Source organism: Nocardioides sp. 503, assembly GCF_004522095.1.
GTDB lineage: Bacteria > Actinomycetota > Actinomycetes > Propionibacteriales > Nocardioidaceae > Nocardioides.
In genome coordinates this window covers 109,100-164,075 of the sequence record NZ_SPUI01000001.1, presented here as the reverse complement: position 1 = coordinate 164,075, position 54,976 = coordinate 109,100, and the positions used below count along the sequence as shown (strand labels likewise).

The 54,976-nt window shown below is 71.7% G+C and carries 60 protein-coding genes (2 of these 60 cut by a window edge); 16 read left to right on the top strand and 44 right to left on the bottom strand.

Annotated features, from left to right (window positions below; translation table 11 throughout):
• Positions 1-387 carry the 5' portion of a calcium-binding protein gene (locus tag E4622_RS00875; RefSeq protein ID WP_134738204.1) on the bottom strand. It extends 138 nt beyond the left edge of the window, so only the first 387 of its 525 coding nucleotides appear in the window; the start codon lies at positions 385-387; its stop codon lies off the left edge, out of view.
• Positions 388-434: 47 nt separating this feature from the next.
• The gene (locus E4622_RS00870; RefSeq protein WP_134738203.1) at positions 435-1,400 is read right to left on the bottom strand and encodes a YhjD/YihY/BrkB family envelope integrity protein; all 966 of its coding nucleotides are present in this window, start codon (positions 1,398-1,400) and stop codon (positions 435-437) included.
• Between the two features lie 90 nt (positions 1,401-1,490).
• Here E4622_RS00870 and E4622_RS00865 point away from each other — a divergent pair, with 90 nt between their 5' ends.
• Positions 1,491-2,771 carry a trypsin-like peptidase domain-containing protein gene (locus E4622_RS00865; protein ID WP_134738202.1) on the top strand — a complete coding sequence of 427 codons (1,281 nt, stop codon included), beginning with the start codon at positions 1,491-1,493 and terminating at the stop codon, positions 2,769-2,771.
• A gap of 76 nt (positions 2,772-2,847) precedes the next feature.
• Here the strand turns inward: E4622_RS00865 and E4622_RS00860 are convergent, their stop codons facing one another.
• The gene (locus E4622_RS00860) at positions 2,848-3,873 is read right to left on the bottom strand and encodes a GNAT family N-acetyltransferase (protein ID WP_134738201.1); all 1,026 of its coding nucleotides are present in this window, start codon (positions 3,871-3,873) and stop codon (positions 2,848-2,850) included.
• The gene (locus E4622_RS00855) at positions 3,870-5,570 is read right to left on the bottom strand and encodes an ATP-binding cassette domain-containing protein (protein WP_134738200.1); all 1,701 of its coding nucleotides are present in this window, start codon (positions 5,568-5,570) and stop codon (positions 3,870-3,872) included. The genes E4622_RS00860 and E4622_RS00855 overlap by 4 nt, the downstream gene beginning before the upstream one ends.
• A gap of 143 nt (positions 5,571-5,713) precedes the next feature.
• Here E4622_RS00855 and E4622_RS00850 point away from each other — a divergent pair, with 143 nt between their 5' ends.
• From E4622_RS00850 to E4622_RS00840, 3 genes are read left to right on the top strand one after another with little or no spacing between them, the layout of a single operon-like run.
• Positions 5,714-6,688 (top strand): phosphatase PAP2 family protein, encoded by a 975-nt coding sequence (locus E4622_RS00850; protein ID WP_134738199.1) that lies wholly within the window; start codon positions 5,714-5,716, stop codon positions 6,686-6,688.
• 58 nt (positions 6,689-6,746) lie between these two features.
• Positions 6,747-7,922, top strand: coding sequence for an acyl-CoA dehydrogenase family protein (locus tag E4622_RS00845; protein ID WP_134738198.1), 1,176 nt, complete (start codon positions 6,747-6,749; stop codon positions 7,920-7,922).
• A 16-nt stretch (positions 7,923-7,938) separates the two neighbouring features.
• Positions 7,939-9,087: an acyl-CoA dehydrogenase family protein gene (locus E4622_RS00840; RefSeq protein ID WP_134738197.1), complete on the top strand. Its 1,149-nt coding sequence runs from the start codon at positions 7,939-7,941 to the stop codon at positions 9,085-9,087.
• Positions 9,088-9,216: 129 nt separating this feature from the next.
• Here the strand turns inward: E4622_RS00840 and E4622_RS00835 are convergent, their stop codons facing one another.
• Positions 9,217-10,488, bottom strand: a complete 1,272-nt coding sequence (locus tag E4622_RS00835; protein WP_134738196.1) for an HNH endonuclease signature motif containing protein — start codon at positions 10,486-10,488, stop codon at positions 9,217-9,219.
• Positions 10,489-10,860: 372 nt separating this feature from the next.
• On the opposite strand from E4622_RS00835, the gene E4622_RS00830 reads away from it, so the two are divergent.
• Positions 10,861-11,793: a hypothetical protein gene (locus E4622_RS00830; protein WP_134738195.1), complete on the top strand. Its 933-nt coding sequence runs from the start codon at positions 10,861-10,863 to the stop codon at positions 11,791-11,793.
• A gap of 20 nt (positions 11,794-11,813) precedes the next feature.
• Positions 11,814-12,242: a VOC family protein gene (locus tag E4622_RS00825; RefSeq protein WP_134738194.1), complete on the top strand. Its 429-nt coding sequence runs from the start codon at positions 11,814-11,816 to the stop codon at positions 12,240-12,242.
• On the opposite strand, the gene E4622_RS00820 is transcribed toward E4622_RS00825, so the two are convergent.
• Positions 12,239-12,841, bottom strand: coding sequence for a methyltransferase (locus E4622_RS00820; protein WP_134738193.1), 603 nt, complete (start codon positions 12,839-12,841; stop codon positions 12,239-12,241). The two genes, E4622_RS00825 and E4622_RS00820, sit on opposite strands and share 4 nt — an antisense overlap.
• Positions 12,834-13,622: a tRNA pseudouridine(38-40) synthase TruA gene (gene truA, locus E4622_RS00815; RefSeq protein ID WP_245155827.1), complete on the bottom strand. Its 789-nt coding sequence runs from the start codon at positions 13,620-13,622 to the stop codon at positions 12,834-12,836. The genes E4622_RS00820 and truA overlap by 8 nt, the downstream gene beginning before the upstream one ends.
• Positions 13,623-13,656: 34 nt before the next feature.
• On the opposite strand from truA, the gene E4622_RS00810 reads away from it, so the two are divergent.
• Entirely contained in the window at positions 13,657-15,315 is a 1,659-nt protein-coding gene (locus E4622_RS00810; protein ID WP_134738191.1) for an FAD-dependent oxidoreductase, read from the top strand.
• A gap of 55 nt (positions 15,316-15,370) precedes the next feature.
• Here the strand turns inward: E4622_RS00810 and E4622_RS00805 are convergent, their stop codons facing one another.
• Complete coding sequence (locus E4622_RS00805; RefSeq protein ID WP_134738190.1) at positions 15,371-16,237, bottom strand: carbohydrate kinase; 867 nt, start codon at positions 16,235-16,237, stop codon at positions 15,371-15,373.
• Positions 16,238-16,351: 114 nt separating this feature from the next.
• Between E4622_RS00805 and E4622_RS00800 the strand changes: the two genes are divergently transcribed.
• Positions 16,352-16,708, top strand: coding sequence for a GntR family transcriptional regulator (locus E4622_RS00800; protein WP_134738189.1), 357 nt, complete (start codon positions 16,352-16,354; stop codon positions 16,706-16,708).
• Here the strand turns inward: E4622_RS00800 and E4622_RS00795 are convergent.
• Both E4622_RS00795 and E4622_RS00790 read right to left on the bottom strand, forming a co-directional pair.
• Positions 16,705-17,991, bottom strand: coding sequence for a hypothetical protein (locus tag E4622_RS00795; RefSeq protein WP_134738188.1), 1,287 nt, complete (start codon positions 17,989-17,991; stop codon positions 16,705-16,707). The two genes, E4622_RS00800 and E4622_RS00795, sit on opposite strands and share 4 nt — an antisense overlap.
• Positions 17,988-18,485, bottom strand: coding sequence for a SigE family RNA polymerase sigma factor (locus E4622_RS00790; protein WP_245155826.1), 498 nt, complete (start codon positions 18,483-18,485; stop codon positions 17,988-17,990). The genes E4622_RS00795 and E4622_RS00790 overlap by 4 nt, the downstream gene beginning before the upstream one ends.
• A 115-nt stretch (positions 18,486-18,600) precedes the next feature.
• On the opposite strand from E4622_RS00790, the gene E4622_RS00785 reads away from it, so the two are divergent.
• Positions 18,601-19,554: a 2-dehydropantoate 2-reductase gene (locus E4622_RS00785; RefSeq protein WP_134738186.1), complete on the top strand. Its 954-nt coding sequence runs from the start codon at positions 18,601-18,603 to the stop codon at positions 19,552-19,554.
• Between the two features lie 81 nt (positions 19,555-19,635).
• On the opposite strand, the gene rplQ is transcribed toward E4622_RS00785, so the two are convergent.
• From rplQ to E4622_RS00745, 8 genes are all read right to left on the bottom strand, one after another.
• Positions 19,636-20,220 carry a 50S ribosomal protein L17 gene (gene rplQ / locus E4622_RS00780; protein ID WP_134738185.1) on the bottom strand — a complete coding sequence of 195 codons (585 nt, stop codon included), beginning with the start codon at positions 20,218-20,220 and terminating at the stop codon, positions 19,636-19,638.
• Between the two features lie 101 nt (positions 20,221-20,321).
• On the bottom strand, positions 20,322-21,338 hold the full coding sequence (locus E4622_RS00775; protein WP_134738184.1) for a DNA-directed RNA polymerase subunit alpha: 1,017 nt from the start codon (positions 21,336-21,338) through the stop codon (positions 20,322-20,324).
• Between the two features lie 112 nt (positions 21,339-21,450).
• Positions 21,451-22,059, bottom strand: a complete 609-nt coding sequence (gene rpsD / locus E4622_RS00770) for a 30S ribosomal protein S4 (RefSeq protein WP_134738183.1) — start codon at positions 22,057-22,059, stop codon at positions 21,451-21,453.
• A 28-nt stretch (positions 22,060-22,087) separates the two neighbouring features.
• On the bottom strand, positions 22,088-22,492 hold the full coding sequence (gene rpsK / locus E4622_RS00765) for a 30S ribosomal protein S11 (protein WP_091025736.1): 405 nt from the start codon (positions 22,490-22,492) through the stop codon (positions 22,088-22,090).
• 64 nt (positions 22,493-22,556) lie between these two features.
• Complete coding sequence (rpsM, locus tag E4622_RS00760) at positions 22,557-22,931, bottom strand: 30S ribosomal protein S13 (protein WP_134738182.1); 375 nt, start codon at positions 22,929-22,931, stop codon at positions 22,557-22,559.
• A 193-nt stretch (positions 22,932-23,124) separates the two neighbouring features.
• Entirely contained in the window at positions 23,125-23,238 is a 114-nt protein-coding gene (gene rpmJ / locus E4622_RS00755; RefSeq protein ID WP_091025735.1) for a 50S ribosomal protein L36, read from the bottom strand.
• 29 nt (positions 23,239-23,267) lie between these two features.
• Positions 23,268-23,489 (bottom strand): translation initiation factor IF-1, encoded by a 222-nt coding sequence (gene infA / locus E4622_RS00750; RefSeq protein WP_026145687.1) that lies wholly within the window; start codon positions 23,487-23,489, stop codon positions 23,268-23,270.
• Positions 23,490-23,768: 279 nt separating this feature from the next.
• Positions 23,769-24,803, bottom strand: a complete 1,035-nt coding sequence (locus E4622_RS00745; RefSeq protein ID WP_209021736.1) for an LLM class flavin-dependent oxidoreductase — start codon at positions 24,801-24,803, stop codon at positions 23,769-23,771.
• Positions 24,804-24,949: 146 nt separating this feature from the next.
• On the opposite strand from E4622_RS00745, the gene E4622_RS00740 reads away from it, so the two are divergent.
• Entirely contained in the window at positions 24,950-25,639 is a 690-nt protein-coding gene (locus E4622_RS00740; RefSeq protein WP_134738180.1) for a TetR family transcriptional regulator, read from the top strand.
• Between the two features lie 138 nt (positions 25,640-25,777).
• Complete coding sequence (locus E4622_RS00735) at positions 25,778-27,463, top strand: ELWxxDGT repeat protein (RefSeq protein WP_134738179.1); 1,686 nt, start codon at positions 25,778-25,780, stop codon at positions 27,461-27,463.
• A 72-nt stretch (positions 27,464-27,535) separates the two neighbouring features.
• Here the strand turns inward: E4622_RS00735 and E4622_RS00730 are convergent, their stop codons facing one another.
• Genes E4622_RS00730 through E4622_RS00715 form a run of 4 tightly spaced genes read right to left on the bottom strand, consistent with a single transcriptional unit; the run spans position 27,536 to position 38,137 of the window.
• Complete coding sequence (locus E4622_RS00730) at positions 27,536-29,779, bottom strand: transglutaminase-like domain-containing protein (protein WP_134738178.1); 2,244 nt, start codon at positions 29,777-29,779, stop codon at positions 27,536-27,538.
• The gene (locus E4622_RS00725; RefSeq protein ID WP_134738177.1) at positions 29,776-30,978 is read right to left on the bottom strand and encodes a DUF58 domain-containing protein; all 1,203 of its coding nucleotides are present in this window, start codon (positions 30,976-30,978) and stop codon (positions 29,776-29,778) included. Before E4622_RS00725 ends, E4622_RS00730 begins: the two co-directional genes overlap by 4 nt.
• 5 nt (positions 30,979-30,983) lie before the next feature.
• Positions 30,984-31,952 (bottom strand): MoxR family ATPase, encoded by a 969-nt coding sequence (locus E4622_RS00720; protein ID WP_134738176.1) that lies wholly within the window; start codon positions 31,950-31,952, stop codon positions 30,984-30,986.
• 17 nt (positions 31,953-31,969) lie between these two features.
• Positions 31,970-38,137 carry an Ig-like domain-containing protein gene (locus E4622_RS00715; protein ID WP_134738175.1) on the bottom strand — a complete coding sequence of 2,056 codons (6,168 nt, stop codon included), beginning with the start codon at positions 38,135-38,137 and terminating at the stop codon, positions 31,970-31,972.
• A 139-nt stretch (positions 38,138-38,276) separates the two neighbouring features.
• Between E4622_RS00715 and E4622_RS22585 the strand changes: the two genes are divergently transcribed.
• Both E4622_RS22585 and E4622_RS00710 read left to right on the top strand, forming a co-directional pair.
• Entirely contained in the window at positions 38,277-39,422 is a 1,146-nt protein-coding gene (locus tag E4622_RS22585) for an FHA domain-containing protein (RefSeq protein ID WP_167735934.1), read from the top strand.
• Positions 39,419-40,810 carry a serine/threonine-protein kinase gene (locus E4622_RS00710; RefSeq protein WP_167735933.1) on the top strand — a complete coding sequence of 464 codons (1,392 nt, stop codon included), beginning with the start codon at positions 39,419-39,421 and terminating at the stop codon, positions 40,808-40,810. Before E4622_RS22585 ends, E4622_RS00710 begins: the two co-directional genes overlap by 4 nt.
• A 26-nt stretch (positions 40,811-40,836) precedes the next feature.
• Here the strand turns inward: E4622_RS00710 and E4622_RS00705 are convergent, their stop codons facing one another.
• The gene (locus E4622_RS00705) at positions 40,837-41,829 is read right to left on the bottom strand and encodes a TerC family protein (protein ID WP_134738173.1); all 993 of its coding nucleotides are present in this window, start codon (positions 41,827-41,829) and stop codon (positions 40,837-40,839) included.
• A 246-nt stretch (positions 41,830-42,075) separates the two neighbouring features.
• Between E4622_RS00705 and E4622_RS00700 the strand changes: the two genes are divergently transcribed.
• Genes E4622_RS00700 through E4622_RS00690 form a run of 3 tightly spaced genes read left to right on the top strand, consistent with a single transcriptional unit; the run spans position 42,076 to position 43,981 of the window.
• The gene (locus E4622_RS00700) at positions 42,076-42,954 is read left to right on the top strand and encodes a WXG100 family type VII secretion target (protein WP_134738172.1); all 879 of its coding nucleotides are present in this window, start codon (positions 42,076-42,078) and stop codon (positions 42,952-42,954) included.
• A 2-nt stretch (positions 42,955-42,956) separates the two neighbouring features.
• Complete coding sequence (locus tag E4622_RS00695) at positions 42,957-43,724, top strand: hypothetical protein (protein WP_134738171.1); 768 nt, start codon at positions 42,957-42,959, stop codon at positions 43,722-43,724.
• On the top strand, positions 43,721-43,981 hold the full coding sequence (locus E4622_RS00690) for a hypothetical protein (protein ID WP_134738170.1): 261 nt from the start codon (positions 43,721-43,723) through the stop codon (positions 43,979-43,981). Before E4622_RS00695 ends, E4622_RS00690 begins: the two co-directional genes overlap by 4 nt.
• A gap of 131 nt (positions 43,982-44,112) precedes the next feature.
• Here E4622_RS00690 and map read toward each other — a convergent pair whose 3' ends face one another.
• The 21 genes from map to rplW all read right to left on the bottom strand — a co-directional run.
• Positions 44,113-44,925 (bottom strand): type I methionyl aminopeptidase, encoded by an 813-nt coding sequence (gene map, locus E4622_RS00685; protein ID WP_209021740.1) that lies wholly within the window; start codon positions 44,923-44,925, stop codon positions 44,113-44,115.
• Between the two features lie 13 nt (positions 44,926-44,938).
• Positions 44,939-45,514: an adenylate kinase gene (locus E4622_RS00680; protein WP_134738168.1), complete on the bottom strand. Its 576-nt coding sequence runs from the start codon at positions 45,512-45,514 to the stop codon at positions 44,939-44,941.
• Between the two features lie 102 nt (positions 45,515-45,616).
• The gene (secY, locus tag E4622_RS00675; protein WP_134738167.1) at positions 45,617-46,915 is read right to left on the bottom strand and encodes a preprotein translocase subunit SecY; all 1,299 of its coding nucleotides are present in this window, start codon (positions 46,913-46,915) and stop codon (positions 45,617-45,619) included.
• Between the two features lie 192 nt (positions 46,916-47,107).
• Positions 47,108-47,548, bottom strand: coding sequence for a 50S ribosomal protein L15 (rplO, locus tag E4622_RS00670; RefSeq protein ID WP_134738166.1), 441 nt, complete (start codon positions 47,546-47,548; stop codon positions 47,108-47,110).
• A gap of 4 nt (positions 47,549-47,552) precedes the next feature.
• A complete protein-coding gene (gene rpmD, locus E4622_RS00665; protein WP_134738165.1) occupies positions 47,553-47,744 on the bottom strand; it encodes a 50S ribosomal protein L30 in 192 nt (63 codons plus the stop codon).
• Complete coding sequence (gene rpsE, locus E4622_RS00660) at positions 47,744-48,382, bottom strand: 30S ribosomal protein S5 (RefSeq protein ID WP_134738164.1); 639 nt, start codon at positions 48,380-48,382, stop codon at positions 47,744-47,746. The genes rpmD and rpsE overlap by 1 nt, the downstream gene beginning before the upstream one ends.
• A gap of 34 nt (positions 48,383-48,416) precedes the next feature.
• A complete protein-coding gene (rplR, locus tag E4622_RS00655; protein ID WP_134738163.1) occupies positions 48,417-48,800 on the bottom strand; it encodes a 50S ribosomal protein L18 in 384 nt (127 codons plus the stop codon).
• Between the two features lies 1 nt (position 48,801).
• Complete coding sequence (gene rplF, locus E4622_RS00650) at positions 48,802-49,341, bottom strand: 50S ribosomal protein L6 (protein WP_134738162.1); 540 nt, start codon at positions 49,339-49,341, stop codon at positions 48,802-48,804.
• Positions 49,342-49,369: 28 nt separating this feature from the next.
• Positions 49,370-49,777 (bottom strand): 30S ribosomal protein S8, encoded by a 408-nt coding sequence (gene rpsH, locus E4622_RS00645; RefSeq protein WP_091025724.1) that lies wholly within the window; start codon positions 49,775-49,777, stop codon positions 49,370-49,372.
• 73 nt (positions 49,778-49,850) lie between these two features.
• On the bottom strand, positions 49,851-50,036 hold the full coding sequence (locus tag E4622_RS00640; protein WP_011757321.1) for a type Z 30S ribosomal protein S14: 186 nt from the start codon (positions 50,034-50,036) through the stop codon (positions 49,851-49,853).
• 1 nt (position 50,037) lies between these two features.
• Positions 50,038-50,616, bottom strand: a complete 579-nt coding sequence (gene rplE, locus E4622_RS00635) for a 50S ribosomal protein L5 (RefSeq protein WP_134738161.1) — start codon at positions 50,614-50,616, stop codon at positions 50,038-50,040.
• Positions 50,616-50,987, bottom strand: coding sequence for a 50S ribosomal protein L24 (rplX, locus tag E4622_RS00630; protein ID WP_209021735.1), 372 nt, complete (start codon positions 50,985-50,987; stop codon positions 50,616-50,618). Before rplX ends, rplE begins: the two co-directional genes overlap by 1 nt.
• Positions 50,987-51,355, bottom strand: coding sequence for a 50S ribosomal protein L14 (gene rplN, locus E4622_RS00625; protein WP_134738160.1), 369 nt, complete (start codon positions 51,353-51,355; stop codon positions 50,987-50,989). The genes rplX and rplN overlap by 1 nt, the downstream gene beginning before the upstream one ends.
• 85 nt (positions 51,356-51,440) lie before the next feature.
• Positions 51,441-51,731, bottom strand: coding sequence for a 30S ribosomal protein S17 (rpsQ, locus tag E4622_RS00620; RefSeq protein ID WP_134738159.1), 291 nt, complete (start codon positions 51,729-51,731; stop codon positions 51,441-51,443).
• The gene (gene rpmC / locus E4622_RS00615; protein WP_134738158.1) at positions 51,728-51,973 is read right to left on the bottom strand and encodes a 50S ribosomal protein L29; all 246 of its coding nucleotides are present in this window, start codon (positions 51,971-51,973) and stop codon (positions 51,728-51,730) included. Before rpmC ends, rpsQ begins: the two co-directional genes overlap by 4 nt.
• Positions 51,973-52,392 (bottom strand): 50S ribosomal protein L16, encoded by a 420-nt coding sequence (gene rplP, locus E4622_RS00610; protein WP_091025719.1) that lies wholly within the window; start codon positions 52,390-52,392, stop codon positions 51,973-51,975. Before rplP ends, rpmC begins: the two co-directional genes overlap by 1 nt.
• A 2-nt stretch (positions 52,393-52,394) precedes the next feature.
• A complete protein-coding gene (rpsC, locus tag E4622_RS00605; protein WP_134738157.1) occupies positions 52,395-53,237 on the bottom strand; it encodes a 30S ribosomal protein S3 in 843 nt (280 codons plus the stop codon).
• Positions 53,237-53,683, bottom strand: a complete 447-nt coding sequence (rplV, locus tag E4622_RS00600; protein WP_134738156.1) for a 50S ribosomal protein L22 — start codon at positions 53,681-53,683, stop codon at positions 53,237-53,239. Before rplV ends, rpsC begins: the two co-directional genes overlap by 1 nt.
• Positions 53,680-53,961 carry a 30S ribosomal protein S19 gene (gene rpsS / locus E4622_RS00595; protein WP_028644799.1) on the bottom strand — a complete coding sequence of 94 codons (282 nt, stop codon included), beginning with the start codon at positions 53,959-53,961 and terminating at the stop codon, positions 53,680-53,682. The genes rplV and rpsS overlap by 4 nt, the downstream gene beginning before the upstream one ends.
• Positions 53,962-53,966: 5 nt before the next feature.
• A complete protein-coding gene (rplB, locus tag E4622_RS00590) occupies positions 53,967-54,803 on the bottom strand; it encodes a 50S ribosomal protein L2 (protein ID WP_134738155.1) in 837 nt (278 codons plus the stop codon).
• A 25-nt stretch (positions 54,804-54,828) separates the two neighbouring features.
• A protein-coding gene (rplW, locus tag E4622_RS00585) for a 50S ribosomal protein L23 (protein WP_134738154.1) crosses the window boundary here: on the bottom strand, positions 54,829-54,976 show its end. Its footprint extends 158 nt past the window's final position; the window shows 148 of its 306 coding nt (coding positions 159-306); the start codon falls outside the window, past its right edge; the stop codon is at positions 54,829-54,831.

Here is a 54,976-nt window from a genome sequence, read left to right as displayed (position 1 = left end):
CCGGTCGTCGCCGCCACCGCCCCACGCGGAGTCGTCGCCGAAGACGTAGATGGTGTCGTTGCCGGCGCCGCCCCAGGCGGAGTCCTCACGGCCGTCGCGACCGGTGTCGATGGTGTCGTTGCCTCCGCCTCCCCACAGGGAGTCCTCGCCCTTGCCGCCGTTGAGTCGGTCCTTGCCGGCGCCACCCCACACGGAGTCGTCACCGGCGCGGGCGCGCAGGCGGTCGGCACCGCCGTAGCCCCACATGCTGTCGCCGCGCGGGGTGCCCACGAGCGTGTTGGCGCGGTCGTCGCCGCGACGTACGGCGGCGTCGGCCGGGGCTGCGGCGAGCGCGAGCGGCAGCGTGGCGATGAGGGCGGCGGCGAGGGTGCGGGTGCGAGGGGTCATGGACCGATCCTCGCACCTCGGGGGCCTGGCCGCCTCGGACCAGCGCCTCAGACCCGCTCCTCCTCGGGGCGCCCCGGGTCGTCGTAGGCCGGCTCCTGCTCGTGGGCGCGCAGCGCCTCGAGCTGGGCGCACACCGCGACGCCGTAGAACAGCGAGATCGACGAGAGCAGGCTCCACAGCAGCAGCGCGACGATGCCCGCGAGCGGTCCGTAGGTGCTGCCGAAGGAGCCGCTGAGGTTGACGTAGAGCGCGAGCCCGGCCGCCGCGAGCATGCTCAGGCCCACGGCGACGGCGGCGCCCAGCGCCAGCCAGGACAGCGCCGGCTGCCGGCGGCGCGGGGCGTGGTCGAGCAGCACCGCGATCGTGACGACGAGGAGCAGCAGCCCTGCGGGCCAGCGCGCCACCTGCCACGTCGTGTGGGTGCCGCGGGACCAGCCGTACTCCTCGACCATCGCGTCCCCGAAGGCTCCGCCCGCGACGAGGAGCAGGAAGCCGAGCCCGACCGGCACCGCCAGCACGGCGGTCAGCGCCGCCGCCCGGCCGTACTTGGCCGGCGCCGGGCGGTCGCGGCGGATCCCGTAGATCCGGTTGCTCCCGCGCTCGACCTGCGCCATCGCGGTCGTCATCGACACCAGCGCGAAGAGCAGGCCGACGACCAGCGCGAGCTCGCCGCCGCCCTCCGACCCCGAGGCGATGGCCCCCACGAGGGCGTCGTCGCCGCTCGAGCCGGGCGACACCGCGTTGATCGTCCGGGCGACCACCTGGGCCGAGCGGTCCTCGTCGAGGTCGGCGGCCAGGCCGGTGACCGCGAGCATGAACGGCACCACCGCCAGGCACGTCTGCAGGGCGAGCGCCCGGCTGTTGGTGAACCCGTCGCCGTAGCGGAACCGGACGAAGCCGTCGACCGCGACCCGGCGGAGCCCGAAGCGCCGGGCGAGGCGCCAGGCGTCCTCGGCGTCGAGCTCGTCACCGTCCATCTCGGTGGTGACGGGGACCGTGCGCGCCGTCGTCATCCGCAAACCCTAGGAGAGCCTCCGGAGTTCTTCGGCGGCGCCCAGCAGCGTCTCAGGATGGTCACAGGCGGCGTGCGCAGCATGGAGGACATGAACGACCAGCCGACCTTCCCGCCGCCGAGCCACCGCCCCGGCGAGCCCACGGACTCCACCGAGTCCTTCGAGACCACGCAGCCGCTGTCCTTCGCCGCACCGCCGGCAGCGGCTCCCTCCCCGGCCCCGACCTCCCGACCGGCGATCCCTCGCCGTGGTCGGGCCGGATTCGCCGCCGCCGTCGTCGGCGCCTCGCTCCTCGTGGGCGGGGCCGCCGGCGTCGGTGGCGCCGCCGCCTGGAACACCTACGACGACGACGGCGGTGGCGCCTCCTCGAGCGCCACGCCGGACCGCACGACGTCCCAGGTCGCCAACACCCCCGACAGCGACGCGCCCGCCGGCAGCGTCGAGGAGGTCGCCTCCTCGGTCCTGCCCTCGGTCGTCAAGCTCGACGTGTCGGGCGGGCAGGGCGCCGGGTCCGGCTCGGGCATCATCCTGAGCTCCGACGGGCAGATCCTCACCAACAACCACGTCGTCGAGCTCGCCGGCGACGACGGCCAGATCACGGTGTCGTTCAACGACGGCACCAAGGCCCCCGCCGAGGTGCTGGGCACCGACCCCCTCACCGACACCGCGGTCATCCAGGCCCAGGACGTGAGCGGGCTGACGCCGGCCACGATCGGGGAGTCCGACAACCTGGACGTGGGCGAGGAGGTCGTGGCGATCGGCTCGCCCTACGGCCTGGAGTCGACCGTGACCAGCGGCATCGTCAGCGCGCTCAACCGGCCCGTGGACGTCGGCTCCGACGGTGACGGCAACAGCACGACGTACCCCGCCATCCAGACCGACGCCGCGATCAACCCCGGCAACAGCGGAGGCGCGCTGGCCGACATGGACGGCAACGTCATCGGCATCAACTCCTCGATCCGCTCGGCCTCCAACGGCAGCGGCGAGGCCGGCTCCATCGGCCTCGGCTTCGCGATCCCGATCGACTCGGTCCTGCCGATCGTCGAGCAGATGACCGACGGCGAGACCCCGACCCACGCCAAGCTCGGCGTGAGCGTCCAGGACGTCGCCGACGCGACCGGCGCCGAGGTCACCGAGGGCGCCCAGATCGGGAACGTCAGCGACGGCTCCGCGGCCGGCTCCGCCGGTCTCGAGGAGGGCGACGTGATCACCAAGGTCGACGACACGATCATCACCGGCGCCGACTCCCTGGTGGCGACCATCCGCACCTACCGCCCCGGCGACCAGGTCACGGTGACCTACGAGCGGGACGGCAAGAGCGACACCGCCACGCTGACCCTGGACTCCGACGCCCAGCGCAGCTCCTCCTGAACCTGACGGGCGGGTGACCCGAGACCGCCCGCCCGTCAGCCCAGTCCCCTACCGTCCCCGCCAGGAGCGCCCGCCGTCAGGTGAGGCGCTTCTGCAGCTCTCCGGCCCGTTCGACGGGGACGAAGCCCAGCCGCTCGTTGACGCCGACCATGTGGCCGTTGACCTCGGCGTTCCAGGTCACGACCCGTTCGGCTCCGGGGTCCTCGCGCTGCAGCAGTCGCAGGTTGGCGACCTTGACGGCCATCCCCAGCCGGTGGCCGCGGTCGGCGCGGCGCACCAGCGTCCCCCACTGGTAGACGCGGCCCGGCTCGTGGACGGTCGTCGCCACGTCGGTGTAGGCCACGACGGCGCCGTCGGCGTCGAGGGCGACGGTGTTGTACTTCGTCCGCCCCTGCCGGCGGTGCAGGTCCTCGGCCTCCCGCTGCGCCACGAGGTCGACGGCCTCTGGCTCGCGGTCCATCTCGCCGGTGGGTGCCTCGGTCATCAGCGAGGAGCTCAGCTCGGCCCAGCCCTGCAGCAGCTCGTCGGGTACCGGCCCGACGAAGGAGCGCAGCGTGTAGCCCCGGTGGTACGCCGCCGCCTCGGCCGCCAGCTCCGCGAGGAGCTCCTCGGCCACCGGCAGGCGCAGCTCGCGCACCACGTCGCCGAGCGCTAGCCGGAAGCCGTGGGCGAGCGCGAACTCCAGCCCCGGCGACCCGGCGCCCGTGGGCCCCAGGTCGTAGGGCCAGGCGGCCTCGGCGGCGAGCAGGTGGCGGCCCTCGGACCGCACGACCTCCTCGACGGCCGCGAGCATGGCGGTGCCGTGCCCGCGGCGTCGACGGCCCGGGTCGACGTGCACGGCGACCTCGGCCTGGTCGAGGTTGTCGAGCAGCGGGAGCATCACGGCGCCGGCGGCGACCACCCCACCGTCCGCCTCGCCGAGGATCCCGACCCAGCGGCGGCGCCGGCTCGGCTTCTTTAGCTGGACGCGCAGCTCCGCCAGCTGCCACGGTGTCGCGAGCTCCTCACGTCCGTGCCGCTCGGCGCGCGAGTAGACGTCGTGCCACGCCACGACGGCCGCGTCGTCGTCGGGGTCCACGAGGCGGGTCCGGAGCTCGCTCATCGGGTGCGCTGCACCCGGCCCTCGTCCCACACGGGACCGTCGGACTCGTAGACCTCGCCGTCGGCGCCGTAGACCAGGAACCGGTCGAAGCCGCGGGCGAACCACCGGTCGTGGGTCACCGCGACGACGGTGCCGTCGAAGGCCTCCAGCCCCTCCTCCAGCGCCTCGGCGGACTGGACGTCGAGGTTGTCGGTGGGCTCGTCGAGCAGCAGCAGCGTGGCTCCGGACAGCTCGAGCAGCAGGATCTGGAAGCGCGCCTGCTGCCCGCCCGACAGCGACTCGAAGCGCTGGTCGGCGGCGTGCGCGAGCTCGTAGCGGTCGAGCACCCGCGCCGCCTGCTCCTGACCCATGCCATGGCGCCCGCGCCCGTCGGCCTCGCCGTCGCCGCGGTGCAGGATCTCGGTCAGCGTGCGGCCCACCAACTCGGGGTGCTCGTGGGTCTGCACGAACCACCCGGGGCGCACCCGCGCGCCGAGCTTGGCCGTGCCGGTGTGCGGCACGGCCTTGATCGCCACCTCGCCCACGGGCTGGTGCTCGACGTCGGGGTCGCTGCCGCCGGCGGCGAGCAGCCGCAGGAAGTGCGACTTGCCCGAGCCGTTGGACCCGAGCACGGCGACCCGCTCGCCGTACCAGACCTCGAGGTCGAACGGCCTCATCAGCCCCGTCAGCTCGAGGTGCTCGCAGACGACCGCGCGCTTGCCGGTGCGGCCGCCCTTCAGGCGCATCGTCACCTGCTGCTCGCGGGGCTGCTCGGTCGGCGGGCCGGCCTCTTCGAACTTGCGCAGCCGCGTCTGGGCGGCGCGGTACTGGCTGGACATGCCGTCGTTGTACTCGGCCTTGATCTTCAGGCGCAGCACGAGCGCCTTGATCTTGGCGTGCTCCTCGTCCCAGCGCCGGCGCATCTCCTCGAAGCGGGCGAACCGGTCCTTACGAGCGGCGTGGTAGCTCGCGAAGCCGCCCGGGTGGGTCCACACCAGGTTGCCGGCGTGGCCGAGCTCGACGGTGACGACGCGGGTGGCGGTGTTGTCGAGCAGCTCGCGGTCGTGGCTGATGAACAGGATCGTCTTGTCGGAGTCGCGGATGCGCTGCTCGAGCCAGATCTTGCCGGGCACGTCGAGGAAGTTGTCGGGCTCGTCGAGCAGGAGCACCTCGTCGGGCCCGGCGAGGAGGTACTCCAGCACCAGCCGCTTCTGCTCACCGCCCGAGAGGGTGCGCAGCTCGCGGTACTTGGCCCGGTCGTAGGGCACCGCGAGGGCCTTGACCGTGCAGACGTCCCACGTCACCTCGATGTCGTAGCCCCCGGCGTCGGCGTACTCCGCGAGCGCCTCGGCGTAGCGCATCTGGGTCTTCTCGTCGTCGGTCTCCATCAGGGCCAGCTCGCAGCGGTCCACGTCCGCCGCGGCGGCGCGCACCCGCGGCGGGGAGACCGACAGCAGCAGGTCGCCCACGGTCGGCTGGTCGCCGAGCCCGGCGTTGACCATCTGCCGCATCACGCCCAGGCCGCCGCTGCGGGTCACGGCGCCGGCGTGCGGCACCAGGTCGCCGGTGATGATCTTGAGCAGGGTGGTCTTGCCGGCACCGTTGGCCCCGACCAGCGCCACCTTGGCGCCCTCGCCCACGCGGAACGACACGTCGTCGAGCAGCACCCGCCCGTCCGGCAGCTCGAAGCGCACTCCACTGACCTCTACGTGTCCCACGTGGAGCGATTCTCCGCCATGCGACGCCGTGAGGCACCTTCTTTACGAGCGGGAGCCGGGACCCGCGGCCCGACGACTCGCTACACCCGAACGGGCGATACTGGCGTGCGCGGAGGAAGCACCGTGTTTTAGGATTGGCTGTCATGACGGCACAGGCGGAGGTCGCGCACAGCGACGTGGAGGCCGCCCGCACCCGCCGTCCGGGGGTCCGCCTCGCCGCCATGCTCGTGTGGGTGGCCGCCGTCGCTGTCTGGTGGTGGCGCTTCGGCATCCCCAACGACTCGATCACCGTGATGATCACCCTGTGGCTGGGCACGGTCGCGTGGAACATCGAGGCCCACCCGCGCGAGCACCTGAACTTCCTCAAGGACTGGTGGCTCCCGGCCGCCCTCCTGACGTTCTACTTCTTCAGCCGCGGCCTCACCGACGAGCTGAAGATCCCGGTCCACTGGACGATGCCGATCGACGTCGACCGCTGGCTCGGCTTCGGCACGACCCCGACCGAGCACCTGCAGGCGGCCTGGTGCGGCGACCCGTGCACCAAGGAGAGCGACCCGCGCTGGTACGACGTGGGGTTCACGTTCGTCTACGCCTCCCACTTCTTGACCGGCCTGACCCTCGCCGTGGTGCTGTGGGTGCGCAACCACGCCGAGTGGCAGGTCTGGATGCGCCGCTTCGTGGGCCTCAACTTCGGCGGCCTGCTGATCTACATCTCCTACCCGATGGCGCCGCCCTGGCTGGCCTCCGACGAGGGCTACCTCGGCCCGGTCGAGCGCCTCACCTCGCGCGGCTGGCGCGACATCGGCCTGCAGCGCGTCGACGTGATCCTCAACGGCGTGGGCAACCCCGTGGCCGCGATGCCGTCGCTGCACTTCGGGACGGCCTTCCTGATCGCGCTCTACGCCGCCTGGCGGCTGCGCAGCCCCCTTCGCTGGGCGCTCTTCGCCTACCCCGTGGCGATGGGCCTGGCGCTGGTCTACTACGGCGAGCACTACGTCGTGGACCTGATCGCGGGCGGCGCCCTGGCCGGCCTCGTGATGGTGCTGTGCCGTCGCTGGGAGCGGCGGCGCGAGGACCGCGCCGAGGTCCAGGCGACCGCTGACGACGTGCGCGTCTGACCCTGCTTCTACCTGTCAGTAGCATCGGGGCAGCCGACCAGGAGAGGGGCCGACCCGCATGCAGCTCGAGCTGTCCGAGGACGACCAGGAGTTTCGCGCCGAGATGCGCGCGTTCTTCACCACCGGGGTCTCCGAGGAGATCCGCCGCACGGTGATCGAGGGACGCGAGCTCACCCGCGACCAGATCGTCGAAGCCCAGCAGACGCTCAACGCGGCCGGCCTCGCCGTCCCGCACTGGCCCGAGGAGTACGGCGGGCGCGGCTGGAGCGAGCTGCGGCGCCACATCTGGCACGAGGAGATGCAGCGCGCGGGCGTGCCGACGCCGCTGGCGTTCAACGCCTCCATGATCGGGCCGGTGATCGCGCACTTCGGCACCGAGGAGCAGAAGCAGCAGTTCCTGCCCAAGACGGCCAACCTCGACATCTGGTGGAGCCAGGGCTTCTCCGAGCCCGACGCCGGCTCCGACCTGGCCAGCCTGCGCACGACCGCGGTCAAGGACGGCGACGACTGGGTCGTCAACGGCCAGAAGACCTGGACGACGCTCGGCCAGTTCGGCGACTGGATCTTCACCCTGGTCCGCACCGACCCCGACGTGAAGAAGCAGGCCGGGATCTCGATGCTGCTCATCGACATGACGAGCCCGGGCCTGGAGGTCCGCCCGATCGAGCTCATCGACGGCGGCTTCGAGGTCAACGAGGTGTGGTTCGAGGACGTGCGCGTCCCCGGCGCCAACCTGGTGGGCGAGCTCAACGGCGGCTGGACGATCGCAAAGTTCCTGCTCGGCAACGAGCGCGTCGGGGTGGCGCCCGTCGGTGCCACCAAGCGCATCCTGGCCCGCGCCAAGGACCTCGCCAAGGAGACCTCGGACGGCGAGGGCGGCACGCTGCTCGACGACCCGCTGGTCCGCGCCCGCATCGTGGAGCTCGAGAACGAGCTGCTCGCGCTCGAGCTCACCGCCCTGCGCGTGGTCGCCCACTCGGCCGGCGGCGAGCCGCACCCGGCCTCCTCGGTGCTGAAGCTCAAGGGCACCGAGCTGCAGCAGGCCGTCAGCGAGCTCATGGTCGACCTGGCCGGGCCCGCGTCCGTCGCCTCGGGCGCCGGCGACGAGTCCGACCTGCCCGACTGGGCGCGCACCGTCACGCCGACGTACCTCAACCTCCGCAAGGCATCCATCTACGGCGGCTCCAACGAGATCCAGCGGCAGATCATCAGCCGCACGATCCTCGGACTCTGAGCCAAGGGGACACGACATGGACTTCACGTACGACGATGAGCAGGTCGCCCTCCGCGACGCCGTCCGCGGCCTCGTGGGCAAGGCCTACCACGACTACGAGCACCGCCGCCAGGTGGTCAAGGCCGACCCCGGCTTCGACGAGCAGCAGTGGGCCCGCCTGGCCGAGATGGGCGTCCTGGGGCTGCCGTTCTCCGAGGAGGACGGCGGCGTCGGCGCCGGCCCGGTCGAGATCGGGATCGTCTGCCAGGAGCTGGGGCGCACGATCGCGCCCGAGCCGTTCCTGGCCTCGGTCGTGCTCGCCGGCGGCCTGGTCGCCGCCGCCGGGACCGCGGAGCAGCGCGCGGAGGTGCTCGGCGCGCTCGCGGCCGGCGAGAGCGTGCTGTCCTTCGCGCACCAGGAGCCCGGCCGCCGCTGGGGCGCGAGCGCCGAGACGGTGACGGCCACCCAGGACGGCGACACCTGGACGCTCACGGGCGTCAAGGAGCCGGTCCTGCACGGCGCCCGCGCCGATGTGCTGGTCGTCAGCGCCGCGCTGCCCGACGGCGGCACCGGCGCCTTCCTGGTCGCCGGCGACGCCGAGGGCCTCACCCGCACCGGCTACGCGACGTACGACGGCGGGCGCGCCGCCCGCATCGCCCTCGAGGGCACCCCGGGCTCGCCGCTCGGCGCGCCCGGCCTGGACCTCACCGCCTCGATCGCCACGGTCCTGGACATCACCCGGATCATGGCCGCCAACCAGGCGCTCGGCGCGATGCAGACGCTGCTGAAGGCGACGACCGACTACCTCAAGAGCCGCAAGCAGTTCGGCGTCACGCTCAACACCTTCCAGGCCCTGACCTTCCGGGCCGCCGACATGTACACCTCGCTGGAGCTCACCCACAGCCTCGTGGACTGGTCGACGATGGTCATCGCGGCCGGCTCGCCCGAGGAGGTCGCCGCGGCAGCGTCGCGCGTGTCCCTCCAGGTCAGCCGCGGCGGGCGCCACGTCGGCCAGGAGGCCATCCAGCTGCACGGCGGCATCGCGATGACCGCGGAGTACAACGTCGGCATGTTCGTCGCCCACCTCACCGCCCTCGACCACCTCTTCGGCGACGGCGACCACCAGCTGCGGGTGCTCTCCTCCGAGGTCGCCGACTACGACCTGCTCGACCCGCTGGAGGTCTGACCTCCGGCCCCCGGTGGTCGAGAAGCCACGAGCGCAGCTGAGGAGCGCCCGTCGAGATCCCGGCCCTCAGCCGCGAGGTGACGCTCTCCGGACGCGCCGATGGCCCCGCCGAGGCGGGGTGGGGGGCGGTCAGGTTCGTCGAGGGGGTTCGTGGGCCGAGGTCGGGGTGGTGATGGCCTGGGTGCCGGTGTGGTCGCGGCGGTAGGCGTGACCGAAGGGCGAGTGCCACAGGTAGGTGCCGCGGTCGAGGACGTCGTAGTCCCAGCGGCCGTGGGTCTTGAGCCTGTGGTGCCCTCGACACAACGGCGCGGTGTTGCACGAGCACGTCGGCCCACCCTCGGCGAACGGGATCGCATGATCCACGTCGCAGCGCACGGCGGGTCTGGTGCACCACGGGAAGACGCAGGTGTGGTCGACGAGCTCGTCCTGCTCACGCAGGCGGTCGGGGATCTCGTAGGCCGCGACGTGGACGTGGCCGCTCAGGTCGCGGACGGGTTTGACGATGACGCGGGTGTCGGGGCGCCCGCACCACTCCCGGATCGTCTCGGCGAGCAGCGGCGTCCGGGTGTTGCCGAGTCGTCCGACCCCGTCGAGGTCCTCATGCACGTGGACGACCACCTCGGTGGTTGAGGAGGGACGAAGTCCCGTCTCGAAACCACCCTCCCCAGCGTCGTCGAAGGGCAGTGAGTCATACCCGCGGGCCAGGTCCCCGGCCGCGATCGACCGACGCACGTCGAGGGACTCCTCGGACCCGGCGGCCTTGAGCTCGGCCGCCCGCCGGGACAACGCCCCGTCGAAGGCGACGGCGTCGACGTAGTCCAGCGTCCCGGACACCTCGACGGTGCCGTTGATCGACACGTAGGCCTTGTCGACGTCGAGCCGTCGGGAGTCGGCCTCTTCGCGGCGGGCCTTCTCGGCGGCTTCGGGGTCGAAGCGCGCCTTGGCGGCGGCGATCTGGCGCTCGATCTCGGCGAAGGAGACCTTGTGCGCGACGAACCCCACCATCCGGTCCACGTAGGCGGCCCCGGCTGGGGGGAGGCACATGGTGTGCTCGGCGATCCAGCGGGCTCTGTAGAACGGCAGCTCCATCGCCTCGACCCGTGCCCAGACCCGGGGGAGGCGGTAGCGGGCCTCCAAGGCGGCGCCGACGTACCTCTTCGCGGAGTCGGTGGACATGCCCAGCGCCGCGCCGAGCTCCATGACCGCGAACTCCGAGACCCAGGGGGCGCCGTCGCCGGCGAGCGGGATGCCGTGGTCGCCGAAGGAGGCTTCGGCTTCGTCGGTCGTGGTGTGCAGGACGCACCAGTCGATGACCGCGCCAAGGCGCTGCACCTCGACCGCGGCGGCGGCCCGGGTGGTGGTGCGCATGACCTCGAGGAGGTCGGCGGCGGGGCTGGTCATGGGTCTACTCAAGCACCGACCACCGACAGTCAAAGCCCTGCAAGGGGGCTCAGGAGGCCTTATCCACAAGGGCTGTCGAAACTTTCTGAGCTTTTTTTCGGGGGTGGTTTCGAGACGGGACTTCGTCCCTCCTCAACCACCGGGCCAGGCGGCCGGCAGCGGCGCGCAACCCAGCGCCCACCTCGTCCCCGTAGCTGCCAAACACCGCAACCAACGGCGGCGCGCAAGCCGACGAGGAGCCCCCCGAGCAGGCAGCCAGAGGCGCGAGGGGTCTCGACGTGCGCTCCTCGCTGGCGCTCGTCACTGCTCGACCACCGGAGGGTGGCGGCAAATCGGTGGTCGCTGTCGAGGATCAGCGCTAGACATCTCCTCGTGGCACTCCAGTGGACCGACCCGGCATGGCTGGCGCAGGCGCACGCCTGGGTCGACGCACGACTGGTCGAGCTCGGCGGCACCCGCACGGGCGACGTCGAGCAGCCGCACGTCGAGGTCTGGTCGACGGTGCTCCGCGTCCCGACGACGTCCGGACCCGTGTGGTTCAAGGCCAACCACGGACCCCTGCAGCACGAGGCGGCCGTGGTCACCCTGCTCGCCGAGCGGGTCCCCGACCTGGTCGACCCGTTGCTCGCCGCCGACCTCGACCGCGGCTGGATGCTGATGGACGACGCCGGCGAGCGGCTGCGCGAGCTGGTGGTCGTCGAGCGCAGCCTGGAGCGCTGGCACCACGCCCTCGACCACGTGGCCCGCATCAGCCTGGCCCTGGAGGACGATGTCGACGCGCTGCTCGCGACGGGCCTCCCCGACGTGCGGCTCGCCGTCCTGCCCGAGCGCTACGCCGCCCTCCTGGACGAGATCGGCGCGGAGCCGCGGTTCCGCGCCGCGGCCGACACGGTCGCCGACCTCGCCGACCGGCTGGCGGCGTACGGCGTCCGCGAGAGCATCGAGCACGACGACCTCCACGACGGCCAGGTCTTCGTCCGTGACGGCCGGCACCGGGTGATGGACTGGGGCGACGCCTGCGTGTCCCACCCGTTCTTCGTGCTCTCCGTCGCGCTGGAGGGCCAGCTCGCGTGGGGGCTGGACGACGTGGAGGGGTCGCTCGACACCTCCCCGTTCCGCGACACCTTCCTCGCGCCGTACGCCGCCGCCTACCCCCACCTCTCGCGCGCCGACCTGGTGGAGGCGGTGTCCGTGGCGACCCGGCTCGGATGGGCGGCGCGGGCGGTCAACGGCCACGTGCCCGAGGACCCGCATCGCACGCAGCAACGGCTGGAGATGTTCGTGGACGGTCGCGTCAGCGACTGAGCCGGGAGTACCGTCGGTCGATGGTCACCAACCGCTCCGCCCCACCGGGCGCGCTGGCCCCGGTCCTGGTCTACCCGGACGTCCGAGAGGCCGTCGCCTGGCTGAGCGCGGCGTTCGGCTTCGAGGAGACGGTCCGGATCGGCGAGGGGCACCGCGCCCAGATGTCGGTGGCGCCCGGAGTGGGCATGGTGGTCGCGGAGGCCCGCGGCGAGCACCAGCCGCCGGCTCCCGGCGCCGTCACCCACGTCATCAAGGTCCGGGTCGACGACTCCGCGGCCGCCCTCGAGCGCGCCCTGGGCCAAGGCGCGACGCTGCTGGAGGAGCTGACGGAGCGCGACTACGGCGAGCTCGAGTGCCTGGTCGCGGACCCGGCCGGCCACCGCTGGCAGCTGACCCAGACGCTGCGCGACGTCGCGCCCGAGGAGTGGGGCGGCGTCGACCTCCGCTAGTCGGTCGCGCGGCGCGTCTCCAGCACCCGGAAGCCCTTGGCGCTGGCCAGCCGTGTGGTCGGGTAGCCCTGCTCCCCCAGCCACCGCTGGAGCGAGTCGGCGCCGAGGTTCTTGCCGACGACCATGACGGCGCGCCCTCCCGGCGCGAGCCGGGGCAGCCAGGTGAGGAGCAGGTCGTGCAGCGCCTCCTTGCCGATCCGGATCGGCGGGTTGGACCAGATCTCGTCGTACGTCGTGGCGGGGTCGACGCCGTCGGGGGTGACGGCGGCGAAGCGGTCGGCGACGCCGAGCGCGGCGGCGTTCTCGCCGGCGAGCAGGACGGCGCGCTCGTTGACGTCGACGGCCGTGACCACCGCGTCGGGGACCGCGGCCGCGATCGCCAGGCCGATCACGCCGAAGCCGCAGCCCAGGTCGAGGATGCGTCCGCCGGCCGGCGGCTCGGTCTCGCGGAAGAGGATCGCCGTCCCGATGTCGACGCGACCGTTGGCGAAGACGCCGGAGCCGCTCGTGAGCCGGAGCTCGTGGCCCCACACGGTCGCCACCACGGGCGAGCGCTTGAACGCCACCGTCGGGTCGGCGGAGAAGTAGTGCTCATCCATCGCGTCTCGCCCTCGTCGTGGTGGCCCGCGCGGCGAGCTCGTCGTCGGGCGGGTAGGCGACCTCCTCGAGCGTGAGGCCGTGCGCGTGCGCGACCGTCACGGAGGGGTCCCGGGCCTCGGCGCGCAGGATCTCGGCCGGCCACGAGGGCGGTCGCCGCCCGTCGCCGACCGCGAGCAGGCAGCCCACCAGCGCACGCACCATGCTGTGGCAGAACGCGTCGGCGCGCACCGTGGCCTCGGCCAGGCCCTCCGGCGAGCGCGACCAGGTGAGGTCGAGCAGCGTGCGGATGGTGGTGGCGCCCTCGCGCCGCCGGCAGAACGCCGCGAAGTCCTGACGGCCGACCAGCGCCTGCGCGGCGTCGTTCATGGCGTCCAGGTCGAGGGGCCGCGACCACACCAGGACGTGGCGCCGCGTCAGCGGGTCCACGAGGGCGGCGTCGTCGGCGATCCGGTAGGCGTAGCGCCGCCACAGCGCGGAGAAGCGGGCGTCGAAGCCGGCAGGGGCCTCCCCCACCGCGAGCACCCGCACGTCCGGCGGCAGGACCCCGTTGAGGCGCCGCAGCAGCTGGGGCGGAACGTCGCCGACGTCGGCGTGGACGACCTGGCCGCGGGCGTGCACCCCGGCGTCCGTGCGCCCCGCGACCACCGTCGCCACGGAGTCGACGCGCAGCACCGTGGCCAGCGCGTGGTCGAGCACCTCCTGCACCGTCCGGAGGCCCGGCTGGGTCGCCCAGCCATGGAAGTCGGTGCCGTCGTAGGCACACTCGATCCGCAACCGCACGCGCCAAGTTTCGCAGGTCGTAATACTGGTCCTCGTGCAGCCCGCCATCATTCTCGTCTCCGACGAGCACACCGCCTTCCTCCTCGACGAGTTCGGGCGCTACGCCCGCGACTACGACCTCCACACCGCGACCTCCTGCAAGGGCGCGCTCGAGGTCACCCGGACCATCCGTGACGCCGGGGGCCAGGTCGCCCTCTTCGTCACCGACACCGAGCTCCCCGACGCCCACGTGCTGGAGGCCTTCCACGCCTGGCGCACCGTCGTGCCCACCGCGCGGCGGATCATCGCCGCCCACTGGGAGCACTTCCTCGAGCGGGCGCCCGCGCTGCGTCCCGGCATGGCCAAGGGCAAGTACGACGCCTACCTGCTGATGCCGCGCGGGGTGCGCGACGAGGAGTTCCACGGCGCCGTGACCGAGCTCCTCTCCGACTGGGGCTCCACGGTCGCCAAGCCCGAGGTCGAGAGCGTGCGGATCGTGGCGCCCGCCCCCACCGCGCTCACGCTGGCGATCCGCGACTACGCCGACCGCATGGGGATGCCGTCGGGCTTCTACACGCCCGACACCGAGATCGGCCGCGAGGCCGTCCTGGAGTGCGCCACGCCCGGCGAGCCGGCGTACCCGATCGTCTCCACGCCGGGCCGGCCGTCGTTCGTGGCCACCTCGGTGCGCGACGTCGCGATCTCGATGTACGGCGCACCGGGCGACGTCAAGGTCGAGGGCCTGGTGGACCTCGCGATCGTCGGCGCCGGTCCTGCGGGGCTGGCGGCCGCGGTCTACGGCGCCTCGGAGGGCCTGACCACCGTGGTGCTGGAGTCCGAGGCGATCGGCGGCCAGGCCGGGACGAGCTCGATGATCCGCAACTACCTCGGCTTCCCGCGCGGCATCTCCGGGATGCGGCTGGCCCAGCGGGCGCGCAACCAGGCGCTGCGCTTCGGCACGCAGTTCTACACCGGCTGGGACGTGGAGTCGCTGGAGACCCGCCCCGACGGCACGCACCTGCTGAGCACGGGCGGCGGGAGTGTCGAGGCGCGCAGCGTCATCGTCGCCACCGGCGTCGCCTACCGCAAGCTCGGCATCCAGGCGATCGAGGACCTCGTGGGCCTGGGCGTCTTCTACGGCAGCGCCATGACCGCCGCCCGCGAGATGGAGGGCTACGACGTGGTCGTGGTCGGCGGCGGCAACTCCGCCGGCCAGGCCGCCATCCACCTCGCGCGGTTCGCCGACTCGGTGACCATCATGGTGCGGCGCGCCTCGTTGGCCGAGACGATGTCGCAGTACCTCATCGGCGAGATCGCCTACAACCCGCGGATCACGGTCCAGCCGTGCTCGGAGGTCGCCGACGGCGGCGGCGAGGGCCGCCTCGAGTGGCTCGACGTGCGCGACACCACGACCGGCGCCGTCACCCGTCGGGAGGCCCACGGGCTGTTCCTGCTGCTCGGTGCGGAGCCCAACTGCGACTGGCTGCCGCCCTCGGTGGCCCGGGACCGGCGCGGCTTCGTCCTGACGGGCCGCGACATCCCCACCGACCTCTGGTCCCACCACCTGCCGCCGGAGAGCCTGGCCACCACCCTCTCCGGCGTCTTCGCCGTCGGCGACATCCGCGCCGGCTCGATGAAACGGGTCGCCGCCGCCACCGGCGAGGGCTCCTCCGTGGTCCCCCTCGTCCACACCTACCTCGCACCCACGACCTAGCCCAGCACAGCGCGGGAGTACGAGCGCAGCGAGTACTCCCACTGGAGGGACGAAGTCACTCCACGAGCTCGCGGTGGTACGGCGGGTCGGCGCCGGGCCGCGAGACGGTGACGGCGGCGGCCCGGACCGCGTGCGCCAGGACCTCGGCCGGAGCCCGGTCCGGACGCTCCCAGAGCGCGTCGATCATCGCCGCGGAGAAGGTGTCGCCGGCGCCGATCGTGTCCGCGACGTCGACCTCCGGGGCGGTCACCTCCACCACCCCGTCCGCGTCGCGCCAGGTGGCGCCCTCGCCGCCGAGGGTGACCGCGACCGCACGAGGCCCCAGCTCCAGCAGGTGCTGCACGGCCTGGCCGAGCGTCAGGGCCGGGTAGAGCGCCGCCAGGTCCTCGTCGCTGGCCTTGACCAGGTGGGCGGCCGCCACGACCCGCTCCACCCGGGCGACGAGCTCCGGGCCGGTGCCGGTGATCGCCGGACGGGCGTTGATGTCGTAGCTGACCGTCGCGCCCTCGATGCGGTCCAGGATGGCCAGCACGTCGTCGGCACCCGGCTCGAGGACGGCGCCGATCGAGCAGACGTGCACGAAGAGAGGGAGCTCCTCTCCCAGCGGGTTGAGCCGCCACTCGAGGTCGAACACGTAGGACGCCGAGCCGTCGGCCGCGATCGTGGCCTCGGCGGACGAGGTGCGCGCGACGGCGTAGGCGTCGGTCGCCAGCTCGACCCCGTCGCGGGCCAGGTGGCTGGCGATCGCGCGGCCCCGCTCGTCGTCGGCGAAGGCCGTGGCGAAGCGCACCGGCCGGCCGAGGCGGGCCAGCGCCACCGCCACGTTGGCGGCGCTGCCGCCGGGCCGTTCGGTGCGCGAGCCGTCGGGCTCGAGGACCACGTCGACCAGGGACTCTCCGACCACCAGGGCGTAAGGCTGCACGGTCCCCTTCTATCACCGGTCGCCGAGCACCTCCGCGAGCCACCCCTGCGCCTCGGGTCGACTGCACCCGAGCGGCGACGGTCCCTTCTCCACGTTTCCGGGTTACCGTCGACTGTGCTCGACATCGTGCTGGACCCCTCGACCCCGGAGCCACCCTTCGAGCAGCTGCGCGGCCACATCGCCGCGCAGGCCGCCTCGGGTGAGCTTCCCGCCGGCACCCGCCTGCCCACCGTGCGGGCGCTCGCGACCAAGCTCAACCTCGCCGTCAACACCGTCGCCCGTGCCTACCGCGAGCTCGAGTCCGACGGCGTGGTCGAGACCGAGGGCCGTCGCGGCACCTTCATCTCGGCACCGGTCGCGCCGGCCGACGTCGCGGCTGCCGCGATCCTGTTCGCCGCGACCGCCCGTCGTTCGGGGGTCAGCCTGGCCCAGGCGCAGCGACTCGTCACCGACGCCTGGACCTCGAGCTAGCCGACAGGTCCCTCGTCCACCCGTTCGTAGAGCGCGATCACGAGCCGGACGGCGGCGGGGACCTCCTCGCTCAGGACCCGGACGGCTGCCCGGTCCCCCTCCCACAGGGGACCCACCACGACGCCGTCGTCGTCGACGAATCCGGAGCGCCACATGGACCCGTCGTGCTCCAGGCGGGCGCTCACCTCGTCACCGCGGCCGAAGCCGACGACCAGCTGCGGCAGCCGGCCCTCACGGCCGGCCACCACGACCTCGCGCTGCCCCGGCTCGGAGGCGCGGACCTCCGCCCTGCGCCACAGCCGTCCGTCGTGCTCGACGAGGTCCCGGACGGCGTAGCCCGCTGCCGCGCTGCGGTCGGGGGTCACGGCGTAGACGCCGAGGGCGACGACCACGTCGTCGCTCACCAGCGGCGGGCCCTCCTCCCCGTCGGTCACCCACAGGCGGGCGCCCACGTCGCCGGAGGCAGGAGCCTCCACCGTCACACCGCTCCCGGCACCGGGGTCGGTGTCGGGGACGGGGTCGCACTCGCCGGTCACCGCGCCGGCGCCCGGGACCTCGAGGTGCACCGTCGCTCCGGGAGGAGCGTCGGCGCAGAAGTAGCGGTAGGAGACCGATCCCGTGCCTGCGCCGGACACCGTCACCTCGGACTCGCCGGGTGAGCCCACCGCGGCGTCGAGAAGCCGGTCCCCCGCGACGTCCTCGCGGAAGGTCACGCCGTCGACCGTCACTCCCGGTGGCGGCGCCGCCTGCGTGTCGAGCTCGTAGACCGCCAGGGCGAACTCACCGTCGCCCCGGGCCGACACCGTGGCCTCGATGCCCGCCGGCACGCTGACGAACTCGCTGAAGTCGGGCACGTCGTAGTCCAGCGGCGCGCCGTCGGGATCCGGGCCCGTCATCGTCACCCGGTCGTCCGCTCCCGCCTTGCCCCACGACACGAGCCGTGGCCGGGCGGCCGGCTCCAGGACCACGGCGGCGATCCCTTCGCCGACCTCGCCCGAGGAGTAGCGGTAGGTGTAGCCCAGGGACTCGATGCTGCCCGGCACGTCCAGCCCGCCGAGCTTCGCTGGAGAGGGCTCCACCTCGGGGTCGCTGCCCGTCACGCGCCCGACGCCGACCGCGACCACCACGGCCAGGGCGGCAGCACCCGCGGCCGCCGTACGCCGCCGGCGACGTACGGCGTGCACCCGCTGATGCACGAGACCGAGCCGGCCGCCGAGGTCGTGGTCGACCACGTCCGCGGCGTGCCGGTCGAGGGTCCAGCGGAGCTCGTCGAGGCCGTTCATGACAGGTCCTTCCCGTCGGAGGTGGCGAGCGCGGGGTCGATCCGCAGCTTCGCGAGGGCTTTGCTGAGCTGGCTCTTGACCGTGCCGACCGAGCAGCTCATCAGGTCGGCCGTCTGCGCCTCGGTGAGGTCCTCGAAGTAGCGGAGCACCACCACGGCGCGCTGGCGGCGCGGCAGCCGCTCCATCGCCTGCCACAGGTCGTGGCCCGAGCTCACGGCGTCGCTGGCGTCGGAGTGCGCCCGCTCGGGCAGCTCCTCGGTGGCGAGCTCGCCGTTCCACTTGCGGCGCCACCAGGTGGCGTAGGTGTTGACCAGGATCCTGCGGACGTAGGGCTCGGGGCTGCCGTCGATGCGGCTCCACGAGAACCACGCCTTGCTCAGCGCCGTCTGGAGGAGGTCCTCCGCGAGCGCGTGGTCGTGGGTGAGGAGGTACGCCGTGCGCAGGAGGGCCGTGGAGCGGGCCACGACGAACTCGTCGAACCCGACCGCCTCCACCCCACCACCCCGCTTCCGGTCCGGCGCCAGGTCCCGAGACTCGGCTGTCGTTGCTTCCATGTCCCGTACTACCCGGTGGACCCTGTCAAACGTTGCCTCGGGTAGGAAGGACGACATGCGCTACGTCATCTACGGGACGGGCGCCGTCGGCGGCGTCATCGGCGGCAACCTGCACCTGGCCCAGGTGCCGGTCACGCTGGTCGCGCGCGGCGAGCACCTCGCGCGGATCCGCGCGGACGGGCTGACGCTCGACCGGGAGGACGGCCGGCACCGCGTGGACGCGCCGGCCACCGACACCGCCGCGGAGGTGGCGTGGACCGACGACACCGTCGTCCTGCTGTGCGTGAAGGGCCAGCAGACCCAGGTCGCCCTGGAGGACCTGCTCGCGCACGCGCCCGCAGACGTGCCCGTCGTGTGCGTCCAGAACGGCGTCGCCAACGAGCGGGCCGTGCTGCGCAGCACCGCGGCGACGTACGCCGTGTGCGTGATGCTCCCCGCCACGCACCTCGAGCCCGGCCTGGTCGTGCAGAAGTCACGCTCGACGCCGGGCATCCTCGACGTCGGCCGTGCCCCCGGCGGGCTGGACGAGCGCGCCGAGGCGATCGCGGCCGACCTGCGCCGAGGCGGCTTCGAGTCGGTGGCGCGGCCCGACATCATGGCGTGGAAGCACCGCAAGCTGCTGGCCAACCTCGGCAACGGCGTGGACGCCGTCTTCACCCCCGGCGAGGACGCCGACGAGCTGGTGCGCCGCGCACAGGCCGAGGGCGAGGAGGTGCTGGCGGCCGCAGGCATCGCCGTCGTCAGCGCCGAGCAGGACCGCGAGCGCCGCGGCGACCACCTGCGCCGCCGCGAGCACCTGCCCGTCGAGGAGGGCGGGTCCACGTGGCAGAGCGTCGCCCGCGGTGGCAGCGGGGTCGAGATCGACTACCTCGCCGGCGAGATCGTCCTGCTGGGACGCCTGCACGACCTGGCGGCGCCGGTCAACGAGGCCGTGCAGCGCGCCACCCACGACCTGGTCCGCGCCGGCGGCGCCCCTCGCAGCGTCGACCCGGCTCCCCTGCTGCGCTGACCGGTCGGGCCCGAGGGGAAAACGACGCCGACCCGCCGGAAGGTCTCGGGCGGGTCGGCGGTGAAGTGGTGAAGCGGTGAGTCAGGACTTGGTGTCGTCCTCGGCCGCGGGGGCCTCGTCCTCGGTGGGCTCCTCCTCGGCGACGACGCTCTCCTCGGGCGACGCCTCCTCGGTGAGCTCGGTCGGCGCGTCGGTCGTGGCCGTCTCGTCGGTGGTCTCGGTGGTCTCGGTCTCCTCGACCGGGGCCTCCTCGACGGGAGCGGCAGCGGCCGCGGGGGCCGTCTTGGTGCGGGGAGCGGTCGGCGAGTAGGCCTCGGTCACGAGCTCGATGACCGCCATGGGGGCGTTGTCGCCCTTGCGGGGGTTGAGCTTGGTGATCCGGGTGTAGCCGCCGGGACGCTCGGAGAAGGTCGGCGCGATCTCGGTGAAGAGGGTGTGCACGACGCTCTTGTCGCGGATGGTCTTGAGCACCATGCGGCGGTTGTGGAGGTCGCCCTTCTTCGCCTTGGTGATGAGCTTCTCGGCGTGCGGGCGTAGGGCGCGCGCCTTGGCCTCGGTCGTGGTGATCCGACCGTGCTCGAAGAGCTGGCTCGCGAGGTTCGCGAGGATCAGGCGCTGGTGGGCCGGGCTGCCGCCGAGGCGGGGACCCTTGGTGGGCTTGGGCATGGCTCTTCTTCTCGATTCTCCCCGGCCGTGTCAGGTACCGGGATAGAGGGCGGGTGCTGCTGAGACGCCGACCCGCCCGAGAGGGCGGGTCGGCGGTGGTGTCAGTACTGCTCGTCCTCGACGAACGCGTCGTCGTCGTCGTCGCCGTAGGCGGCGAGCGCGGCCTGCGGGTCGAAGCCGGGCGCGCTGTCCTTGAGGGACAGGCCCATCTCGACCAGCTTGGCCTTGACCTCGTCGATCGACTTCGCACCGAAGTTGCGGATGTCGAGCAGGTCCTGCTCCGAGCGCGAGATGAGCTCACCCACGGTGTGGATGCCCTCGCGCTTGAGGCAGTTGTAGGAACGGACGGTCAGCTGCAGGTCCTCGACCGGGAGGGCGAGGTCGGCGGCGAGCTGCTCGTCGACGGGCGAGGGGCCGATGTCGATGCCCTCGGCCTCGACGTTGAGCTCACGCGCCAGGCCGAACAGCTCGACCAGGGTCTTGCCGGCCGACGCGATGGCGTCGCGGGGTAGGATCGAGGGCTTGGTCTCGACGTCGATGACCAGCTTGTCGAAGTCGGTGCGCTGCTCGACACGGGTGGCCTCGACCTTGTAGGTCACCTTCAGCACGGGGCTGTAGATCGAGTCGACCGGCATCCGGCCGATCTCGTTGTCGGCGCCCTTGTTCTGGACGGCGGAGACGTAGCCGCGGCCACGCTCGACGACGAGCTCCATCTCCAGCTTGCCCTTGTCGGACAGCGTGGCGATCTGCAGCTCGGGGTTGTGCACCTCGACCCCGGCGGGGGGCGCGATGTCAGCGGCCGTGACGGCACCGGCGCCGGACTTGCGGAGGTACATCGTGACGGGCTCGTCGTGCTCGGAGGAGACGACCAGACCCTTGAGGTTCAGGATGATCTCGGTGACGTCCTCCTTGACGCCCTCGATCGTCGAGAACTCGTGGAGCACGGTGTCGACCTTGATGCTCGTGACCGAGGCACCGGGGATCGACGACAGGAGGGTACGACGGAGCGAGTTGCCGAGCGTGTAGCCGAAACCCGGCTCCAGCGGCTCGATGACGAACCGCGAACGGAACTCGTCGACGGTCTCTTCCGACAGTGAGGGACGCTGTGCGATGAGCACTGATTCTTTCCTTTCCGGACCCACCCGCTATATGACGGACCCGAACATTTGCGTGTTGACGGCGGCGACGTACGTGCGAGCGGTGGCCGGGCGAGCCCGGCCACCGACGCAATCACTTCTTGGAGTAGTACTCCACGATGAGCTGCTCCTGGATCGGCATGTCGATCTGCGCGCGCAGCGGGACCTGGTGGACCAGGATCCGCATGCGGTTGGGGAGCGACTCGAGCCAGGCCGGGACGACCCGCTCGCCGAAGGTCTCGCGGGCCACGATGAACGGCGTCATCTCGAGCGACTTCTCGCGCACGTCGATGATGTCGTAGGCCGAGACCTGGAAGGACGGGATGTCGACCTTCTTGCCGTTGACCAGGAAGTGCCCGTGGGACACCAGCTGGCGGGCGTGGCGACGCGTGCGGGCGAACCCACCGCGGTAGACCACGTTGTCGAGGCGGCACTCGAGCAGCTGCAGGAGGTTGTCACCGGTCTTGCCGGAGCGGCGCGAGGCCTCCTTGTAGTAGTTCAGGAACTGCTTCTCCATCACGCCGTAGGTGAAGCGAGCCTTCTGCTTCTCCTGCAGCTGGGAGCGGTACTCGCTCTCCTTGATGCGGGCGCGGCCGTGCTGGCCCGGAGGGTAGGGGCGCTTCTCGAACGCTGCGTCGCCACCGACGAGGTCGACACCGAGACGGCGCGACTTCCGGGTCATGGGTCCGGTGTAACGGGCCATGGGTCAGTCTCTCTTTCTCAGTCTCGGGTCAGACGCGCCGGCGCTTGGGCGGGCGGCATCCGTTGTGCGGGGTGGGCGTGACGTCCTGGATGGTGCCGACCTCGAGGCCGATGGCACCGAGGGACCGGATGGCCGTCTCGCGGCCCGAGCCCGGGCCCTTGACGAAGACGTCGATCTTCTTCATCCCGTGGTCCATCGCGCGACGACCCGCGGCCTCGGCGGCCATCTGGGCGGCGTACGGCGTGGACTTGCGCGAGCCCTTGAAGCCGACGGTGCCGGCAGAGGCCCACGAGATGACCGCACCCGTGGGGTCGGTGATCGTGACGATCGTGTTGTTGAACGTGCTCTTGATGTGGGCTTCGCCCTGAGCGATGTTCTTCTTCTCCTTGCGGCGGACCTTCTTGGCGCCGGCCGCACGAGCCTTGGGAGGCATGCAGTTCTCCTGTGTTAGCTGGTCTGTGAGTTAGGAAGGCAGTGAGGCGCGCGAGCGCGACGGCTCACTTGGCCTTCTTCTTGCCGGCAACCGTGCGCTTCGGACCCTTGCGGGTACGGGCGTTGGTCTTGGTGCGCTGACCGCGGACCGGGAGGCCCTGACGGTGGCGGCGACCCTGGTAGCTGCCGATCTCGATCTTGCGACGGATGTCGGCCTGGACCTCTCGACGGAGGTCGCCCTCGATCTTGAAGTTGCCCTCGATCGCGTCGCGGAGCTTGACCAGCTCTTCGTCACCCATCTGGTGCACGCGCTGGTTGGGGTCGACCCCGGTGAGTGCGAGCAGCTGCTGGGAACGGGTACGGCCGATGCCGTAGATGTAGGTGAGTGCGATCTCGATGCGCTTGTCGCGCGGGAGGTCGACACCAACAAGGCGTGCCATGTGATGGCCCTTTCTTGAAGGACGGTGTGTCCTTCGGTGGTTCACAGAGGTTTCGATCGTGACGCGCCCGGGGGTGGTGCCCGGCTCCGGCCTTCTGCTCCGGAGGTGGTTCGCCCCCCGCGATGGTGCTGCGCGGGGCTAAGCGTTCACGTTGATGGGGTGTTCAGTTGTGCGGTGCCGGGGTGAGCGGTGCTCAGCCCTGGCGCTGCTTGTGACGCGGGTTCTCGCAGATCACCATGACCACGCCGTGACGACGGATCGTCTTGCACTTGTCACAGATCTTCTTGACGCTCGGGTTGACCTTCATGCGTCGACCCTTTCTGGTTGGTCGGCTGCTTACTTGTAGCGGTAGACGATGCGACCCCGGGTGAGGTCGTACGGCGAGAGCTCCACCACCACGCGGTCCTCGGGGAGGATCCGGATGTAGTGCTGGCGCATCTTGCCGCTGATGTGGGCGAGCACCTTGTGGCCGTTGCTCAGCTCGACGCGGAACATGGCGTTGGGGAGGGCCTCCGTGATGGTGCCCTCGAGCTCGATCACGCCTTCTTTCTTCGGCATGTCCTCCACAATCTGTTGTCTGGATGTCGCTTCGTGTGTCTACCGTCCGGCCCGGGAACCTCCGGTCGGGTGACCGGTGGACCTCGTAGGATCGCTCTTCGGAGCCTCAGACCGGACGCACGACCGCACCGCTCTTGCGAGAGGACGGACACGCTCCGGGCAGCCGCGAGGCACCGCAGGGCAGACCCACGTTGGGCCGACACGCCAGTTTACGAGGTTTCCTGCCGGAAACACGAATCCGGCCGGTCGCGACCCTGCAGTCCGCGCTGTCGGGACCGACTAGGCCGCGAGCAGGCGCAGGGTCTCCTCGCGCGCGGGGCTGATCCCCGCGTCGGTGCCGGTCGTGGCCCCGGCCACGGGGTGGATCATCACCTCGTCCACCCCGTACGTCGCCGCGAGCTCCGCCACGCGGGCCCGGGCCTGCTCGGCGTCGCCGATCACCCACCGGGCGGCCATGGCCTGCACGAGCCCGCGGTGCGCGTCGGGCACGCCCTCGGCCTCGGCCTCCTCGACGGTGCGCTGCGCGGTCAGCGGCTGGCCGGTCCGCAGCGCCACCATCTGCAGGAGCTGCGGCAGCGCGCGGCGCTGGGCCTCCTCGGAGGTCGCGGCGACGGCGGCGTTGACGGTGAGGAACGTGCGCGGCTCGGCCAGCTCGGGCGAGGGGGTGAAGCGCGAGCGGTAGAGCTCGATCGCCTCCCGGGTGCCGTCGCCGGAGAAGTGGTGGGCGAAGACGTAGGGCATGCCCTTCTCGGCCGCCAGGCGCGCGGAGTAGTCCGAGGACCCGAGCAGCCAGATCTGGGGCACCGAGGTGGCGGTCGGGGTGGCGCGCAGCACGTGCCGGCGCCCCTGGACGGCCAGCCCGACGCCGCCGGGCTCCATCATCGCGAGCACGTTGTCGACGTACTCGGGGAAGAGCGTGACGGCCTCGTCGGTGACCCCGCCGGCGCCGTGACGCAGCGCCCAGCCGGTCACGGGGTCGGTGCCGGGGGCCCGGCCGATGCCGAGGTCGATGCGACCCGGGAACGCCGCCTCGAGCAGCGCGAACTGCTCGGCCACGACCAACGGGGCGTGGTTGGGCAGCATCACGCCGCCGGAGCCGACGCGCAGGCGAGCGGTGGCCGAGGCGACCATCGAGATGAGGACCGGCGGGTTGGTGGCCGCGACGGCCGGCATGTTGTGGTGCTCGGCGATCCAGTAGCGGGTGTAGCCGACCTGGTCGGCCACGCGCGCCAGCGCCAGCGTCGCGGCGATCGCGTCCCCGGTCGTCTGGTCGCTGCGGACCGGCACCAGGTCGAGCACGGACAGGGCAGGCATGGTCGTGGACATCACCTGCTCAACCGGCGCCGAGCACGGTTCATTCCGGCCGGGCACCCAGCCGGAGGTAATTGGGTGCAGACTGTGCCAGGTGAATACGGGCCGGGGCGCGCAGGCGCCCGGCGGACCCCCGGACCTGGAGTGACATGACGACGCCACCACGCCCCCGCGCCTACCGCTCGCCGCTGCGGGCCGAGAAGGCCGCCGAGACCCGGCGCGCCATTATCGCCGCGGCCGCCGAGGTGTTCTCCGAGCAGGGCTACGCCGGCGCCACCATGCAGCAGGTCGCCCAGCGCGCCGGGGTCTCCCTGGAGTCGGTCAACAAGGTCGGCACCAAGCCCGAGCTGCTCGTCAAGGCGTTCCAGCAGACCTACGCCGGCGAGGGTGGGTGGCGCTCGATCATCGACCAGCCGGAGCTGCTCGCGATCATGTCCGACGAGGACACCGAGCGGGCCGTGGGCGCCTACGCCGAGTTCATCGGCGCCGCCAACGGGCGCTCGGGCGGCATCTGGGCCGCGGTGCGGGCCGCGGCGATGTCCGAGGAGCGGGTCTCGGCGGCCGTCGCCGAGCTGATCGCGCTCAAGCGCTCGGACTTCCTGCTCGGGCACGGCTGGTACCTCGGTCGCGGCATGGCCGACGAGGCCGCCGCGCCCGAGGCGTTCGCGGCGTACCTCTACGTCCTCACCTCCCAGGAGACCTACGACCAGCTCGTGCACGACTGGGGCTACTCCCCCGCGTCGTACGTCGCGTGGCTTCGGGCGGCGATCCTCGCCATCGGTCCGACGACGTCCGCCCTGCCCGGCCCGGGTCACGCATCGTCGACGTCACTGGTCTAATCCAGTTGGCTTCATATGTATTGAATACATGGAACACCTAGCCAACTCCTCCGAACGTTGTTAACGTCGCGCACTCACCCGGTCCCGCACTCCGCGTCCTCTCGCGTCGGGACCGACCCCTCCCTCGAAGGCGATCCCATGCGCACACCCCTGCCCACCCTGACGGCCCGCGCCGTCCGCACCGCCACGACCGGACTCGTGCTCGGCCTCGCGGCGAGTGCCTTCTCCGCGGTGACCGTGACACCGGCCCACGCCGCCGACTTCGACCCGGTGCCGCACCTGGTCCTCGACGCCGACCCCGGCCCAGCCGACTCGCAGCCCTCGGAGGTGGTCACCCTCGGCTCGCGTGTCCTCTACAACGCCAGCGCCGGGACGGCGGGGGCCGAGCTGTGGGTGAGCGACGGCAGCGCCCGCGGCACCCACGTGCTCAAGGACCTGCGCCCCGGTGACGGCTCCTACCCCTACCACCTGCTCACGGTCGGGTCCCGCGTGTTCTTCACCGCCGACGACGGCACCCACGGCCGGGAGCTGTGGGTCACCGACGGCACCGCGGCCGGCACCCGCCTCGTGCGGGACATCAGCTCGGGCAGCCCGTCCGGCGAGCCGGACCAGCTGGTGGCGGTGGGAGCGACCGTCTACTTCACGGCCACCGACCCGTTCAACGGGCGCGAGCTGTGGCGCTCCGACGGGACCGTCGCCGGCACCACGCTGGTGTCCGACATCGGGGCCGGCAGCGACGACGCCGAGATCCAGGCCCTCACCCGCTGGGGCAAGAACCTCGTGTTCTCCGCCACCGGCGCCGGGGGTGCGGAGCCGTGGGTCAGCAACGGCAACCCGGGCCCGGGGACCCAGAAGCTGGGAGACATCAACCCGACCGGGTCGTCGGCCCCTCGGGACTTCACGGTCCTCGGGTCGAGCATCGTCTTCACCGCCCAGTCCAGCGACGGCAACCGCGAGCTGTGGCGAAGCGACGGCACCCTGCCCGTGCTCCTGAAGGAGACGGTGCCAGGCGCCACCGGCAACGGTCAGCAGCACCTGGTCGCCTTCGGCGACAAGATCGTGTTCGACGCCTGGGACGGCGTCCACGGCAACGAGCTGTGGGTCACCGACGGGACGACCCCCGGGACCCACATGGTGGCCGACCTGCGCCCCGGCGCCGAGAGCTTCGGCCCCGAGAACGCCGTCGTCTACCGAGGCTCGGTGTACTTCGCGGCAGCGAGCACCCAGACCGCCAACCAGCTGTGGGCCACGCAGGGGACCGCGGCGACCACGCGACTCGTCAAGGAGTCCGTCGGCGGCACCGGCCCCAGCGAGCTCCTCGCCGCCGGCGGCCTGCTGTTCTACTGCGGCGCCTCCGGCGCGCAGGGCCGGGAGCTGTGGCAGAGCGACGGCACGACCGCGGGAACCCACCTCACCCGGGACATCCTGCCCGGTGCTGCCGAGTCCAACGCCCAGCCCGTGGCGGCGGTGTCCAACACGCTCTTCTTCGCCGCGACGGAGGCTCACGGCCGCGAGCTGTGGGCGTACACCATGCGTCCGTCGAGCACGAGCGGTCAGCGCAAGGTCGCCACGAAGCGGGCCGCCGCCAAGCGCCGGATCCGCGTCGCCGTCACCGTGCGTGCGGCGGGCACCACGCCCACCGGCGTCGTGGTGCTGAGGAAGGGCTCCCGGGTGGTGGGCACCGCGACGCTGTCGGGCGGCAGGGCCAAGGTGCGCATCACCAGGAAGCTGCGCAAGGGCACCCACCGGCTGCGCGCCTACTACGCCGGCAGCGTGCACGCCAGCACGTCGCGCTCGAAGGTCATCAAGGTCGTCGTCCGCTAGCCCCCACGACCTCACCAGACCCCCCGCGTCCCCCCACGCGGGGACCCGCCCTCGGCCTGCGCGATGACGGCGTCAGCGACGCCGGAAGGTGCGCAGGCTGAGGGCGGCCCTCAGGCGCCGCAGCCGCGGCACCTCGCGGGAGAGCCGGTGACGCTCGGCGTCCACCGCGGCCCAGTAGGACGCCGCCGCGGCCTCCGGGGGCTGACCCGGACCGAAGACGTGCCGGTCGGCGAGCGCCGCGAGACCCGGCGCCTGCGGCGACGCCACGCTCGAGGACTGCTCGCGACGCGTCCACCCCGCGCCGACCGGCACGGGCTGGCCCAGGTCGCGGGCGTGGTCGACCAGCTCGCGCCAGGCTCCCACGATGCGCGCGGACATCCGGTCGGCGGCGCGACGGCGACGGCGGCGCAGGACCTTGGCCAGCACCACCGACGAGAGCAGCAGCACCACCACGAGCAGCGGCAGGCCGACGTAGAGCAGGACGACCCGCACCCAGGCGGGGAGGCCGCCGCTCTCGTCGGCGTCGCGGTCGCCCTTGCGGGCGTTGAGCTCGGCGTCGTTCTGCTCGGCCAGCGTCGACGGCGGCGGGATCGGAGCGGGCGGCGGCACCACGGTGCCGCTCATCTCCTGCTCCGTCAGCGGCGGCTGCTCGGCCGGCCGGTCGGTGTCCATGAACGTCTCGGTCGGCAGCGTGCGCCAGCTGCCGTCGGCCACCTGGAGCTCCACCCAGGCGTGCACGTCCTTGCCCTGCACGACCCCGTCGTCGGGCACCACCGCACCGAGCACGACACGGGCGGGCACCCCGATCTTGTTGGCGAGCAGCGCCATCACGGCGGCGTACTGCTCGTCGTTGCCGACCATGATCGGCGCGTTGACGAACTCCTCGGCGAGCCGGCGCACGTGGTGACCGGCGTGGTAGATCTTCTCGCTCTCCAGCACGCCGTCGGAGTACTTGCCCTCCGTGCGCAGGTGCTCCGCGGCGGCGAAGACCCGCTCCATCGGCTCCGAGGCGCCGGCCGACCACTGGACCGCCTGGGTGTCGAGGAAGCCGGCGGCCAGCGCGGCCTCGCCGAGCGAGCCCGAGGGCACCGAGGTCGCGGTGACCTCGTCGTCGGCCCGGACGGCGGTGAAGTGGTAGCGGTCGCCGGGAGCGAGCCCCGACGGCACGACGGCCGTCGCGGTGGCGAGGTTGTAGCGGAAGGACTCCGCCATCTCCTCGGTGGCGCCGTCCTCGAACTCCATCGACTGCAGGGCCCCCACCGTCGGCAGCCAGACGCCGGAGTAGCCCTCGCCGAGGGTCACCGTGACGTCCACGTCGTCGCCGTCCACGGGGTTGTCGATCGTCGACGACACCCGCTGGAAGGTGTCGTCGGAGCTGTTGGGCACGGTGTCCTCGGCGGCTCCCCAGACCACGCCGTCGTAGCGGTCGAGCGCGGCGATCCGGATCCGGGCACCCTCGGGGGCGCCCTCGACCGTCATCAGGGTCTTGTCGTGCAGGTTGACCGCGTCGGGCTTGGGCATCTTGACGTAGCGACGGAACGACGACAGCGGCGAGGGGTACTGCCCGATGTCGAACGGTGGCTCGACGTAGGTGCGCAGCACGACCCGCCCGTCGTCGGAGCCGGTGGCCCAGGTGGCGACGGGCAGCGCCGCCGTGGCAGCCAGGCCGACCATCGCGGCGCCGAGGGCGAGCCGGCGTCCCCGGCCGATCCCCCCGCGCACCGGCGCGCTCGAGCGCTGCACGCGCAGGGCGAGCCACCCGATCGCGAGGACGGTGAAGACGACCCCCTGGAGCCACACCGACTGCGGACGGGCCACGCCCAGCAGGATCACCGCGACCAGCAGCGCCGCCGGCACCAGCACCGGCAGCACGGCGCGCAGCCAGACCGGACCCGAGCGCAGCCGCCCGGTCAGGGTGCCGAGCAGCCCGGCCACGAGCCCGAGCACCCACGGCAGCACGAGCAGCGGCCCGTCGCCGTCGACCGGCGGCACCGTGGTGAGCAGGTCCTTCCAGCCGAAGAGCACCTGGTCACCCAGCTCCCCGACAGCCGACGGCCCGGGCGCCGCGTGCAGCGCCAGGGGTGCGCCGACCAGGACGAAGACCACGATGCCGAGGACCACGGCGGCGATGCCGGGCCAGCGCAGGGAGGTCGTCACGTGGGCCAGGACGATCCCGAGCACGACGCCGGTGAGCCCGACGACGAGGTGCCCGACGCCCGTGTAGGTGGTGGCGAGGCCCGATAGCGCGGTCGCGCACGCTGCGAGCAGCAGCACGGCGTCGACCAGGTCGTGCCGACCGGGGAGGAGGCGGCTCACCGCGCGCTCCAGTGCAGCAACCCGGGCAGGTCCTCCTTGGTGGCGACGTGCAGGACCGTGAGGCCGCTGGTCTCCGTGACGCGGTGGGTGGCCGTGCTGTCCACGACGATCGCGATGCGGCGCACCTCCGGCGGGAACGTCGCCGAGGCGCGCAGCACGGTCTCGAACGGCGCGTCCGGGCCGGTGACGAGGAACAGCAGGCTGGTGTCGGAGGCGATGTCGGCGGCCTTGCGCGCCGCCGGCACCAGCCCGACCCGGCCGGTCTCTGCGCGGCACACGGCGTCGAGCGCGAGGTGGCCGTCGAAGCCCGAGGAGGCGTGGGCGCCGCACACGAACGACGCCTCGAAGTCGTCGAGCACCGCGCGCACGATGATCGAGGCGGCCGCCGACATCGCGGTCTCGAACTGCTCCTCGCCCCGCTCGTCGGCTCCCCAGCTGGCCGGCAGGTCGTCGACCACGATGGTGGCGTGGCTGCGCCGGGTGTCGAGGTACTGGCGCACGAGCAGCTGGCTCTCCCCGGCCGACGCCATGGCCTTGGCCGAGGAGCGCCAGTGCACGTGGCGCAGGTCGTCGCCGGCGACGTACTCGCGCAGGGTGTGGAAGGCCAGGTCGCTCTGGGAGATCGCCTCGGTCTCCACCCCCTCCAGGTCGCGCAGCAGCCCGGCGCCGAGGGCGTCCAGCGGCACCATGGCCGGGCGCACCAGGATCTCGTGGAGCTCGGTCCACTCCGTGTCGCGCGAGCACAGCGACAGCGGGTCGCCACGACGCGTGGTGGCGGGACCGACGCCGATCACGCCGCGGCGCTCGGTGCGCACGGTGAAGCTCTCCTCGTGCGTCGCTCCCGGCGCGAGCGTGGGGATGCCGTAGCGGTGGACGGCGTCGCCCACAGGCAGCTCGAAGATGGTCGGCAGCATCCGGCGCGAGGAGGTGTTGGTGACGTCGATGCCGGCCGACACGGTCTCGCCCGCCTTGACCCGCGCCGGCTCCAGCACGAGGTCGACGTGCACGCGGGTCCGCCCCACGAGGAACGGCAGCGAGGCCAGGAGGAGCAGCACGCAGGCGACGCCGAGGACGGCCAGCTCGCGCCACCCGCCCCAGGCCGCACCGGCCAGCGCGAGGACCCCCAGGGCGAGCACCATCCACCCGAGCGGGTTGACCACCCGCTCGAGCCCCTGGAGCATCCCCCGCACCTGCCGCACGGGCGTCAGGCCACCCGGTCGGTCGGCGGCGCGACCGAGTCGAGCAGCCGCGCGATGACGGTGTCGATGGAGATGCCGCTGAACTGGGCCTCCGCATCGAGCAGCAGACGGTGGCAGAGCACGGGCACGGCCAGGTCCTTGACGTCGTCGGGCACGACGTGGTCACGGCCGTCGGCCGCCGCCCAGGTCTTGGCGACGCGGATCATCGCCAGGCACCCACGGGCGGACAGCCCGAGCTTGACGTGCGGCTGGCGGCGCGACTCCTCGGCGATCTCGGCGACGTAGCCGACGACGGCCGGGTCGACGTAGACCTCGTCGGCCAGGCTGCTCATCTGCGCCACGGCGGCCGAGGTGATGACCGGCGTGACCAGGGCGGCGCGGTCGCGGACCTTGGCGTTGACGAGCAGCTCGATGGTCGCGGCCTTGTCGGGGTAGCCCACCGAGGCCTTCATCAGGAACCGGTCCAGCTGCGCCTCGGGCAGCCGGTAGGTGCCGGCCTGCTCGATGGGGTTCTGCGTCGCGATGACCATGAACGGGCGCCCGACCTCGTGCGGATGGCCGTCGACGGTGACGCGGCCCTCCTCCATGACCTCCAGCAGCGCCGACTGGGTCTTGGGCGAGGCCCGGTTGATCTCGTCGGCGAGCACGATCGTGTGGAAGATCGGGCCGGGGTGGAACTCGAAGGTCCCCTTGTGCTGGTCGTAGACGGTCACGCCGGTGACGTCGGAGGGCAGCAGGTCGGGCGTGAACTGGATGCGCGCGTGGCTGCCCTGGACGGTGTTGGCCAGCGAGCGCGCCAGCATCGTCTTGCCCGTGCCCGGGAAGTCCTCGAGCAGCAGGTGCCCCTCGGACAGCAGGCACGTCAGCGCCAGACGTACGACGTGCCGCTTGCCGAGCACGGCCTTGGCCATGTTGTCGGTCAGCTGGTCGAAGGTCTGCTTGAACCACGCAGCCTGGTCGTGGGAGATCGTCACGGAGGTCCTCGGGGTGCCTAGTTGTTGGGCCAGTTGTAGTGGTTGGACTCGACACCGTCGCACTTCACCCAGACCGAGCGGGCCGGCCACCCGTAGTAGGCGCCGGGCTGCACCGAGCGGTTGGTGGCGACCGCCCGCGTGGCGTAGCCGTTCGGCGAGACGTCGTCGTAGAAGGTGCAGTTCATCGGGCTGTAGCCCCAGTTCTCACTGGTGAAGAGGATCCTGCCGCAGCTCGCGTGCAGGCAGTCCTCCCCCGACCCGTCGCGGTTGCAGGCGGGGTTGTTGCTCACGTCGCTGCAGCGGTCGCCGCGGCTGATGGTGACCTTGGGCTTCGGCTGGTTCTCCGTCTGCGGCGACTCCGCCGTGCGCTCCGCCGGCCCACGCTTCGGGCTGTTGTCCGACAGCGTCACCGTCAGCCGCTCGGTGGCGGTGTAGCCGATGTCGATCGTGGAGGTGCGGAACGTCGAGACGTCGACGCTGGTGGAGGCGAAGGTCTCCTTGGCCCGCTTGTCGCTGTCGACGGTGACCGAGGCGGAGTCGCCGTTGGCGTCCACGGTGATCGTCCAGTAGACGTTGCGGCCGTTGACCGTGGGGTCCAGGCGGGTGATGTGGACCCGCCCGAGGTTGCCGTAGGTCTGCAGGGGCTTGGTCCCCGAGCGCTCGCACGCCCCGGACTCGTTGCACACCTCGAGCTGGATCGTGTACGGGTGGTCGTTGGAGCCCACCTTGAACGGCACGTCCTGGGAGCCGGTCCCGTTGAAGGTGCTGACCGGGGCCCCGTCGGAGTAGATCGTCACCTTCGACTGCGCCCCCCGGGAGCGCGGGACGGTGAACTGGGCGCGCCCCGACTGGTCCTGCCCCGTGGGGACGACGAGGAAGCCGCCGCTCCAGGGCTCGGGCTGGCCGACGGCGTTCCACGGCGAGCCCGGCCCCGTGGCGACCTTGCCCTGGCCGTTCTTGTTGGTGGCGCGCACCGCGTAGGTGTAGGTCCGGCCGTCGTAGGACATCCCGGCGTCGTCGCAGCGGGTGGCGACGAGGTTGCTGCACGAGGGCAGCGGTCGGCCGTCGCGCAGCACCGTGTAGCGCACGGGCGTCGGGCCGTTGGGGTTGACCTCGGGCCAGGTGAGCGTGACCGCACCGGTGTCGCCGGGTGTGCGCTGGTCGGTGACCGTCGGCGCCGCGGGGGTGCCCGGCGTCCCGACCGACTGGTACGGCGCGGAGCGGCGCGCCGGCCCGATGAAGCGGGCGTTCTCCGCCGCGACGGAGAACGCGTACTTCTTGTTGTTGTCCAGGCCGGTGATCGTGATCGAGGGCTGCGTGGAGCTCTTGCTCCCCCCGGGCCAGGACACGAGGTAGCGGCGGATCGCGCTGGTCTTGGTCGTCGGCTTGGTCCACGAGATCACGAGCACGCGGTCGCCCTCGCGCACCTGCCGGATCGGGCCGACCAGGCCGGGCTTCGCGTCGGGGGTCGCCTGCGCGGAGCCGGGGCTCCACTCCGACCACCCGATGCGGTTGTGCGCGCGCACCTGGAAGGAGTAGGGCCGGCCGTTGGTGAGGCCCCGGACCTCGCAGGAGGTGCCGCCGCACTGCTGGGTGACGCCGCCGCTGCGCACCTCGTAGCGGTCGACGGGCGCGCCGTTGGCCTGCGGCGCACGCCAGCTGAGCAGGACCTCCTGGTCGCGCACGGTCTCGCCGGGCACCGGGGCGGTCGGGGTGTCGGGGACGTCCAGGACCTCGACCGCGATGCGGCCCTCGACGAGCCGCTCCGGCCCGGGGTCGCCGGCCACGTCGCTCATCACGACCCGGAACTCCGCGCGCCCGTCGACTCGCTCGCCGGTGGTGATCGTGACGCGCGAGCCGTCGACCTCGGCGCGCACCTCGAGGTCGGTGAGCTGGGTGGCCTCGACCACGGTCGGCTCGGGGTTGGGCACGCCCGCGCGGAGGTACGGCGCCAGGTCGATCGTGCGGGTCTCGCCCGCGCGCATGTCGCCGACGCGGATCGCGGCCAGGGAGGGCGGCGGGGACTTCACCACGACCAGCTCGACCCGGCCCGGCTCGCTGCCCTCGCTGGTGACCAGCATGGTGCCGCGGCTGCCGACCCGGGCGTCGGCGTCGGCGGCCACGCCGATGGCCTGGCCGCTCGGCTCGATGATCGCCAGCCCGTCGCTCGAGGCCTCCCAGTCGGCGTCGAAGACCAGCCCGCCGGCGTCGGCGGGGTCGGGGGTCCACACGTGGCACAGCGACGCGACGTCGATGTCGAGCGACTGCCCCTGGGCGATCTGCACCGGCTCGTCGGGGCAGCGCAGGATCGGCGTCTGCGCCCCCACCTGCACCGGCACCGACAGCACGGCACGCACGCCCGCCGCGTCGTCGACCGAGGTGCCGGTGGTGACCTCGAAGACCACGGCGCCGGGACCGACGTAGCCCTCGGCGGCCTCGAGGTCGAAGGTGCCGTCGCCGGTGACGACGGGGCCCAGCTGGGAGGGCGGGGACGCCCAGATGCGGTCCTTGAGGGTGAACCGCACCGGGCCGCCGCTGGGGTTGACGACGTAGTCGGACAGGTCGAGGGACTCGGTGTCGCCCGAGTCGATCTCGATGAGCGCCCCGTCCTCGACGTAGGGAGCACCGGCGCGCACGGGCGGCACGAACAGCGACCCGGTCGCCACTCCCCCGTCGGCGTCGCTCACCCGGAAGGGCACCACGAGCGGGTGGTCCCCGCGCTGGACGGTGACCGTGCCGCCGGCGATCTCGGCGGTCAGCCCCGGCGGCGTCATGACCTCGGTGACGCGCAGGGCGGAGGCCGGACCGTCCGGGTCGTAGGCGGTCTCCAGGACGTCGACGCGGACGGTGTCGCCGTCGTCGGTCTCGCCGAACGCGTCGAAGACGACCGGAGGGTTGTTGAAGGGCTTCGAGGTGCGCAGGGTGAGGGCGGCCTGGGACGCGCTCAGCCCGTTGCTCAGGCGGTAGACGGCCTCGACGTCGCGGCCGGACCCTGCCGCGCGGGAGTCCACCACCACCGGGCCCTGGGGGGACTCGAGCGTGACGCCCTTCGGTGGGTCCAGCAGCTCGATCCCGACCCGGTCGCCGTCGGCCACCAGGTCGTTGGCCAGCACGTCGACGGTCGCCACGCGTCCGGGCTCGACCGTCACGGCGTCGTCGACCGCGAGCGGGGGCTGGGGCCGGGCCGGCTGGACGACGGCGATGCGCACGCTGCCGGTGGACTCGGCGCCCTGCGGGTCGACGACGGTGTAGCCGAACTCGTCGGTGCCGACGCTGCCGGGATAGGCCTGGTACTGCAGGGAGTTGGCGCCGTAGGCGACCAGGCGGCCGAGCGTGGGGGCCGTGGTGATGCCGGTCAGGGTGACGGGGTCGCCGTCGGGGTCCACGCCGGCGCCCGGGACGGTCAGCTTGACGGCGTCCCCGGACACCACCCGCGCCTCGAGGGCGGGCGGCTCCGGTGGCTCGTTGGGCCGGTCGGCCGGGATGACCGTGATCTCGGCCTTCCCGGGCGTGGTCTCGCCGGCCGCGTTGGACGCGAGGTAGCGGACCGTGAACGTCTGGGCGTCGTCGAGGTCGCGCGGGGCGACGTAGCGCACGAAGCGCCCGGCGACGTACGCCGTGCCGGTGGGCACCTCGTCGTCGCCCGGCGGGAGCACGGTCAGCGACCCGGCGGTCTCCCCGGCGACGTGCTCGACCAGGCCGAGCTCGTCGCCCGAGGGGCTGAAGTCGTTGTCGAGCACGGGGATCGAGACGCCGGCCCCCTCGCGGACGACCACGCGGTCGGCCTCCGTGACCGGCGAGGTGTCCTCCGGCACCGGGCGCTGGGTGACGACGACCTCGCCCTCGATGCCGGAGCGGCTGCCGTTGCTGATGCGGTAGCGGACGACCTGCAGCGCGGGTGCGAGGCTGCCCTGCCGCGCCGCGACGCGGAGCCAGCGTCCCTCGACGACGGCGACGTCGAGCTGGTTGGCCTCGTCGGCGTCGGCGCCCTGGACGACGAGGAGGCCGCCGGTGGGGTCGACGTCGTTGGCGAGGACGTCGACCAGCGTCGCGGCCTGGCCGTAGAGCGTGACGTTGTCGGGCATCGCGACCGGCGCCTGGGGCGGCTTCTCGGCCTTGCGGACGTCGACGCGGATGCGGCCCCGGGCGAACGGCGCGTTGCCGTAGCGGGTGTCGTAGTCCAGGAAGTAGGTGCGCGGCTGCGCCGAGCGGAACGTGACCGTGCCGCCGACGACGTCCGTGCGCACGTCGGCGCCGCCGGTGGCGGCGACCTTGCCGGCCAGCTCGAGCTCGGCGTCGGGCATCACGGGGTCGGAGCCGGGGAGGTCGTTGCCGAGCGGGCGGATCGTGATCGGCTTGCCGGCCTCCCCCGACACCACGTCGGGCTCGGCGACGGCCGGGTAGGCCACGCGGTCCTTGGGGCCCTGGACCTGGAACTTCAGCTCGTCGCCGACGGTCTCGCCGATGCCGTCGCTGACGGCGTAGGCGACCGTGACCAGACCGGCCTTGGCCGGTGCGGTGAACCGGATCCGGCCGCCCGTCGTGACCCGGGCTCCCGCCCCGGTCCGCTCGCCGCCGCGCGCGGTGGCCTCGGAGACCGAGAGCGGGTCGCCGTCCTCCTTGTCGCGCCAGTCGGGCAGGACGGGGACGTCGAGGGTGCCGCCCGAGGGGACGTTCCACACGCGCGGCTCGAAGCCCTCACGCAGCTGGGGCAACCCGTTGGCGGTGGCGGTGCGGGGGCGGACGGTCACCGTGGCGTGCGCCGAGACGTCCTGGCGGCCGTCGTCGATGAAGTACTCGAACGTCGTCGTCCCGGCCTGCTCGGGCAGGGTGATCTGGACGGTCTGGCCGTCGGGGCTGATCCGGACGTCGGCGTCCGAGCCGGTGATGTCCTGCACCGACCGGATGGACAGCAGCCGACCCTTGGGGGCCGTGTCGTTGTCGAGCGGGTGGAGGACCGTGGTGCGCCCGAGCCGCGCGCCGAGGTCGTCCGGCTTGGCCTCGGGCGGGCGGCGGTCGCCCTCCGCCTCCTCCTCGTTCTCCTCGTTCTTGTCGTCCTTGGTCACCTTCTTCTTGAAGGCGTCCCAGTTGTCGAGGCGGGTGGGGTTGTCGGAGTCGATGTTCCACACGGCTCCGGAGGCGCGGTCGTTGAGCAGGATCTCCCCGCGGTTGACGCGGAAGACCAGGTCGTTGGACTCCGTGCCGAGCTCGTTGACGACCGGGTCCTCCTCGCCGCAGCGCGTGGCGACCGCCCCGACCCCGCCGGACCATGCGCCGTACTGGCAGGCGCCGAGGCGGACCGGCTGCGTGGGCCGCCCGCCGACCCCCTCGGCGATCGTGCTCTCCTCGCCGGACTGCAGGTCGACGGCCAGCAGCCGGTCGGAGGTGGCCACCAGGACGGCGGAGGAGTCGGGACCGGGCTGCTGCAGCACCGACCCCGCGGGTACGTCGGTCTCGGCGCCGCCGACGACGGTGAGGGAGCCCGACTCGGTGTCCAGCAGCACCGGCGTGCTGCCCACGGCCGAGACCGTGATCCCGGGGCCCGAGTCGCTGGTCAGGTCGCTCTCGACCGGCGCCGAGAAGCCGGCGTCGGTGCGGGTGAAGCGGGTCAGGGTGTCGTCCTCGGAGGACACCGCGAGGATCTCGCCGTCCCGGGTCACGGCCAGCGCAGCGGCCTTGCCCACGTCGGCCAGCGGCGGGGCCTGGCTGTCCAGGTTGCCGACGACGGGCACCCCGAGCTCGGGGTCGGCGAGGTCGGCCCACAGCTTGCCCGTCGAGGGGTCGAGCACGGCGACGGTGCCGCCGGCGAGCCCCACCTGCGAGGCGCCCGGGATGCTGGCGGTGTCGCCGTCGGGGTGCTCGACCGAGGCGGGGTCGATCGCGGCCAGGGCGCCCGACGACGCGTTGACGGCGACGACCGAGGCGCCGTCCTGGACGACGTCGAGCTGGGCGTCGAGCTCGGCGAAGAGCGCGCCGTCGAGCTGGCCGATCGGCTTGTTGACCCGGCCGTAGAAGCCGTCGCGCGAGTTGGTGACCCAGATGCCGCCGTCGTTGAGTTGGGCCTCGTGCGTCTGGTAGCCGTCCGCCTGGACGGCAGCCACGACCACCCCGGCGACCACCGTCAGGAGGGCCAGGTTGGAGGCGATGGCGATCCGGTGCCGCCGGACCACCCCCGAGACGGACACGGGCCGTTCCCTTCTGTTGCACGCGAGGCTCGGTCGAAGCGTAAGAGCCGTGTCCACCCCTCACAACTCGACGCCGCTTGACCCGGCACCCGGGCCGCCCGGGACAATGGGGGCGAGGCGGCGAAGGGAGCCACATCCGGTGGAGGTCAGGTACGTGCCCGGCAGCGGCACCCTCCTCGGTGCGGGCACCCGCTGGCTGCTGCTCGACGCACCCGCCGACCCCGACGTGGTCGACCCTGTGTGGGACCTGGTGACCGCTGCGGCGCCGGCCGCCGACCTCGTCGTCGACGCGCTGGTCGCTCACTACGGTGAGGGCGTGTCCCTCGCCTACGTCGACCTGGCTCCGACGCACCGCGCCCAGGTCAGTCGCGGTGGGGCGCGGGTCGTGGAGAGCGACGGCGTCCACACCCTGACCCTCGGTGCCGACCACGTCCCCGGGTCGCTGCGCCTGGTCGCGGGCACCGTCGCCGCGGCCGCGGTCGACCTGCGCCCGGCCGCCGTCCCGTCGCGCCCCGTCCCCGTGGTCGGGTCGGCGGTCACGGCCCCGCCGCCACCGCCGGTCCCCGGCATCATCGACGCGATCCCCCCGGAGATCCTGGCCAGCCGGCCCGACGACCCGCCGCCGGAGCCGCCACCGGTCGTCACCTCCGACCCCCTCGAGGACGACCTCCCACGACCGGACGAGGGTCACGGGCACACCGTGCGCCGCGCCGTCGACCCCGACCACGACGGCCACACGACGTTCCGCTCCGCCCAGGCGCCGTCGTCCCCTCCCCCGACCACGCCGCCACCGGCGAGGGCTCCCGACCACCTGCACCAGCCCACCCACGAGACCGTGCTCGCCGTCCGCTGCCCCACGGGCCACGTCACCCCCGCGTTCGTCCCGACCTGCCGGGTGTGCGCGCGCCCGGTCGCCCCCCAGGACCCCGTCCGCGTCCCGCGCCCCCAGCTGGGCGTGCTGCGGCTGCCCGACGGCGACACCGTGCCCCTGGACCGTGGCGTCGTCCTCGGCCGCCAGCCCACCGCGCCGCCCGAGACCGCCGACTGGCCGCACCTGGTGCGCGTCGGCCACGACTCCTCCTACGTCTCCCGCACCCACCTGCGCGTCGAGCTCGACGGGTGGCTGGTCGTCGCCACGGACGTCGGCTCGCGAGGAGGCACGACCCTGCGCGTGCCCGGGCGGGCGCCGGAGCGCATCCGGGCGCACGAGCCGTACGTCTGGGAGCCCGGCCAGGTGCTGGACCTCGCCGACAGCTGCGAGGTCGTCTACGAGGTGGGGTCGTGAGCGGACCGTCGATCCCTGGCTACACCTACCTCGAGCACCTGGGTCGCGGCGGCTTCGCCGACGTCTACCTCTACGAGCAGGAGTGGCCGCGTCAGCGGGTGGCGGTCAAGGTGGTGCGCCCCGACGTACCGCTCACCGAGCGCGAGAAGCAGCTGTTCACCGCCGAGGCCAACGCCATGGCCCAGCTCTCCGACCACCCCTACATCGTCAGCGTGATCACCGCCGGCGTCACCGACGACCGGCCCTACCTCGTGATGCGCTACTGCCCGCCGCCCGACCTCGGGGTGCGGGTGCGGGCCGCGCCGATGTCGGTCGCCGACACGATGAGCACGGCGGTCAAGCTCGCGAGCGCGGTGGAGACAGCCCACCGCGCGGGGATCATCCACCGCGACATCAAGCCCAGCAACGTGCTCGTGACGAGCTACTCCGAGCCGGCGCTGAGCGACTTCGGGATCGCCGGACACGTGCACGAGCTGGCGAGCGAGCAGGAGGTCCGGATCTCCTACCCCTGGTCGCCGCCCGAGCTGCTCGACGGCCGCTCCAACGGCTCGGTCGCCTCCGACGTCTACTCGCTCGGGGCGACGATCTGGAACCTGCTGACCGGGCGGTCCCCCTACTCGGTGCCCAACGGCGACAACTCGCCTCGCGCCCTGACCGCACGGATCCTGCACGCTCCGCCGCCGTTGACGCAGCGTCCCGACGTGCCGCCCGCGCTGGAGCGGCTCCTGCAGCAGTGCCTGGCCAAGCGACCCGAGCACCGGCCGCAGTCGGCGCTCGAGCTGGCCCGCGCCCTGCAGCGGATCGAGGCCGAGGCCGGCTACTCCCGCACCCCGATCGCCGTCGAGGGCGACCGGCCGGCGGCGGGGGTGGCCGCACCCGCGGTCGTCGACCAGGACACGACCCACGTCAAGCCGATGACGGTCATCCCGGGAAGCGGCCCGCGTGCGGCCGCGCTCGAGGCGCCCGCGGCGCGGCCCGCCCCCGAGAGGGAGCGACGCTCCACCGTCGTGTGGGCGCTCGCCGGCGTCGCGGCCCTGGTCGCCGTCGGGGTGCTGCTCGTCGTCAACCTGTCCGGTGGGGAGGACCCCGAGCCGACACAGCCCGACCCCACCCGCAGCCGCACGCCCCTGTCGGTGGCGCCCGAGGCACCGGCCCGGCCGCCCGTCGTACGTGGCACGCGCGACGGCGACCGGGTGGTCTTCAGCTGGCGCTCCCCCGACGCCGGGCAGGCCGGCGACACGTGGGAGTGGAAGCGCACCGACACCGGCGAGAGCCGGCGCACGGAGGACGCGCGCCTGACGGTGACGTCCCCGAGCCGCACCTGTCTCCAGGTGCGGCTCATCCGCGGCAGCTACGCCTCGCCGTGGACCGAGGACTGCGTCGGCTGACGCCCCCTTCGGACCTGGACGGCGACCTAGGCGTCGGCCGCCTGCTCCTCGGCGTTGCGCTTGTCCTTCGCCAGGCTCGCGACCGCGGTGACGACCAGCGTCACGAGGATGACGCCGAGGCTGACCAGCGAGGTGATCTCCGGCACCGACACGTGCTCGCCGCCGTTGATGAACGGCAGCTCGTTCTCGTGGAGCGCGTGCAGGACGAGCTTGACCCCGATGAACGCGAGGATGAAGGAGAGCCCCAGCGACAGGTAGACCAGTCGCTTGAGCAGGCCGCCCAGCAGGAAGTACAGCTGGCGCAGGCCCATCAGCGCGAACACGTTGGCGGCGAAGACCAGGTAGGGCTCCTGGGTGATGCCGAAGATCGCGGGGATCGAGTCGAGGGCGAACAGGATGTCCGTGCTGCCCAGCGCGATGACCACGATCAGCATCGGCGAGACGACGCGCGAGCCGTTCTCCTTGTACCAGAGCTTGAGGCCCTTGAACTCCTCGCCGACGTTGAGGTGGTTCTGCGCGAACTTCACGACGGCGTTGTCCTCGGGGTGCTCGTCGTCGTTCGAGCGGTAGCTCTTCACCAGTGTGTAGGCGGTGTAGACGAGGAAGGCGCCGAAGACGTAGAAGACGAACGAGAAGTTCTCGATGAGCTGGTAGCCCAGGGCGATAAAGATCGCGCGGAAGATGAGGGCCAGGATGATGCCCACCATCAGCGCTTCCTGCTGCAGCTGCCGGGGCACCTTGAGCGCCGCCATCAAGATGATGAAGACGAACAGGTTGTCCATCGAGAGGCTGTACTCGGTCAGCCAGCCGGCGAAGAACTCCACCCCGTAGTCGTGGCCGTGGTAGAGCAGCGTCCAGATGCCGAACGCGATCGCGGCGCCGATGTAGATCGAGAGCGCGATCGCGCACTCCTTCATCGTCGGCTCGTGCGGGTCGCGGGCGATGACGACGACGTCGAACAGGAGCACGGCGATCGTGACCCCGATCGTGATGGTCCATTCGAGGGTGGAAACGTCCACAAGAGACTCCAGGGGTGAAGGGGACAGGGAAACCCAGAGGTCTCTTCCGCCGCTCGGAAGCGACCCACGGCCCCGGACCGCGCCGAGGCGCTGATCGTGCTGACGACACCGCAGCGAAAGGAATACTCCCCTCCTACACCCCCCATCCTTTCACGACCCCGCGGCGACGCGAAACGGGCGACCGCGTCCCCACGATCCGGAAGTCTCCGGCTGACCCGGGCTCGCCGGCGGACCTATCGTCGGCCCATGACCATGATCGGGGCCGACGTCGAGGAGCTGCAGCGCCTCGCCACGTCCTTCGGGGACGGTGCCCGTGAGCTGCGCGAGCTGGCCGCGGAGCTGACCAGTGGCATCGAGGACGCCGCCGACTGGCAGGGCCCGGACGCCACCCGGTGCAAGGACGAGTGGGGCTCCTTCGCCCAGGTGCAGATGACGGGCGTGTCCGACGCGCTGGAGACGGCCGCGCGGCTGCTGTCCGACAACGCCGAGGAGCAGGAGCGCGCCAGCGGCTCGGAGACCAGCGGGCCGTCGTACGGCGTCCTCGACTGGGGCCTCGACGCCAAGACGCTGCTGGACTTCTTCAAGAAGCCGTTCGACGCCGTCAAGAAGGCGCTGCTGCTCAAGGACTTCCTCAAGGCCGTCATGATGCCGGCCACCGGCTTCGCCGGCCTGGTGCGTGCCGAGAAGCTGCTGGCCGCGCTCGAGCTGATGCGCAACGGCAAGCAGGCCACCGGCCTGTTCGCGGGCGCGCACAACCTGATGGGCAAGCTGTCGCTGCCGATCACGATCTTCTCCGGGCTCAAGGACGCGTTCACCGGCGGCGGCTACGACGGCTGGCGGGAGGCCGCCACCCGCGGCTTCGGGCTCGCCGGGGCCGCCGGGGCCGCGACCCTGCTCCTCGGCGGCACCGCGCTGGCGGTCTCCGCCCCGATCACGGCCGCGGTGGCCGGCGGCGCGGTCGTGGTCTACGGCCTCTGGAGCGCCGGCAACTTCGTCGTGGACCACTGGTCGTCGATCGACGAGACGGCCGGACGGGTCTGGGACGGCGCCAAGAGCGGCCTCGAGGCCGCCAAGTCCTGGGCACGCGGCCTGCTGTCGCCCACCCCGCAACCCGCAGGAGCCTGACCATGCCCGTCTCCACCGTCGCCCTGGAGGTCCTCACCGACGAGGAGCTGTCCGTCCTCACGCCGGGACCCGGCGCCACCGTCACGCCGTACCTCTCCTCGGTCCCCGAGGCCGACCGCGACGCCGTGCGCCGTACGGCGCTGCGCGGGCTGGTCGCCCGCGGCATCGTCGACCCGCCGGCGGCCGACGCGCCGGCCACCGCGGTGCCCGGCTCGGGCGGCACGGAGGTCGAGGTCGGCGCGATGGTGCGCCAGGACGTGCTGTCGGCGCTGACGCTGCGCCAGGCCGCACGCCGCGTCGTCGCGGTCGCCCGCACCACCGCCACCGGCCAGGACTTCTGGTACGCCCACCTGGTCGAGGAGATCGCGCTGCTCGAGGAGGTCGGCACCGACGGCCTGCACCGATTCGCCCTCGGCCACACCGCCGCGCTCGCCGAGCTGCTCGCCGGGGCCACCCTGCACCCGGAGGCGACCGACGGCGGTGGCGAGCCGGTCGTGCTGGCCGCCTCCCCCGAGGGTGAGGCACCTCCCGAGCTCCTGGAGCACCTCGGCGCCGCCTACGTCCGGGCCGACGTCCTGGTCATCGACGCAGACCGGGGCGAGCGGCCCGCCATGACGGGTCTCTTCACCGGCCCGCGTGGCTCGTGGTCGGTCGTGGCGGACCCGGCGTCCGGTGAGGTCACCGCGAGGCCCGAGACCGTCGCCTCGCTGCGCGCCCGCGTCGACGCGCTGGCCGCCCAGGCGACGTCGTCCGAGGAGGTCGCGCCGTGATCTACGGGATGGACACCGAGAGCGTGGCCCGGCTCTCGAGCCGCATGGCCACCGTCGCGGCCCGGGTGCGCGAGCTCGAGGCCCGCCTCACCGCCCAGCTCGCCGTCACCTCCTGGGTCGGCCACGACCGGGACCGCTTCGAGGGCGACTGGCAGTCCGCCCACGTCCGGGCGCTCCGCTCGGCGGCCGACGCCCTCGACGACGCCGCGAGGGTCGCCGCCGAGAACGTCTCCGACCAGGACCGCGCCAGCGCGTGAAGGACGCGAGAGGGCCCCGAGCCCAGCGACCGCCGCGTGATCCCACCCGCCCCACTGCCCACCGGAAACTCACGCTTCCCGTACGAAGCTTCGTACCGGAAGCGTGAGTTTCACCGGGTACCCGGTGAAACTCAGCGTCCGCCGAACGGCACGCCCAGCTGGCGCAGCATCTCCTCGCCGCCGTCGAGGGCGGTGAGGACCCACGTGCCGCGGTCGGTGATCGTGAAGGTGTGCTCGAAGTGCGCGGCCCGCGAGCCGTCTGCGGTGACGACGGTCCAGTCGTCGTCGAGCAGGAGGGTGTCCTTGGTGCCGAGGGTGATCATCGGCTCGACGGCCAGCGCCAGTCCCTCGACCAGCTTGGGGCCGCGACCGGCGCGGCCGTAGTTGGGGACGTCGGGCGGCTGGTGCATCTGGCTGCCGATGCCGTGCCCGGTGTAGTCCTCGAGGATGCCGTAGGCGCCGGCGGAGCGCACGTGAGACTCGACGGCGTGGGAGATGTCGGTGACCCGTCCCCCCAGACGCGCGGCGGCGATGCCGCGCCACATCGCCTCCTCGGTCACGCGGGAGAGCCGGGTCAGGTCGTCCGGGACGGCGCCCACGGCCACCGTGATCGCCGCGTCGCCGTGCCAGCCGTCGACGATCGCGCCGCAGTCGATGGAGACCAGGTCGCCGTCGGCCAGCACGCGGGGGCCGGGGATGCCGTGCACCACCTCGTCGTTGACCGAGGCGCAGATGCTCGCCGGGAAGCCCTGGTAGCCCTGGAACGACGGCACCGCGCCGGCGGAGCGGATGTGGTCCTCGGCGAGCGCGTCCAGCTCGGCGGTGCTCATGCCGGCGCGCACGCTGGCGCGCATCAGCTCCAGCGTGTGCCCCACCACCAGACCGGCCCGTCGCATCGCGTCGACCTGGTCCGGCGACTTGATCTCGATGCCGCGGCCGAGCAGTCCCACCGTCAGGTCAGCTCTGGGGCCAGACGTCCAGCGCGTCGAAGATGCGCTGGGTGACCTCGTCGACCTCGCCCATGCCGTCGAGCTCGATCAGGATCCCGCGGGCCCGGTAGACCTCGATCAGCGGCTCGGTCTGCTCGACGTAGAGCTCCTGGCGCTTGCGGATGACGTCCTCGGTGTCGTCGGCGCGGCCCTCGACCTCGGAGCGCTGCAGCAGCCGCTCCACGATCTCGTCCTGGTCGACGGTCAGCACGAGGACGGCGTCGAGCTTGTGACCGGTGAAGGTGATCATCCCGTCGAGCTCCTCGACCTGCGCGAGCGTGCGCGGGTAGCCGTCGAGGAGGAAGCCGGACTCGGCGTCGGGCTCGTCGATGCGGTCGCGGACCATGAGGTTCGTGACCTCGTCCGGCACGTAGTCGCCGGCGTCCATGTACTCCTTGGCCTTCACACCGAGCTCGGTGCCCTTGGTGACGTTGGCCCGGAAGATGTCACCGGTGGAGATGGCAGGGATCTTGAAGTGGTCCGCGACGAACTTCGCCTGCGTGCCCTTCCCCGCTCCGGGGGGGCCCATGATGATGAGTCGCATAACCGACGGATCTCCTTGTCGTGACCTGGTCCGTGCATTTTCGCATGCCGGGACCGGCAGGTGCGCGGTGGCGTCGGCGCGGACGTGCGCCGACCCCGTCCCCTAGCGGAGGAAGCCCTCGTAGTTGCGCTGCTGCAGCTGGCTCTCGATCTGCTTCACGGTGTCGAGTGCGACGCCCACCATGATCAGGATCGACGTGCCACCGAACGGGAAGTTCTGGTTGGCGTCGATGAGCACCAGCGCGATCAGCGGGATCAACGCGATGAGCCCCAGGTAGAGGGCGCCCGGCAGGGTGATGCGGGCCAAGACGTAGGACAGGTAGTCCTCGGTCGGCTTCCCGGCGCGGATGCCCGGGATGAAGCCGCCGTACTTCTTCATGTTGTCGGCCACCTCGGTCGGGTTGAAGGTGATCGACACGTAGAAGTAGGTGAAGAAGACGATGAGCGCGAAGAACACGGCCATGTAGAGCGGGTGCCCGCCCGAGACGAGGTACTTGCTGACGAACTTGACCCACCCGGACTGGCTGTCCTGGTTGAACTGCACGGCCATGGCCGGCAGGTAGAGCAGCGACGAGGCGAAGATGACCGGGATGATGCCGGCCTGGTTCACCTTCAGCGGGATGTACGTCGAGCTGCCGCCGAACATCTTGCGGCCCACCATGCGTCGGGCGTACTGCACCGGGATCCGGCGCTGCGCCTGCTCGATGAAGATGACCGCCGCGACGACCACGAGTCCGACCGCGATGACGATGGAGAAGATCCACCAGCCCTGGCTGACCTGGACGGCCCACAGGGCGCTGGGGAAGGTCGCGACGACCTGGCAGAAGATCAGGATGGACATGCCGTTGCCGACGCCGCGGTCGGTGATGAGCTCGCCGAGCCACATGATGACGGCGGTGCCGGCGGTCATGGTGACGACCATGACCAGGAAGGTCTGGGTGCCCTCGTCGTGCAGGAGCGGCTCGGGGCAGCCTTGCAGCAGGTTGCGGGACCGGGCCAGCGCGACGATGCCGGTGGCCTGGAGCAGCGCGAGCCCGAGGGTGAGGTAGCGGGTGTACTGGGTGATCTTGGTCTGCCCCGACTGACCCTCCTTCTTCAGCGCCTCGAGCCGCGGGATGACCACGACGAGCAGCTGCAGGATGATGCTGGCGGTGATGTAGGGCATGATCCCCAGCGCGAAGATCGTCAGCTGGAGCAGGGCGCCGCCGGAGAACAGGTTGATGAGGTTGTAGACGCCCTCACTGTTCTCCTTGTTGCCGAGACAGTCCTGGACGTTGCCGAAGTCGACGCCGGGGGCGGGGATCTGCGAACCGGCCCGGAAGATCACGATGACCAGCAGGACGAACAGCAGCTTGCGCCGCAGGTCGGGGGTTCGGAAAGCGTTCACGAACGCGCTGAGCACGACATCCTCTTTCTCCAAGCTGGTGGCGGGCCCCAATGTCTGTCGCCTCGACCGGCGTGACCTGGGAGCTGGTCCAGGGCCCGTGGAAGCCTAACAGGCGCCCTGGTGCTTCCGGCTCGCGCACGAGGGGCACCACCCCTACTCCGCGAGGAGTGGAGGGCGGTGCCCCTACGCGTCACGAGACGAGGCTGGTCAGACCAGGGTGGCAGTGCCGCCCGCGGCCTCGATCTTGTCCTTGGCCGAGGAGGAGAACGCGTTGGCGCTGACCTCCACCTTGACCGAGATGTCGCCCTGTCCGAGGACCTTGACGGGCTGGCCCTTGCGGACCGCGCCGCGGTCGACGAGCTGGTCGACGGTGATGGTGCCACCCTCGGGGAACAGCTCGTTGATGCGGTCGAGGTTGACGACCTGGAACTCCACCTTGAACGGGTTCTTGAACCCCTTCAGCTTGGGGAGCCGCATGTGCAGGGGCATCTGGCCACCCTCGAAGGCGGCCGGGACCTGGTAGCGGGCCTTGGTGCCCTTGGTGCCACGACCCGAGGTCTTGCCCTTCGAGCCCTCACCGCGACCCACACGGGTCTTGGCCTTCTTGGCGCCGGGGGCCGGGCGCAGGTGATGAAGCTTGAGCGTCATGGCGTCACTCGCCTCCGTCGATTGTCTCGACCGTCACCAGGTGACGGACGGTGTGGACCATGCCGCGGATCTCCGGGCGGTCCTCCTTGATGACGACGTCGCCGATCCGCTTGAGACCCAGCGAGCGCACGGTCTCACGCTGGTTGGCGTTGCAGCCGATCGTCGACTTCTTCTGCTGGACCTTGAGCTGTGCCATCAGGACCTCCCCGCCGCAGCGACGTCGGCGGCCTCGGCGATGCCGGCCGCCTTCGCCCGCAGCAGCGCCGCCGGAGCGACGTCCTCGACGCGCAGGCCGCGACGAGCGGCCACGGCCTCGGGCTCCTCGAGCATCCGCAGGGCCTCCACCGTCGCGTGGACGATGTTGATCTGGTTCGACGAGCCCAGCGACTTGCTGAGGACGTCGTGGATGCCGGCGCACTCGAGCACGGCGCGCACCGGGCCACCGGCGATGACGCCGGTACCGGGAGCGGCGGGGCGCAGGAAGACCACACCGGCCGCCTTCTCGCCCTGGACCGGGTGCGGGATGGTGCCCTGGATGCGAGGGACGCGGAAGAAGGCCTTCTTGGCCTCTTCGACACCCTTCGCGATCGCGGCGGGGACCTCCTTGGCCTTGCCGTAGCCGACGCCGACCATGCCGTCACCGTCGCCGACGATCACGAGGGCGGTGAAGCTGAAGCGACGACCACCCTTCACGACCTTGGCGACGCGGTTGATGGCGACGACGCGCTCGATGTAGGTGTTCTTGTCGGCGCCCTGGCCGCGACCTCCGTCGCGTCCACCACGGCCACCAGACTGGCGCTCGCCACTGCGCTGTCCGCGCTGGGCTCCGCTCATGAGTGGTTCCTCTTCTCTTGCTTGTAGCTGGCCATCAGAAGGTCAAGCCCCCAGCGCGAGCACCGTCGGCAAGGGCCGCGATGCGACCGTGGTACTTGTTGCCGGCGCGGTCGAAGACCACGCCGTCGACACCGGCGGCCTTGGCGCGCTCGGCGACGAGCTCACCGACCTTCTTGGCCTTGGCGGTCTTGTCACCGTCGAAGGAGCGCAGGTCGCCCTCCATGGTCGAGGCGTAGGCCAGCGTCTTGCCGACCAGGTCGTCGACGACCTGCACGGTGATGTGCTTGGTCGAGCGCGTGACGACCAGGCGCGGGCGCTCGGCGGTGCCGGAGATGCGCTTGCGCCCCCGGACCTGACGGCGCAGACGCGACTTGGTGCGCGCAGCGGTGTGCTTGTTGAGCTTCAGCGAGATCGCCATGTCACTTACCGGCCTTTCCGACCTTGCGGCGGATCTGCTCGCCGGCGTAACGAACGCCCTTGCCCTTGTAGGGCTCGGGCTTGCGGAGCTTGCGGATGTTGGCCGCGACCTCTCCGACGAGCTGCTTGTCGATGCCCGACACGCCCAGACGGGTCTGGCTCTCGACGTTGAACGTGATGCCCTCGGGGGCGTCGAACACGATCACGTGCGAGTAGCCGAGCTGGAACTCCAGCTGGGTGGGGCCCTTCGACAGGACGCGGTAACCCACGCCCACGATCTCGAGCTTCTTCTCGTAGCCCTCGGTGACGCCCTGGACCATGTTGCTGATCAGGGTGCGCGTGAGCCCGTGCAGGGACCGGCTCTCGCGCTCGTCGTCGGGGCGCTTGACGTCCAGGACGCCGTCGTTGCGCTCGACCGTGATCGGAGCGGCGACGGTGTGCGACAGGGTGCCCTTGGGCCCCTTGACGGTCACCCGGGAGTCCTCGATGGCCACGTCCACGCCGGACGGGACCGGGATGGGGAGCTTGCCAATGCGCGACATGCTGGTGTTCTCCTTCTCGGTCTCGTCGTTACCAGACGTAGGCGAGGACTTCCCCACCCACGCCCTTCTGGTTGGCCTGGCGGTCGGTCAGCAGGCCCTGGCTCGTCGAGATGATCGCGACGCCCAGGCCTCCGAGCACCTTCGGGAGACCCGTGTGCTTGGCGTAGACCCGGAGACCGGGCTTGCTGATACGGCGCACACCGGCGATGGAACGCTCGCGGTTGCGGCCGTACTTGAGGGTGATGGTCAGCGTGCGGCCGACCTCGCCCTCGGCGGGCTCCTTCACGTCGAACGACGTGATGTAGCCCTCCTGCTTGAGGATCTCGGCGACGCCCTGCTTGAGCTTGCTGTAGGGCATGGTCACCGCGTCGTGGTACGCCTGGTTGGCGTTGCGCAGACGGGTCAGCATGTCTGCGATCGGGTCAGTCATCGTCATGGCCGGATGGCCCTTTCTTCCTGTGGTTTCCCACCGACATCTTCGGTGGGACCTTCAGCGGTTGTGGGTGGTGTTACCAGGAGGACTTGGTGACGCCGGGCAGCTCGCCGCGGTGCGCCATCTCGCGCAGGCAGATCCGGCAGAGGCCGAACTTCCTGTACACGGCCTTGGGGCGGCCGCAGCGCTGGCACCGGGTGTAGCCCCGGACCGCGAACTTCGGCTTGCGAGCGGCCTTGACCTTGAGCGCGGTCTTTGCCATGTCAGTTCTCCTTGAAGGGGAAGCCGAGCTGCTTGAGCAGCGCGCGGCCTTCCTCGTCGTTGGTGGCGGTGGTGACGATCGTGATGTCCATGCCCCGCTGACGGTCGACCTTGTCCTGGTCGATCTCGTGGAACATGACCTGCTCGGTCAGGCCGAAGGTGTAGTTGCCCTTGCCGTCGAACTGCTTGGGCGACAGACCGCGGAAGTCCCGGATGCGGGGCAGCGCGAGCGACAGCAGCCGGTCGAGGAACTCCCACATCCGGTCGCCGCGCAGCGTGGTGTGCGCGCCGATCGGCATGCCCTCGCGGAGCTTGAACTGCGCGATGGACTTGCGTGCCTTGGTCACGAGCGGCTTCTGGCCGGTGATCGCGGTGAGGTCCTTGACCGCCCCCTCGATCAGCTTCGAGTCGCGAGCGGCCTCGCCGACACCCATGTTGACCACGATCTTGGTCAGGCCGGGCACCTGCATGACGTTCTTGATCTCGAACTCCGACTGCAGCGAGGGAAGGATCTCCTCGCGGTAGCGGGTCTTGAGACGGGGCGTGACCTTCTCGGTCGCCTCGGGGGTCTCGGTGCTCATCAGATTTCCTTGCCGGTCTTGCGCGAGATGCGGACGCTGCGCGTCGAGGGGTACGTCGAGCCGTCCGGGCGGCGCTTGGTGACCTCGTCACGGCGGAAGCCGATGCGGGTCACGCCGTCGCCCTCGACGAGCATGACGTTGGAGACGTGGATCGGGGCCTCGGTCGTGATGATCCCGCCCGTGGTGCCGGCGCGACCGCCCTGGTTGACGACCTTGGTGTGCTTCTTGATCCGGTTGACACCCTCGACGATCACGCGCTGCTCCTCGCGGAGCACCTTGATGATCTTGCCTTCGGCGCCCTTGTCCTTGCCGGCGATCACCTTGACGGTGTCACCCTTCTTCAGGTTCACGGTGTGCTTGTCCTTGGCCATCAGAGCACCTCCGGCGCCAGCGAGATGATCTTCATGAACTTCTTGTCGCGCAGCTCGCGGCCCACGGGGCCGAAGATACGGGTGCCTCGCGGCTCGCCGTCCGTCTTGAGGATCACGGCGGCGTTCTCGTCGAAGCGGATGTAGGAACCGTCGGGGCGGCGGCGCTCCTTGACGGTGCGAACGATGACCGCCTTCACGACGTCACCCTTCTTCACGTTGCCCCCGGGGATCGCGTCCTTCACGGTGGCGACGATGACGTCGCCGATACCGGCGTAGCGTCGACCCGAGCCTCCGAGAACACGGATGCAGAGGATCTCCTTCGCACCGGTGTTGTCGGCGACCTTGAGTCGCGACTCCTGCTGGATCATTCGTCTCTCCTTGTCGAGCTGGTTCTCGCCGCCTGGGCGGCGAGCCTTGCCGAACGGTTGTCAGTTGCGGGCGGTGGCCCGGGGGTTACTTGGCCTTCTCGAGGATCTGGACGACGCGCCAGCGCTTGGTGGCCGACAGCGGACGCGTCTCCATGAGGAGGACGCGGTCGCCGATGCCGCACTCGTTGGCCTCGTCGTGCGCCTTGAGCTTGCTCGTGCGGCGCAGGACCTTGCCGTAGAGGGCGTGCTTGACGCGGTCCTCGACGGTCACGACCACGGTCTTGTCCATCTTGTCGCTGACGACCAGACCCTCGCGGGTCTTGCGGGCGTTGCGCTCAGCCGTGGGCGTCTCGGCGCTGGTGGGCTGCTCGCTCATGCGCTCGCCTCTTCCTTGTCAGTGCCGGGGGCCGACCGGATGCCGAGCTCGCGCTCGCGCACCACGGTGTAGATCCGGGCGATGTCCTTCTTGACCGTGTTGAGCCGACCGTGGCTCTCCAGCTGGCCGGTGGCCGCCTGGAAGCGCAGGTTGAACAGCTCTTCCTTGCACTCGCGGAGCCTCGCCTCGAGGTCGACCGCGTTGAGCTCGTCGAGCTCGTGGGCCTTGAGTCCCTGAGCCATCAGAATTCACCCGCCTCTCGCGAGATGAACCGGCACTTCATCGGAAGCTTGTGCATCGCGCGGCGCATGGCCTCGCGTGCGGTCGTCTCGTCGACGCCGGAAAGTTCGAACATGACACGGCCGGGCTTCACGTTGGCGATCCACCACTCCGGGGAACCCTTGCCGGAACCCATGCGGGTCTCGGCAGGCTTCTTGGTCAGCGGGCGGTCGGGGTAGATGTTGATCCACACCTTTCCGCCTCGCTTGATGTGACGGGTCATCGCGATACGAGCCGACTCGATCTGTCGGTTGGTCACGTAGTGACCCTCGATCGCCTGGATCCCGAACTCGCCGAACGCGAGCTTGGTCCCGCCCTTGGCCGCACCCCGACGGTTGGGGTGGTGCTGCTTGCGGTGCTTGACACGACGCGGCATCAACATGGTCAGGACTCCGTTCCGGACGCGGCAGCGCCCTCGGCGGGAGCGGCGGCGGTGGCCTCGGCCGGAGCCTCGGTCGTGGCCGGCGCGGACTCGCGGTCGTTGCGGGTCGGGCGGGTGCCGCGGCTCGGGCGCTCGCCACCGCGGGTGGGCCGACCGGCGCTGCCACCGCGACCGGGGACCCCGGCGCGGGCGGCGGCCTGAGCCTGACGCTCGGCACGGGTGCCGGCGACCTCGCCCTTGTAGATCCAGACCTTCACGCCGATGCGGCCGAAGGTGGTCTTGGCCTCGTAGAAGCCGTAGTCGATGTCGGCACGCAGCGTGTGCAGCGGGACGCGACCCTCGCGGTAGAACTCGGTGCGCGACATCTCCGCGCCGTTGAGCCGACCCGAGCACTGGATCCGGATGCCCTTGGCACCGGAGCGCATCGAGGTCTGCATCGCCTTCTTCATGGCGCGACGGAACTGCACGCGACCGGAGAGCTGCTCGGCCACACCCTGGGCGACCAGCTGGGCGTCCACCTCGGGGTTCTTGACCTCGAGGATGTTCAACTGGACCTGCTTGCCGGTGAGCTTCTCGAGCTCGCCGCGGATGCGGTCGGCCTCGGCGCCGCGGCGGCCGATGACGATGCCGGGACGGGCGGTGTGGATGTCCACGCGGACCCGGTCACGGGTGCGCTCGATCTCGACCTTGGAGATGCCGGCCCGCTCCATGCCCTTGGAGAGCAGCTTGCGGATGGCGACGTCCTCGCCGACGTAGGCCTTGTACAGCTTGTCGGCGTACCACCGGGACTTGTGGTCCGTGGAGATACCGAGCCGGAAGCCGTTCGGGTTGATTTTCTGGCCCATCAGGCACTCTTTCCGTTCTTGGGGGTCCGCTTGTCCTTGCCGGCCTTGACCACGCCGGCGGGCTGGACCGCCAGGGTGATGTGGCTGGTGCGCTTGTTGATCCGCGTCGCACGGCCCTGGGCACGAGGGCGCCAGCGCTTCATCGTCGGACCCTCGTCGACCTGGGCGACGGAGACCACGAGGTCACCGGTGTCCAGGCCCTCGGTGGTGCCGGCGTTGGCGACGGCGCTCTCGAGCACCTTGTAGACCGTCTCGGACGCGGCCTGCGGCGCGAACTGCAGCAGGGACAGCGCCTGGTCGACGGGCATGCCGCGGACCATGTCGACGACGCGGCGGGCCTTCATCGGCGTGATCCGCACGAAGCGGGCACTCGCGAAGGCGCCGGGCTGGTCGCCGATCAGCGACTCGCGCCGCGCGCTGGTGCGGTGGCGTTCGGTGGTGCTCATCGGCGGCGTCCCTTCCGGTCGTCCTTGACGTGCCCGCGGTAGGTGCGGGTCGGGGCGAACTCGCCCAGCTTGTGACCGACCATCGCGTCGGTGACGAACACCGGCACGTGCTTGCGGCCGTCGTGCACCGCGATGGTGTGGCCGATCATGTCGGGGATGATCATCGACCGGCGCGACCAGGTCTTGATGACGTTGTGGCTGCCCTTGGCGTTCTCGGCGTCCACCTTCTTCTGAAGGTGGTCGTCGATGAAGGGGCCCTTCTTCAGGCTACGAGGCATGTCAGTTACTTCCTACCCTTGCCGGACTTGCGGCGACGAATGATCTGGGAGTCGCTGGCCTTGCGCTTGCGCGTACGGCCCTCGGGCTTGCCCCAGGGGGACACCGGGTGACGTCCACCCGAGGTCTTGCCCTCGCCACCACCGTGGGGGTGGTCGACCGGGTTCATGACGACACCTCGGACGGTCGGGCGCTTGCCCTTCCAGCGCATGCGGCCGGCCTTGCCCCAGTTGATGTTGGACTGCTCGGCGTTGCCGACCTCACCGACCGTGGCGCGGCAGCGCACGTCGACGAACCGCATCTCGCCCGAGGGCATGCGGAGCGTGGCGCGGCTTCCCTCGCGGGCGACCAGCTGGGCACTGTTGCCGGCGGAGCGGGCGATCTTGGCCCCGCCGCCGGGACGCAGCTCCACGGCGTGGATGGTCGTACCGACCGGGATGTTGCGCAGCGGCAGGTTGTTGCCGGGCTTGATGTCGGCCCCGACGCCGGACTCGATCATCGTGCCCTGCGCCAGGTCCTTCGGCGCGACGATGTAGCGCTTCTCGCCGTCGGCGTAGTGCAGCAGCGCGATGCGGGCGGTGCGGTTGGGGTCGTACTCGATGTGAGCGACCTTGGCCGGCACGCCGTCCTTGTCGTAGCGACGGAAGTCGATGATCCGGTAGGCGCGCTTGTGACCGCCACCCTGGTGCCGGGTGGTGATCCGGCCCTGGTTGTTGCGGCCGCCCTTCTTGGGCAGCGGACGGGTCAGCGACTTCTCGGGCGTGGTCCGAGTGACCTCGGCGAAGTCGGCGACGGACGAGCCGCGTCGGCCCGGCGTGGTCGGCTTGTACTTGCGGATAGCCATATCAGTTCCTAGTCGAGGGAGCCGGTCAGGAGACCGGTCCCCCGAAGATGTCGATGCGGTGGCCCTCGGCGAGGCTGACGATGGCGCGCTTGGTGTCCTTGCGCTTGCCCAGACCGTTGCGGGTGCGACGGGTCTTGCCGACTCGGTTGATCGTGTTGACCGACGTGACCTTG

Bases quoted from the DNA above. Each gene is read 5' to 3' on its own strand.
- E4622_RS00870 (WP_134738203.1), bottom strand. From the start codon at position 1,400: ATGACGACGGCGCGCACGGTCCCCGTCACCACCGAGATGGACGGTGAC.
- E4622_RS00865 (WP_134738202.1), top strand. From the start codon at position 1,491: ATGAACGACCAGCCGACCTTCCCGCCGCCGAGCCACCGCCCCGGCGAG.
- E4622_RS00860 (WP_134738201.1), bottom strand. From the start codon at position 3,873: ATGAGCGAGCTCCGGACCCGCCTCGTGGACCCCGACGACGACGCGGCC.
- E4622_RS00850 (WP_134738199.1), top strand. From the start codon at position 5,714: ATGACGGCACAGGCGGAGGTCGCGCACAGCGACGTGGAGGCCGCCCGC.
- E4622_RS00845 (WP_134738198.1), top strand. From the start codon at position 6,747: ATGCAGCTCGAGCTGTCCGAGGACGACCAGGAGTTTCGCGCCGAGATG.
- E4622_RS00840 (WP_134738197.1), top strand. From the start codon at position 7,939: ATGGACTTCACGTACGACGATGAGCAGGTCGCCCTCCGCGACGCCGTC.
- E4622_RS00835 (WP_134738196.1), bottom strand. From the start codon at position 10,488: ATGACCAGCCCCGCCGCCGACCTCCTCGAGGTCATGCGCACCACCACC.
- E4622_RS00825 (WP_134738194.1), top strand. From the start codon at position 11,814: ATGGTCACCAACCGCTCCGCCCCACCGGGCGCGCTGGCCCCGGTCCTG.
- E4622_RS00820 (WP_134738193.1), bottom strand. From the start codon at position 12,841: ATGGATGAGCACTACTTCTCCGCCGACCCGACGGTGGCGTTCAAGCGC.
- E4622_RS00795 (WP_134738188.1), bottom strand. From the start codon at position 17,991: ATGAACGGCCTCGACGAGCTCCGCTGGACCCTCGACCGGCACGCCGCG.
- E4622_RS00785 (WP_134738186.1), top strand. From the start codon at position 18,601: ATGCGCTACGTCATCTACGGGACGGGCGCCGTCGGCGGCGTCATCGGC.
- rplQ (WP_134738185.1), bottom strand. From the start codon at position 20,220: ATGCCCAAGCCCACCAAGGGTCCCCGCCTCGGCGGCAGCCCGGCCCAC.
- rpsD (WP_134738183.1), bottom strand. From the start codon at position 22,059: ATGGCCCGTTACACCGGACCCATGACCCGGAAGTCGCGCCGTCTCGGT.
- rpsK (WP_091025736.1), bottom strand. From the start codon at position 22,492: ATGCCTCCCAAGGCTCGTGCGGCCGGCGCCAAGAAGGTCCGCCGCAAG.
- rpsM (WP_134738182.1), bottom strand. From the start codon at position 22,931: ATGGCACGCCTTGTTGGTGTCGACCTCCCGCGCGACAAGCGCATCGAG.
- rpmJ (WP_091025735.1), bottom strand. From the start codon at position 23,238: ATGAAGGTCAACCCGAGCGTCAAGAAGATCTGTGACAAGTGCAAGACG.
- infA (WP_026145687.1), bottom strand. From the start codon at position 23,489: ATGCCGAAGAAAGAAGGCGTGATCGAGCTCGAGGGCACCATCACGGAG.
- E4622_RS00745 (WP_209021736.1), bottom strand. From the start codon at position 24,803: ATGCCTGCCCTGTCCGTGCTCGACCTGGTGCCGGTCCGCAGCGACCAG.
- E4622_RS00740 (WP_134738180.1), top strand. From the start codon at position 24,950: ATGACGACGCCACCACGCCCCCGCGCCTACCGCTCGCCGCTGCGGGCC.
- E4622_RS00735 (WP_134738179.1), top strand. From the start codon at position 25,778: ATGCGCACACCCCTGCCCACCCTGACGGCCCGCGCCGTCCGCACCGCC.
- E4622_RS00700 (WP_134738172.1), top strand. From the start codon at position 42,076: ATGACCATGATCGGGGCCGACGTCGAGGAGCTGCAGCGCCTCGCCACG.
- E4622_RS00695 (WP_134738171.1), top strand. From the start codon at position 42,957: ATGCCCGTCTCCACCGTCGCCCTGGAGGTCCTCACCGACGAGGAGCTG.
- E4622_RS00680 (WP_134738168.1), bottom strand. From the start codon at position 45,514: ATGCGACTCATCATCATGGGCCCCCCCGGAGCGGGGAAGGGCACGCAG.
- rplO (WP_134738166.1), bottom strand. From the start codon at position 47,548: ATGACGCTCAAGCTTCATCACCTGCGCCCGGCCCCCGGCGCCAAGAAG.
- rpmD (WP_134738165.1), bottom strand. From the start codon at position 47,744: ATGGCACAGCTCAAGGTCCAGCAGAAGAAGTCGACGATCGGCTGCAAC.
- rpsE (WP_134738164.1), bottom strand. From the start codon at position 48,382: ATGAGCGGAGCCCAGCGCGGACAGCGCAGTGGCGAGCGCCAGTCTGGT.
- rplR (WP_134738163.1), bottom strand. From the start codon at position 48,800: ATGGCGATCTCGCTGAAGCTCAACAAGCACACCGCTGCGCGCACCAAG.
- rplF (WP_134738162.1), bottom strand. From the start codon at position 49,341: ATGTCGCGCATTGGCAAGCTCCCCATCCCGGTCCCGTCCGGCGTGGAC.
- rpsH (WP_091025724.1), bottom strand. From the start codon at position 49,777: ATGACGATGACTGACCCGATCGCAGACATGCTGACCCGTCTGCGCAAC.
- E4622_RS00640 (WP_011757321.1), bottom strand. From the start codon at position 50,036: ATGGCAAAGACCGCGCTCAAGGTCAAGGCCGCTCGCAAGCCGAAGTTC.
- rplE (WP_134738161.1), bottom strand. From the start codon at position 50,616: ATGAGCACCGAGACCCCCGAGGCGACCGAGAAGGTCACGCCCCGTCTC.
- rplX (WP_209021735.1), bottom strand. From the start codon at position 50,987: ATGGCCAAGGACAAGCACACCGTGAACCTGAAGAAGGGTGACACCGTC.
- rplN (WP_134738160.1), bottom strand. From the start codon at position 51,355: ATGATCCAGCAGGAGTCGCGACTCAAGGTCGCCGACAACACCGGTGCG.
- rpsQ (WP_134738159.1), bottom strand. From the start codon at position 51,731: ATGAGCGAGCAGCCCACCAGCGCCGAGACGCCCACGGCTGAGCGCAAC.
- rpmC (WP_134738158.1), bottom strand. From the start codon at position 51,973: ATGGCTCAGGGACTCAAGGCCCACGAGCTCGACGAGCTCAACGCGGTC.
- rplP (WP_091025719.1), bottom strand. From the start codon at position 52,392: ATGTTGATGCCGCGTCGTGTCAAGCACCGCAAGCAGCACCACCCCAAC.
- rpsC (WP_134738157.1), bottom strand. From the start codon at position 53,237: ATGGGCCAGAAAATCAACCCGAACGGCTTCCGGCTCGGTATCTCCACG.
- rplV (WP_134738156.1), bottom strand. From the start codon at position 53,683: ATGAGCACCACCGAACGCCACCGCACCAGCGCGCGGCGCGAGTCGCTG.
- rpsS (WP_028644799.1), bottom strand. From the start codon at position 53,961: ATGCCTCGTAGCCTGAAGAAGGGCCCCTTCATCGACGACCACCTTCAG.
- rplB (WP_134738155.1), bottom strand. From the start codon at position 54,803: ATGGCTATCCGCAAGTACAAGCCGACCACGCCGGGCCGACGCGGCTCG.